Source organism: Kitasatospora sp. NPDC101235, assembly GCF_044767505.1.
GTDB lineage: Bacteria > Actinomycetota > Actinomycetes > Streptomycetales > Streptomycetaceae > Kitasatospora.
Genome location: NZ_JBIWNZ010000046.1, coordinates 1 through 42,722 on the forward strand (window position 1 = coordinate 1; position 42,722 = coordinate 42,722).

The window sequence follows — 42,722 nt, forward strand, 5'->3', positions numbered from 1 at the left end:
GGACGGCTCGCGCTACTACGCGATCGACCAGTCCCCGGCCGTCATGGCGAGCGACCCGGACACCGGCCTCAAGGGCATCTACGTCTCCAAGTCCGGCTCCCCGTTGGGCCCGTGGACCCAGATCGCGGACAAGGACAAGCTCAAGAACTCCGGCTCGGCCCTCCAGGACGAGGGATACCAGCCCGGCATCCAGGCCTGGTACAACCAGTTCCTCCAGGTCGACCCGGCCAACCCGGACCACGTCTACGCCGGCCTCGAAGAAGTCCTGGAGACGAAGAACGGCGGCACCAACTGGACCGTCCCGGGCCCGTACTGGAACTTCGGCTTCCCCTGCTGGAGCATCGACCCGGCCAAGCAGACCGGCGACTGCTCGCAGACCACCCATTCCGACCAGCACGCCGTCGCCTTCGGGACGTACAAGGGCAAGACCAGCGTCTACGTCGGCAACGACGGCGGCATCTACAGCCGCCCCGTCAACGGCGCCGCCGACGCCTCCGGCCACGCCACCGACTGGAAGTCCTTGGCGGACGGCACCATCGACACCCTGCAGTACTACTCGGTCGGCGTCGGCAAGGACCCGGCGGACCGCTCCGGGCGGGGCGTGATCGTCAGCGGTGGTCTCCAGGACAACGGCGAGTCGATCCTGCGCGCCCACGACAAGGTCATGGGCTCCAACTTCGGCGGCGACGGTGCCGACACCCTCGTCGACCCGAACAACGGCTGCAACATCGCCGAGGAGTACGTCTACCTCGACATCTGGGTCACCCAGAACTGTGCCGTCAACAGCGGCGTCTGGAAGACCGACCCCAGTAAGGCCACCTCCTACGAGGTCGCCCCGCCGGACAAGGACACCAGCGCGGCCCGCTTCATCGCGCCGATCACCGCCGACCCGAAGGACGGCAACACCTGGATCGCCGGCGGCCAGCACGTCTGGGTGCAGCACAAGGGCTACGCGATTCGCAGCGGCAGCGAGTGGACCAGCGCCTACGACCTGGGTGCCGGCCACGTCGCCACGGCGGTGGCGACCGTCAACGGCACGGTGTACGCGGGCTGGTGCGGCCCGTGCAACAACGTCGGCTTCAGCCGCGGGATCGCGGTCGGCAAGACCGACGGCACCGGCTGGCACCAGCTCAACCTGCCGGTCGACGGCACCCTGCCGAACCGCTACATCTCCTCCTTCGCGGTCGACGAGAACGACGCCCAGCACGTCTTCGTCGCCTTCAACGGCTTCTCGCGGACCTGGACCGAGGGCCCGGGCGCGGGCATCGGCCACCTCTTCGAGACCCACGACGGCGGCACCACCTGGACCGACGTCTCGGCCAACCTCCCCGACGTCCCCACCACCTCGGTCAAGATCCTGCCCAACGGCGGCCTGGCCCTCGGCTCCGACCTCGCCGCCTTCTACCGGGCGCCCGGCGAGACCGACTTCCGGGTGCTGGGCCGCAACCTGCCCACCACCTCCGTCCAGCAGCTCAAGACCGGCCCCGACGGCAAGCTCTACGCCGCCACCTTCGGGCGCGGCATCTGGTCCTTCAACCTTCACAGCCTCGGCCACGGCCGGCGCGACGAGGTCGAGGACTGATCTGCCGTTCCACCGCACAACCGGTGCCCGGCCCGCTCACCCGAGCGCGCCGGGCACCGGCATTCCGGAACCGGGCGAGCGCCGCGCACGTCCAACCCCGGCCCGCACGAGACCCGGAGACACCCCACCGTGAAAAGACCCTTCGCCATCTCGGCCACCGCGCTGCTGCTCGTCCTGACCGCCGGCGCCTGCGGATCCGGCGGAGGCACCGCGCCGACGCCGACCACCACGCCCACCCAGACGACGGCCCCAACGTCGGCAGGTACCTCCAGCCCTACGGCCACCGCCGCCCCCGCCGAGCCGACATCGGCGTCGGTGTCGGGCTCACTCTCGACGGGCGCGAGCACGGCCGCGCCGCCACCTGCCAACAGCCACACCGCCGCACCGAGCCGCACCGCCTCGCAAGGGTCCGCGCCCTCGGGCAGCCACGTGCCCACCACAACTACGCCAAGCCCCGCTCCCACTCTGCCCCCGAACGACGGGGAGAACCCGGTCGACCTCCAGCACCGCCCCAACACCGCCCCCTCCCGTCCGACGGGCTGATCCCCAACCCAGCGCGCACACTGCGGTGTTCGGGCGAAGCCCATCAGTTCGGTGGGCCTCGCTCTTCGCTAGGACGACATCCATTTGTCCGGACGTACCCTGGGCTGGCAGGACTCTCACCACCACCGTGTACGGGTTGTCCTTGGTGATGCCGTCCAGGTCCGCGAGCGCGACGCCGGGATCGGCCTGGTCCATCTCGGTCATCACCTTGTTCTGCAGGGTGGTGCGGGTCCACACCGCCGGGTTGGCAGTGGGCGCCGTCGTGCCACTGGGCGCCACGGCGGCCGAAGCCGTGCTTCCCGGCGCGGAAGCGGCCGTACTCCGAGGCGGGGCCCAGTCGGCGACGGCGACCGGCCGGATGCCGAGGCATGGTCGAGGGCCAGGTGGAGCGAGACGCCCGCCTGGCAGCTGGTGACCTTGCCCGCGGCTCCGGTGTACTGGCGCGGCATGCACGCCGACGCGTCGCCGTCCTTGAGGAACCCCGTGTCGTCGATGATCAGCGCGGTCGGATCGATGGCGTCCTGCATCCGCCAGGGCAAGCGGGCCCGGACATGCGTAGGATCCCAGGGACTTGTCGTGACGAAGCGTGCGAGAGCCTGTCGGTTTCCGTCCTCCCCGAGCCGCGCGGCCATCGGCTCCACCGACTTCCGTTTGCCGTCCAGGAGCAGCCCGCGCACATGAGCCTGCCCTCAATTCCGCTGGTCAGCACGCGTGAACGCTTCGAACAACTCCGCCGTGAACGCTTCCAGGTCCTCCTGGACCTCGGCCGGGCGGGCCGGAGCGCACGCCCCCACGCCTGCCTCCGGCCTTCCGCCGCAGCCGCCCGCGGCAGCCCTCAGCCCTGGCCGCGGGTGCCGCCGGTATGGGCGATCGCGCTGGGGGTCAGGCGGCCGACGATCGCCGGGGCCTCCCGGACGAGGGCGTCCGTGGTCAGCGCCTCCACCATGAACAGCGCGAAGTCCACCCGGCGTGTCAGGTTGCTCGCCAGCACCGGGTCGCCCACGTGCCGGCTCCACACCGGCAGGCCCTGGCTCGTGCCCTCCTCCAGGTCGCTGCCGCGCACCACGGTCCACCGGGTGTCGCTGGCGAACACCCGCCGGCACGCCTCCACCTGGTCGTCGATCTCGACCGCGCGGACGAGCTTGCCCAGCACGGTGGCGATCCGGAGGCCCAGGGTGAACATCCGGGAGTACCGGTCCTTGCCGTCGCGCGTGATGTGCCAGCCGCAGGAGAACACCAGGCGCGCGCCCGGCCGGGCGTGGTCGAGGACCGCCTGCGCCGTACCCGACGCGTACTGCTGCACGCCCCAGGGCACCAGCACCGTCAGCACCCCGTCGCACCCGGCGACCGCCCGGCGGATCACCTCCGGGTCGTTCGTCGCCCCGGGGACGACGGTGATCCGCCCCTCGAACGCGGCCAGCTTCGGCACGCTGCGCTCCCGGCAGACGCCGACCACCTCGTAGCCGCGTTCCAGCGCGTGTCCGACCATGTACTGCCCCAGCTTCCCCGAAGCCCCGATGATGCAGACCTTCTCCACGTGATCCTTGCCCATGGCGCAGCCCCCTCGCGGACATGGCGACCTTATGGTGTAAGGCACGTTAGCCTTACACCGTAAGGCAGTCAATGGACGTGGAGGAGGGGCCGCATGCCCGAGCAAGGCAAGGGCCGGCGCGGGAAACCGGCCCGCACGCCGCTGAGTCGTGAGCGCGTGATCCGGGCGGCGGTGGAGGTGGCGGACGAGAAGGGGTCTGCCGCGCTCACCATGCGGGCCATCGCCCAGCCGCTGGGGGTCCAGGCGATGTCGCTCTACCACCACGTGGCAGGCCGGGAGGAAATCCTCGACGGCATGGTGGACGCGGTGTTCGGCGAGATCGAGCTCCCACCGCACGGCACCGACTGGAAGAGCGCCATGCGTCGGCGCGCGGCCTCCGCGCGCGCCGCCCTCCTGCGCCACCCATGGGCGATCGGCCTCATGGACTCCCGCGCCCAGCCCGGCCCGGCGACCCTGCGCCACCACGACGCCGTCATCGGCGCGCTGCGCGCCGGCGGATTCTCCGTGCCGATGACCGCGCACGCGGTCTCGCTGATCGACAGCTACCTGTACGGCTTCGTGCTCCAGGAGGTCAGCCTGCCGTTCAAGGGCGGGGCGGAGCCGGCCGAGGTCGCGGGTGCCATCCTGAGCGGGCTGCCCGCCGGCGCCTACCCCCACCTCGCCGAGCTGGCCACCGAACACGTCCTCAAGCCCGGCTACGACTATGCCGGCGAGTTCGCCTTCGGCCTCGCCCTCATCCTCGACGCCCTCCACCCGGACGAGGCCCCGGGTGCGTAACCGGCCCGCGCCTCGTGTCCGCGGGACTGTGCCTGCACTTCACCGCCGCACCACGCTGCCCGTCCACACCGGCAGGGCACCGGCACTTCCGGGGCGGTCGGCGGGGGATGTCAGCGAACGCCGTCGGGGTGGAAGCCCGGAGAGCCCAGCTCCCCGAACCAGCTCGGCGGCTCGGACGCGGTGAACGCGACGGTCACCGTGCCCAGCCAGGCCGCGAACGTGGGGAAGTCCGGGGCCGGGTCGGTCCCGTCCTCCCACTCCCCGCCCTCGGCGTAGCGTGCGCGCCCTTCCTGATCGTCCTGGTGGTAGTAGACCGGGTACTCGCCGTTCGCGTCCGGCTGGGTGACATCGAAGCACCAGACCCCCTCGCTGTCCGCGTCGGCGAGGGCGAAACCGACCAGATGGTTGGTGGCCACGGCCCACGTGCTCCGGCAGGTGCCTCACTGAGCACATCGGGACGTATGCCGACAGAGGGTCAAGGACATCGCGAAGGGAGCAATCGTCAAAACCTGCGGGTCTGCTGGCTGGTCTGGCGCGGAGGTGATGGTTCGGTGTCGGTGGGTGGTGTCAGCGTTGTGGCGAGTCGGTCAACGCCGAATCCGCTGATCAGGAGGCGTTGAACGTGTTCAAATTTATTGCCATGATGGGGCCGTTCCAGCAGCAGCCGAGCCGTCGGCGCCCCGACGGCTCGGTGCTTCACTCTGGGCCGGAGGGGGAGGAGGACAACCGCACATGGACAGGGCAGCGATGCGTGCGGGGAGGGCTCGCGGCGCGCATGCCGCGGCCTGGGTGCTCGTACCGGTGTCCCGCATCGCGGCGGCGTCAGGCTGTGGAGCATCCGTTTCAGTTTTCCAACCCCACCGCGTCACCCTGTGAGCGGCGGCCTCTGACGTGGACGGAGACCCCGGACCTGTGATGAAGAAAACCGTACTGGCCGTCGCAGCGGGCTGCGTGCTGGCGCTGGCCATCCTGGCCTTCGTGTTCCTGAACCCCCTCGGCGGTTCGATCAAGACGGAGGAACTCCTGGGCTCCTGGAGCGGCTCCCAGGGGGCGCAGCTGACCCTGCATGAGGACGGCACCCTGTCCGCCGTCAACGTCCCCACCGAGTTCGCGGACGCGGACGCCACTGCTGTCCGGCAGTTCAGCGGTCAGGGGAGCTGGAGTCTGGAAGAGAAGTCCGCCCTGGCAGACCAGGAGATCGGCGTGACGCTCGATGGGCCGGACGGCACCAGGACGAGCGTGCGGCTGCGCGTACGCGGTGACGGCGCCCGCGACGGGATCTACATCCCGGTGTCCGAGGACTCCCCGAAGAAGTTCGTGTTCAGGAAGTCCTGACGCCTCGCGGACGCCACCGAACCGGGGCGGGTGGGGCCGGATCGTCCGGCCCCACCCGCCCTGTCGTCGTTCTCGGCACCGACGACGGACGACGAACGAGGTCCACTTGGACTGCCCGCCGCCGGGCCGAGCAGCGAGCCCGTGGCAGGTAGGTCTCAATCCTCAGGGCCCGGCCGTCGATGCCGGCGGCAAGGGTGTGGAGGCTGAACGGGTCGTCCTGGTGGATCGCGTCGAGCCGTTGCGGAAGCCGCCCTCGGTGGCCGCGCGAACCAGGCGGCCGAGCCGGGTCGACCTCCACGCCGATCCCAGGGAAGAGAAGGTCCGCCACACGCGCCGCATCCATCACGCCCAGGTCATGCCCACCACCCGTTCATGGTCGGCACGGACCCCTCAATCAGCGACAGAGCCCAGAAAGTGATCGCCGACAGAACGGCGGTGTTCGGGACATCCTTCTCAACGCCCTCGGTCTCGACCGCGGGGCGCTGGCATTTTGCGGCACCGTGGCGACGGGCTTGGAGGTGTTCGACGGCTCCACGGGGTGAGCAACCCCGTGGAGGTGGTCGTTCACGCCGCTTCGGCCAGCGGCCTGCCTTCTCAGCGGCCTCGACGGGGGCGTCGATGTCCTGGAGCCGTGTTTCAGCCGCCGGTGGTCACACCCCCACAGTGCATCCCGGTCGGATCGACGTCGACGCCCCGGTTCGGCGGTCGCCGGACGAATAACCGGCTTGCGGCGGGCAGTGGCATTCGGCCATGATCCTCCCCATGCGCGACCTCAACAGGAAGGGCGGCCACCGCCCGAGCAGGTGAGCCCCACCCGCCGCCGACGACCGGCGGCCGGCCCCGTGCCACTACTCACCGGGCGCCCGCACCCGGCTCAGCCGCCGCGGCCAGGTTGCCGCCCCGGCTCCCGCCACCCCGGTTCCGCGCCCTGCCACGTTCACCACCACAGCCACAGCCACGGCCGCGTCCACCACCGCGACCGCGTGCGCGACGGCGCACCCGCCGTCGGCGCACCGGCGCCACGCGCCCCGCCACCCGCGGCCCACGCTGCTCTTGCCTTCGTTCCCCCGTCGACAACAACCCGCCCTGGAGGAAACCCCTGTGACGACGACCTCGCTGGACACCGCCTGGAGCCTCGTGGAGTCCGGTGACCCGGGCGCCGCGATGCGCGAACTGCGCTCGGTCGCACGTGACCTGCCGGCCGCCCAGGTGGCCCCGCTGGTCGAGCGGCTGGCCGCCAGTGCCGGCTTCGACGACCTCGTCGAGGCGGCCCGCACCCTGGTCGCCAAGCCCGCCCACCCCGGCGCGCTCTACCAGTACGGCTACGCCTGCGTCGGACGCGGCGCCTCCTTCCTCGCCGTCCCCGCCCTCGCCGAGGCTCTGCGCGCGGCCGAAGCACCGCCGCGCGGCCTGCTCGCCAAGGTCCGCGGCCGGGCCGACCAGCGGCTTCCGATCATCGCCGAACTCGCCACCGCCCTCGAGGACGAGGAGCGCCACGCCGAGGCCGTCACCTTGCTGCGCGACCACGACACGCTGCTCCGCGACTGGCCCGAGCGCTACCTGCTCGCCTACAACACCCTGATGGCCGGCGACGCCACCGCGGCCCGCACCGCCTTCGACCGCCTGCCGGCCGAGGCCGGCCAGTGGCAGCCCGCCGCCGACCGGCTGCGCCGCTCCCTCGACCGCGCCACGGCCGTCGCCGCCACCGCGCAGCCCGGCGGCCCCGACCCGCTCCACCACCAGGCCCTGCGCGCCTGGCACTTCACCCTCACCGGCGGCCTGCTCACCACCCTGTCCCCGTACGGCTGGGACGCCGGGATGACCGGCCGCTACGCCTTCCTCCAGGACAGCTACGCGCTCTGCCGCCAAGGCCTGGAGCGGTTGCGGGTGATCCTGGAGGCGACCGGGACGCGCCCGCACTCGGTCTCCCTGCTGCCCGGCCGCGCAGACCGCGCGCTCGGCCTGGCCGCCGCCGACCTGCTCGGTCTGCCCGTCCAGCCCTACCGGCCGGGCACGGCGAACACCGTGGTGGTGGCCTACGACCTGAGCGAGGCGGACGACGAACTGCTCTCCCGCCTGAACGGGCGCGCACCGGGCGAGGTGCTGTACGAGCACGCGACCTGCTGGACCGAGGCGCCCGGCGTCGCAGCCGACGTCTGCGGCCTGCTCGGCCAGACGATCCTCGCGCCCTGGGAGCCGCTCGGCGGGGAGCCGGACGAGCGGACCGCCGAAGAACTGGCGGCCGACATCAGCTCCGCCGACCCGACCCCGGACCCCGGCGACGGCGAGACCCCGGCCGACCCGGACGAGGCACTGGCCGCCTTCGCCCGCGCGGTCGCCCCTCGCTGGCTGACCGGTCCGCGCGACCGCTGCCGCTCCGCCGGCCCGGTGCGCAGCTCCCGCTTCGCCTGAGCGACACGACGGAACATCACGCCGTTCGGCTGACAAGCTCCTTCACGATGTCGATGACGTCGTTCTCGCTGCGCCACTCCAGGCGGAGGTGGTGCAGCTGATCGGGGTGCCGCTGCTGATGGTGGAGGTCGACCGCTCCACCATGGCCCCGGCCCGGGTGGAGGCGAAGTTCCGGCTTATCGCGAGCCGTTCCGTGCCAGGGGCCGGAACAACGACCCGGCCCTCGCCGACGAGTTCCCGGCCGGCCAGATGACGCACGGGGGTGGCCGGACCTGGCCCGGCCACCCCCGTACCGGGTACCCGCCGGTCGCCCTGGTTCTTCGCCCTGTTCGGCGCCACCCCCACCCCGGCCGAGCTGGTGCTGGCCTCGGTCGCGTTCACGCTCGGCTGCGCCCTGGTCAACGCCTACGGCATCAACCTGCTGCGCTGGTTCGTCTCGCTCGGCATCGCCGCCGAGGCGATCGCCTCGGTGCTGGTCGGCCTCGCGCTACTGGTGTTCTTCCGCAAGCACGGCTTCGGGACGCTCTTCGACACCCTGGGCGCGCCGGCCACCGGCAGCAGCAACCTGATGTCCTTCCTCGCCGTGATCGCGGTCGGCGGCTGGGCCTTCATCGGCTTCGACGCCTGCGTCTCCACCGCCGAGGAGACCAAGGACGCCAGCCGCCAGGTGCCGCGGGCGATGTTCTGGGCGCTGCTGAGCGTCGGAGCCGTGGTGATCCTGAACGCCGTCTCGGTCACGCTCGCCCATCCCGACCCGGCCGCCGTGGTGGCCGGGCAGGACCTCGACCCGGTGACCACCGCCGTCACCGCGGGATTCGGCGACTGGTCGGCCAAGCCGTTCGTCCTGGTGGTGCTGGTCGGCTTCACCGCCTGCCTGATGGCCTCGCAGGGCGGCGCGGCCCGCGGCCTGTACTCGCTGGCCCGGGACGGCGCCTTCCCGTTTTCCGCCCAGGTGCGCAAGGTCAACAAGCACAAGGCGCCGATCGGCGGCCTGGTGACGGCGGTCCTGGTCAGCTGCGCCGCGTTGCCGCTCGGGCTGAAGACCGCCGCCATGGGCAGCCTGATCAGCTTCGGTTCGGCGGCCACCTTCCTGCCGTTCTTCCTGCTGACCGCTGTCGCCTTGGCCGCTCGGCTGCGTGGCCGCTGGCAGCCGGCCGGTGCCGTCTCGTTCGGCCGGTTCGGCACCGTGCTGAACGCGCTCGCGGTGGCCTGGACGGGCCTTGAGGTGGTCAACATCTGCTGGCCGCGGAGCGTGCTGGCACCGCCCGGTGCTCCCTGGTACCAGGTCTGGGCTGCACTGCTCGGCACTGGTGTGGTGCTGCTGGCCGGCGCCGGATACCTGGTCGATCCGGACCAGGTTCGGGTGCCGCAGCGCGGTGCCGCCGGCGGGCGGCGCGGGGGAGTACTTGATCACGGCGAGCTCACCGGAGGCGTCCGAGCGGACCAGCGCGACCCGGTTCCGACCGGAACCGAGTGGCCGGATCTCCGTCCACCCCGGTACCCGCCACCCAGGCACCGGCCGACCCGACGACGACCGGTCCTGGTCCGAACCCTCCGGCATGCCCGCTCCCCCGAGTCGGCGGCATTTCGTGGCCACTCGGCGTAGGGCTGACAGAACTCCTTTGTGCATGGGGTGGAGTTGACGATCAATCAGAGTCGACCGGACCCACCGGGGCCGGTGCGGGGCGAGCGGCGGCTGCGGCGGGCGCATCGTTCTGTGACAGCTGGTTATTCCCCTGGAGAGCGGCGATTTTCGGCCACCTTCGACGGCGTACAGTCCGGGCCGCGCCGCCGCCCGGATCGGCCTCCGCCGACGCTTGGCCGGGGAATCCACTGGCCACGGGTCAGATCGCCGGAAGTGAGGCTGGCCTAACCCACGCCGCGACCGGATCGAAGGGCGCTGTCCACTTCGGGGTACCGGCCGGATCCGGTGCTCCGTCGGCTCCTTGACAGGTACTCGCGGATCCGGTGAAGCTCATCGCGGTAACCAGCACGATTCCCATGGTTCTCCCGCTCCACTTCGGCCCTTTCCGCGAGGCGATCCCTCCGGCGGCGCCTTCGTCCGGGGGAGAGTGGGAGATGAGGGCGGGCGCAGGCTCCCCATCGATCCGACCGTCGAATCCGGAGTCGCATCCGGAGCCGAATTCCGTACCACGGCGCCGGAATCCCGGATCCCCCGACGGCGTCGCACCGGTCGGCCCGCCCCCGAGGACCCGTGCGCCAACCCGTCGCCTCCGTACCACCGCACGGAAGGAACAGCCATGTCGCAGAGGACCTGGGACAACCAACCGCGCCCGGCCCGGCTGGAGGAGCGCCTGGACGACGACGTCGTCCGATGTCATCTCAGCCCCCGGAACTGCCGGATACGCCCCGGCCAGCACGGATTCTGCATGGTCCGGGCCAATCGGGACGGCCGTCTGGTGACCCTGAACTACGGGCGCTCCGTCCACGCCACCGAGGAGACCATCGAGACCGAGGCGGTGTTCCACTACGCGCCCGGCGCCCGGATCCTCTCCATGGGCAACGTCGGCTGCATGCTGAACTGCGACTACTGCCACAACTGGAAGACGTCGCAGGCGCGCCACGTGGAGGACAAGGACGTCTACCACTACACGCCCGAGGAAGTCGTGGACATCGCCGTCCGGCACGGCATCAAGGTCATCTCCTGGACCTACAACGACCCGGTGGTGTGGCACGAGTTCGTGGTCGAGACGGCGGCCCTCGCCAAGGCGGCCGGAATCGTCAACCTCTACAAGTCCGCGTTCTTCATCAGCGGTGAGGCGATCGAGGAACTGATCCCGGTCATCGACATCTTCTCGGTGTCGATCAAGTCCCTGGACCCGAAGTACTACCGGAAGATCACCAAGGGGTGGCTGGAACCGGTCCTGGAGGGCACCGAGCAGGTGTTCCGGGCCGGCAAGCACGTCGAGGTCTCCACGCTGATGGTCACCGACCTCAGCGACGACGAGACGACCGCCCGGGAGATGGCGACCTTCGTCGGCGAGCGGCTCAGCCCCGACGTGCCCACGCACTTCGTGCGCTTCCACCCGGACTACAAGATGACCGACACCATCCGCACCCCGGTCGACCGGCTGGAACGGGCCCGCAAGATCGCCCTGGACATGGGGCTGAACCACGTCTACCTGGGGAACGTGTACGACACCGAGTCGACCAACACCTGGTGCCACCGGTGCGGCCAGCTCCAGATCACCCGGTACGGCCTCAACGCCGACCTGGTCGGCCTGGACCGGGACGGCGCCTGCGTCGGGTGCGGTGCCCGCGCCCCGATCGTCCTGCTGCCCGACGCCCGGTCGCGAACCCGGGTGCCGGAACTCCCCGCCGAGGGCCTGGACCTGGCCCGCTTCGACTGGCACGGCGACGTCCGCGCCCTGCACGTCCAGGTGCGCAACGCCTCCGACGCGCCGGTGCGGGCCTACCACCGCCGCTACGGCGACCCGGCCGCGGAGCAGTCGTGGCAGGTCATCGACCTGGCCCCGCAGGAGAGCTTCCGGTACATCGCCGCCAAGAGCACGGCGGGCGAGGTCGGCGTCCAGGTGGCCGTCCCCTCGCAGTGCACCTCCAGCCTCCACCAGGTCTTCGACCGCGCCCACTTCCCGACCGTGGAGGCCTCCGCCGGGACGCTGAACGAGGACGTCTCGCCGCTGCCCCTCTTCCAGCCCCGCACCAGGTCATGACCGGCCCCGCGCACGCGACGGAGCGGGGTGCGATGCGGCATGGAACCGACTACCGCGTCCTGCCGTTCAGCGACGACACCTCGGCCGTCCTGATCACCGGGAGCCACCGGCTGCTGCTCGCCCCGGCGGACACCGCCGAGCGGTTGGCGGCCGGCGTGGAGAACCTGCTGCTCGACGAGCGACGGGCGTGGGAGAGGCTGCAGGCCGGCGCCGAATCCGGCCGCGAGGCCAACCGCGTCCGCCTCCGGGAGGGCGCGCTGTCGGACGGCGCCGACTTCGCGGTCAACGTCAACCTGACGAACGTGTGCAACCTCGCCTGCACCTACTGCTTCGCCGAGGGCGGCGACTACGGCCGCATCACCGAGGCCATGGGCGAGCACTCGATCGCCTGGATCTTCGACTTCATCGACCGCTACGCCGCGCCCGGGCAGCGGGTCCGCTTCGAGTTCTTCGGCGGGGAGCCGCTGGCCAACTTCGAGGTGATCCGCAGGATCTGCGAGCGCGCCCGCGACCTCACCGCACGCACGGGCACCGAGTTCGTCCACCGGATCTCGACCAACCTCACCCTGATGCCCCAGGGCATCGAGGAGCTCTTCCGGGACTACGGCTTCATCGTCTCGGTCTCGATCGACGGCGGCCGCGAGGTCCAGGACGCCAACCGCCCGTCCAAGAACGGGAAGGGGTCCTACGACCGGATCATCCGCAACCTGTTCCGGCTGCGCGAGGCCTGCGGCGACGACGTCACCCTGGTCGCGCGGATGACCATCGCGACCGCGGAGCCCAGCCTCACCGACAACGTGCTCGACCTCTGGAACCTCGACCTCTTCGACTACTTCCAGATCTATCCGGGCGTCTACCCCGTGGACCAGGGCACCACGGTGCCCATCGCCCTCACCCTGGGGGACCGCAAGCTCTCCGAACCCAAGGGCATCCAGTACATCAACCACTTCCTCCAGCCCGGCATCGTGGAGCAGTTCAAGGACTTCCTGGTGCACTACCCGCGGCTGTTCGCCGCCGACAACCGGTTCAAGGGCGTGCTGGAGTACGAGCGCACGGTACAGATGATCACCGAGGGGTCGGCGGCGCTGGCGTTCTGCTCGGGCGGCCGGACGTACTACACCCACTCCCCCGACGGCAGCATCAGCCCGTGCCACCGCCTGGTCGGCGACCAGGGCTTCGACGTGGGCACCGGGGCCGAGGGCCTCACCCGGGACCACCCCGAGTGGCGGCGCACCGTCGACGAGCACCGGGTGTGCGGGGCCTGCTGGGCCCGCTACCTGTGCGGCGGGGGCTGCCGGCAGGAGAACCACGTGGCGTCCGGCGACGTGAACGAGCTCAACACCGAGTCCTGCCAGTACCAGCTGATGCTCGCCGAAGAGGTCGTCAAGATGCTGGCGAGGTCCGCCGCCGACTACCGCGAGCGGTCGCGGACGCGCTACGACGACCTCTTCGTCTCCTGCGGACGCCCAGTGGTCCCCAACGACCGGCCGGCCCTCGATGCGGCCGCCGACGTCCGACCGTTCCAGGTCCTCTGCTGACGGGCTCCGGTCCCGGATCCGTCACCCACCACGCCAGGCCGGCCCCGACGAAGGAGCGACCGCAGATGGCCGAGAAGATCATCCGGCGGAACATCCACACCTATCCGTTCAAATACCGGCACCACGAGTACGACGAGTACTTCCGCGCCGAGAACGCGGTGCTGTACCTGCACGTCCCGTTCTGCATCACCAAGTGCGGATTCTGCGACTACACGGTCTACATCAACCGGAACGAGCAGCATTTCGCCCAGTACGTCGACGCGCTGGAGCGCGAGGTCCGCGCGTTCGCCGCCAATCGCGCCTTCCCCGCGTTCCGGGTCGACGCGGTGTACTTCGGCGGCGGCACGCCGGGCATCCTCACCGGCGACCAGACGGCACGGCTGCTGGACGTCTGCCGGGAGTCGTTCGAATTCAACGAAGGCGCGGAGATCGGCCTGGAATTCGACCCCTCGACGGTCGACGAGGCCAAGATCGCGCGCATGCGGGAGGCCGGGTTCACCCGGCTCAGCGTCGGCGTCCAGGCCTTCGACGACCGGCTGCTGGCGATCTGCAACCGCTCGCACGACCGCGCCACCGCGGAACGGGCCTTCCGCACCGTCGTCGACGGCGGATTCACCCACACCAACATCGACCTGATCTTCCCGCTCCCGGACCAGTCCGTGGACGACTGGAAGCGCAGCGTGGACCGCGCCATCGAACTCGAACCGGCCTGCATCACGGCCTACGGCCTGGAGATCTGGCCGAAGACGGCGTTCCACTCGCTCATCACGTCCGGCAAGATGGCGCTCCCCACGGCCCAGGACGAGCGGCGCATGTACGAGTACGCCATCGACGCCCTGGAGGCGGCGGGGTTCGTCCGGCGCAGCTCGACCGGCTACTTCCACCCCGACCGCTGCGCCGACTACTCGCGCTTCCTGGAGTACTACTGGCGGACCTGGCCCATGATCGGATTCGGCGTCTCGTCGAAGAGCGTGATCCACGACCGGCTGTTCGTCAACGTCAAGCCGCTGAAAAAGTACTACGAGATGGTGGAAGGCGGTCGGATCCCGCTGGATTTCGCCACCTACCTCACCAAGGAACAGGAGATGCGCCGCGTCATGATCCGCGGCCTCAAGATGTGCGAGGTCAACCGGCCGGATTTCCGGCAACGGTTCGGCGTCACCATGGAGACGGTCTTCGGACCGGAAATCGAACAGCTCATCGACAAGGGCTGGCTGGAGCCGCGCGGTACGGACGTGTACGCCCTGACCAGGCTCGGCCAGTTGTTGTCGACCAATGTGTACGAGCTGTTCTACGCGCCCGAAGACCTGAGCCCGGCCGAAGGCGATGAGGTACGGTTCGGCATATCGGAACTCGTCGAATGACCTGATCGGCGGATGTTGTGACGAGAGGGCAGAGCGAATTGTCGCGCACGTGCTCGCACCAGGACTTAGGCCGGATCGGAATGACCCCGGTGACCTGCGGGGGCGGACGGTGAACATCCTCCCCGCGTGGTTCGCCGGGCTCAGCCTCGGCTTCCTGGTCGCTCTGCCCCTCGGCCCCATCGGCCTGCTGTGCGTGCGCAGCGTCCTGCGCGACGGCTTCCCGACCGGCTGGGCGATCGGCCTGGGCGCGGCACTGGTGGACGTCACCTACGCCGGCCTGGGCCTGGCCGGAGTCGGCAGGCTGCTGGACGTCCCGGCGCTGCGGACGGGTCTGGGCCTGGCCGGGGCGGCGGTGCTCGTGTACATCGGCGCGCGCTCGCTGCGCTCCGCCTTCCAGGTCAAGAAGGCCGCCGAGGACGAGCGGAACCCGGAGGCGGTCCGCCCGCTGGCGGCGTTCCGTACCGCGCTGGCGGCCACCGCCTCCAACCCGGCGACGATCGGCTACTGGGCCGCCGCCTTCGCCGCGGCCACGGCGGCGAACGTCACCGGGACGCTGCCCGCCTCGGTTTCCATGCTCGTCGGCGTCGGCTGCGGCACGCTGCTGTGGTTCACCCTGCTGAGCACCGGCGTGCTGGTGTTCCGCCGACGGTTCAGCGCTCGGCTGCTGAAGGGAGTCGACCTGGTCGCCGGGGTCGGCGTCATCCTCTTCGGTGGCTTCCTCGCCTACCAGTCGCTCGCCTGAACCCGCTCCCCGCCTCCGGAGTGATCGCGGGCCGGGCGCCCGCTCTCCTGGAGGAACCCATGACCACCCACCATCCCCTCGGCACCGCACCGGACGGGAACCCGCGCCGGCTGGGCGAGTTACTGCCCCGGGCCCTGGTGTACCTGGCCGGCTGCCTGGTCTTCTCGCTGGGCGCCCACTGCTTCATCCAGTCGAACCTGGGTACCGATCCGCTCGACGTCTTCTCGCTCGGGGTGCTCAGATACCTGCCGCTCACCATCGGGATCTGCCAGGCGGCCGTCGCGGTGGTGTGCATCGGGGCGTGGGCGGTGTGGAACCGCAAGCGCCCGGTGGTCTCGCCCTTCGTGACCTTCTTTCTGTGCGGCAGCCTGATCGACCTCTTCCAATGGCTGCGGCCGGTGGCCTGGTTGGGGCTGCGGAGCTACCCGCTGATGCTGCTCGGCGCGCTGCTGTGCGCGTACGCGTCGGCGCTGATCATCATGAGCGGCTTCGGGATCCGCGCCATCGACCTGCTGGCGATCACCATCCGGCACCGCCGGACCTGGCCCTTCTGGTGCGCGAAGGGACTGATCGAGGGCGTGCTGCTGCTCTCCGGATGGCTGCTGGGCGGGCCGGTGGGCGTGGGCACGGTGGCCTTCCTGGTCTTCGTGGACCTGCTCATCGAACCCTTCGTACGGTTCAACCGGCGCTTCCTCGACATCCCGGACCACGGCTTCGCGGTCGCCCTGGCGGCGCCCTGAGCCGGGCGGCACCACCAACGAGCCGGGGTGTCCGCGCCGGTGTCGCCGCTCTCCGGTCCGGTCAGGAGGGTGCGGAGGCGGTTGACGGTGCGGGTGCGGTCGGCGACCAGGTCCGTTCGGTGGGCGGTGAGGAGCTTGAGGTCGGTGGCGATCTCGTCGCCGGATCGCAGGGGTTGCAGGTCGCGGCGGATGCGGGTCTGGTCTGCGATCACCGCCGCGTCCTTGGCGTCGGTCCTGCCCTTGCCGCGGTGCGGTGGCGTGGCACTGGCACCGGGCGTAGCGTCGGCCCGAGGAATGTTCTGCCGAGCAGGCTCGGGCGGGATCGCCTACTTCGGTGTGCTCCGGGCCGGCGGCGTCGCACTCGCACGAGGGACACCCCTGATTCGGGCTGGGCCCGGCGGCGCACAGGCCGTGCGGCTTTCACAAGGGCACAAGTGGCTCCCGTTCCCACTGCCCGAGTGGCTCTCATTCGCGGCTCTGGCTCAACTTCTGGATGCCGTTGGTGATCTTCACCGGTGCGAGTGAGGTTGTCGCCGATCTGCATTCGCCAGCCCTGGTTGCTTGCTGTCCTGGCTTGGAGGTTCGGGCTGGACAGAGGGGTGCACCGCGGTGGCGATGGGTTCCTGGTCCGGGTGGGATATCCCGGCGCAGACCGCCGGCACCGTCGGCCGGACTTGGCAGGCCCTGGATCCGGGGGAGGCCGGCACCGTGGAGGTCGCCCGGTCACTCGCCTCGACGAAGTCGTTTTGCTCTGACCAGTGCAGGCGCAGCCGCGGTGCTGGTGGGGTCAGTCCGGTGAACGGCCCCACCAGACGTCGTCCTTGTAGTGTCAGCTGCCGAGGCTCTCGGCGACGTGGATGAGATCTGCGTCCGAGAGCCGTGGTGGGGCACCGGTGGCGACAATAAAGGTATAGGTCCCATCCGACCACGTCAGCGAACGGGGACCGCCGTTGGGGTCCGGTTGCGTGAAGGTCGCGGGGTGACCCTTGACTGTGACGGCCCGGCCGTCCGGTGGCGTGCTGTTCCGGAGGGTCTGGCTGATGATCAGGTGTCCGTGTACGTCGGGCCCCGTGCCCAGCTGGTAGCCGATGGCCCAGGCGGGGGTGCCGGTCGGTAGTGGGGCCACGCCGGGCAGGTCGACCATCTCGCCTGCGGGGGAGGGGTAGTAGTTCTCTGGCAGGAACGTGGGCCGGAGGAGGTTGCGCTCGTCGAAGTGTATGGCGGGCTTGCCGGTGGCGTCGTTCAGCGTCTTGGAACCGAGCGGCTTGTTCAGGTGGGTGGTGATCTGTCCGTAGCCGCCAGGGTCGCAGAAGCCCGGGGCGACCGTGTGCCGCAGGGAGACCTTCACCGCGTTGGCGGACTCGCGTACCACGAGCTTGGGTTGCTTCTCGCAGCCCCAGCCGATGCTGAGCGTCAGGCTCTGGCCGTCGGAGCTGACCAGCAGTGGGTAGCCGGCCACGGGGCCTTCGTAGACCTTGGTTTCCGGGCCCCGGTTGATCCATGTGTTGATGGCGAACCCGCCACCGAGAACGGCCATGGCAGCTACGACGGTCAAGCGATTCCGTCGTCCGCGCTTCGACATCTGGCGGGCGGTACTTTGCGTCACGGGCCCTCCCCGGCAGCCACGGCCATGCTTGCGGCACGGAGTGTGCGAAGTCAAGCGGGCTGGGAACCGGTACTTATTGAAGATCCACCATCCTGAATTGGCTGGTCAGGGTGCTGGCATGGCGCGGGTCGCGGCTGGGTCAGCCTGGCTTCACCGCCAGCGTCGCAAAATAGTTCGACATGTATTGGGCGGATGTGTTGGATTGGTGCGGTGCTTCCGCGAAGCCGGTGAGGACGAACCCCGCGGCGAGTTGCCCGCCGATCTGGCCGGTGAGGGTGTGACTGTATTCAAGAGGGGCATCCGCGCCGAACTTCGTGGCGCGTTCCTCGGCGGAGTACTGCGTGACATCGCTGTAGGGCAGCTTGTGTACGACGACCAGCTCGCCGCGCTCGTCGAGGGCCTCGTGGTCGAACAAGTACACATCAGGGTTGAGGAAGCCCACGAGCAGAGTTCCGCCCGGTCGCAGGACGCGGAAGCACTCACGCCACACCGGCGCCAAGTCGGGTACAAATACGTTCGAGACCGGGTGGAACACAACGTCGAATGCTGCGTTGCCGAAGGCGCTGAGGTCGCGCATGTCACCCAGGACGGTGCGCAGCTCAAGTCCGTCGCGCGCCGCCACCATCTGGTCCTGGCCGAGCTGGCGGGGCGAGTTGTCGAACACGGTGACCCGCGCCCCTGCGGCGGCGAGGATCGGACCCTGCTGGCCACCGCCGGAGGCCAGGCACAACACGTCCTTGCCGGTCAGGTCCGTCGGCAGCCAGGAGCGGTCGACTGGCTCACGCCCGATGAGAACAATCGACCAGTCGCCCATGCGGGCGCGCTCGACATCCTCAGCACTCACCGGCCTCGTCCACTCGTTGCCCTCCTGGACATACTTGTCCCAGGCTGCCCGATTATGGACACCGGGGTCGACGACAATGTCCTGCACGTTTAACTCCCTGCTACAGCCAAGCGGACACCAGCGGTACTGACAGTTCGATGCCGACAGCCAACACGATCACAGGTGTGGGCTCAACGAAATTAGCGGGCGTCAAAGGTGCCCACGGGCTCGCCGGGTGGTCGCGCAGCGGGTGCGTAAGCGCTGGGTCGTGACGAGGCACCCCCGGTGGCGGTTGGGATCGTGTGACGAATACCAACAAACCCTCCGAGGGTGCCGAATCCCTTGACTAGCAGTGCCGCCTGCCGCTGTCCACGAACACCGTCAACTCGATCGACTTCTTCACCGGCACTGTCGTCGCCGTCGGCACCGCGATCGTCACCACCGTGGTCGTCGAAGGTATCCCGGTGGTGGTCGGCACCGCTACCGCCGTCGACTCCGGCATCGTCGCCGGTACCGGCGCCGTGATCGACCTCGCCGACGACATCTACAACCTCATCAACGACACCGTGGCACCCTCGGCCATCTCACAGCCCTTGACGATGTTGTCGTACTCGACTCCCACACCGGTGCGCTCGTCCACCGCCTGTTGCGCAGCCGGTCGGCAGTGCCTCGCCGGAGGGGTCCGCGACGGCCGCCCGCGCCCGGGCGCTGCGTCTGCTGGTCGTCCCGCGCTCGACGAGCACGGTGCGCTACCCGGCGGTGACGCCCCTCCGGCGGAGGGCGGCATCTCCGGCATCTCCCACCCGGAGTCCGTGGAACTCCGGGTGGCTTCCGCAAGGCGGCAGTCCCCGGACACCTTCCGGGAGAACACAGGGCCGCCGGTTACCGCCAGTGCCGACGCCCGACGCCCGGGGCCACCTTGCTGCCGCCCGTATCTCCACGGTAGAGCGGGCGGCCCACAGCGGCAGGTCAGCCCGGCCACGCCCCCCCCGCGGAGTCCACAGCCGGGCGACATGGCGGCTGGCGCCGTGGCACCAGTCAAGCGAGCATCGATGCCATGACGGAACCCGAGCCTGCACCGGTGAGCCATGACGCCCATTACCTTGGCGCGACAGCCCGCCTCTACGGTTGGCAGGTCATGCGCGAGCAGGACGGGGCGATGCGGTTCTCACTGCTCGACTGGACGCTGCGAGTGGAATTCTCCCCGGACGGCCGATTCTCGTCCGCCAGAGCGAACGGTCCCGGCAGCGCGGACACCCAGTTGGACTTACGGACCGTGCTCGACGCGCTCGAAGAGTACGGCAGCCCTGCACGGCCCAAGGAGTCCTGAATCACCGGCCCTCGGCCAACGCCAGCCCGACTGGAAGGACGAGGGGCGGGTACGCAACCGGCACGTGGGCGCCCGCTGCGGCCGATCAAGCGGCAGCCAGTCATGGATGTGCTCGCTCTTCGCGCTTCCGGCGGCAAGCCGCTGCGTTCCGGCTGTGCGGGCCGTCCCGCCGGACCTTCGGCGTGGTGCGTGCCGATCACGAAACGGTCTGCCCGGCCCAGAACCCCCTGACTGTTCCGCGGTATGGCCCTGGCTGGTGCGCTGCCGGTCCGGCCGGGTGTTCATGGCAGATGTGCGCGATCCTGGATTTGAGCAGCACATGCCGCCAGGTCGTGCCCATGCGGCTGGCGCGAGGGCCGGTCGGCTGAGACGGGCTGCGGCCCGTCGTGCCCGATCGCGCGCCGCGACACGGGCACACAGGCGCGACCGGCGACCCGAGCGGAGGCCCTACGGCTGATGAGCGGCATCGAGCATGAGTCGGCAGGAGCGCGGGATACGACCGAGGGCCGCGTCTACACCGTCACCGGTGGCGACTGGGACGAGGTCGCCGGCGCCGCGCCGCGACGAGAACGGCCGGACGACGAGCGGATCATCGTCAACATGGGTCCGCAGCACCCGTCCACGCACGGCGTGCTGCGCCTGATCCTGGAGATCGACGGCGAGACGGTGAAGGAGGCCCGCTGCGGCATCGGCTACCTCCACACCGGCATCGAGAAGAACATGGAGTTCCGCAACTGGGTCCAGGGCACCACCTTCGTGACCCGCATGGACTACCTGACCCCGCTGTTCAACGAGACCGCCTACTGCCTCGCGGTGGAGAAGCTGCTCGGGATCACCGAGCAGGTCCCGGAGCGGGCGAGCGTGATCCGGGTGATGATGATGGAGCTCAACCGGATCTCCTCGCACCTGGTGGCGCTGGCCGCCGGCGGGATGGAGATCGGCTCCACCACGCTGATGGTGTACGGCTTCCGGGACCGCGAGGTCATCCTCGACATCTTCGAGCTGGTGACGGGCCTGCGCATGAACCACGGCTACGTCCGGCCGGGCGGCTTGGCGCAGGACCTGCCCCCGGGTGCACCGGACCAGATTCGCAAGGGCGTGAAGCTGCTGCGCTCGCGGATGCCGGAGTACGACAAGCTGGCGACCAAGAACCCGGCGTTCAAGGCCCGTCTGGTCGACGTCGGCCACCTGGACCTGCCCGGCTGCCTGGCGCTCGGCGCCACCGGGCCGATCCTGCGGGCCACCGGGCTGCCGCACGACCTGCGCAAGACCGACCCGTACTGCGGGTACGAGAAGTACGAGTTCGAGGTCGCGGTGGCCGACACCGCGGACTCCTACGGCCGGTTCCTGATCCGGCTGGAGGAGATGCGCCAATCGCTGCGGATCGTCGAGCAGTGCCTGGACCGGCTGGCCCCCGGCCCGGTCATGGTGGGCGACAAGAAGATCGCCTGGCCCGCCCAACTGGCCGTGGGCCCGGACGGGTTGGGAAACTCGCTGGACCACATCCGAAAGATCATGGGCGAGTCCATGGAGGCGCTGATCCATCACTTCAAGCTGGTGACGGAGGGCTTCCGCGTTCCTGCGGGGCAGGCCTATGTGGCGGTCGAGTCCGCCAGGGGTGAGCTGGGCGTGCATGTCGTCTCCGACGGCGGCGCGCGGCCGTACCGGGTGCACTTCCGCGATCCGAGCTTCACCAACCTGCAGGCGATGGCCGCGATGTGCGAGGGCGGGCAGGTCGCGGACGTCATCGTCGCGGTGGCAAGCATCGACCCGGTCATGGGAGGCGTGGACCGCTGAGAGCGGTCGCACCGCGAACGTGCCGTCAGGCCGCCCGCGCGGACGCGGGCGCGGTGTCACGGGCGCGGAAGACGGCGGCCTCCGAGGCGGGTCCGGCGGACCGGGAGGCCACGGCGGCGGCGAGGTTCCCGGCCGGTCCGCTTGCGGTGCTCGATCGGGCGGACAAGTCCTAGCTAGTCCTCGGCGACTTCGGCACCACCCAGGGCTGGAAGTCGGTCGCGAAACATCCCCGGTTCCTGATCAGGACCACCGCCGACGGTCACGCGGACCTGGTCGGCTTCGGCCCGCAGGGCGTCGCGGTGGCCCGCGGGCGCGGCGACGGCACCTTCGAGCCCGCGAAGCTCGTCCTGAACGACTTCGGGACGGCACAGGGCTGGACGCCCAGGAAACACCTCCGCTTCCTCGCCGACGTCACCGGCAACGGCATCCCGGACATCGTCGGCTTCGGCGACGAGGGCGTCTGGGTGTCGCACGGCCTCGGTGAAGGCCGCTTCGAGCAGGCCCAGTTGGTGTGCCGCGGCTTCGGATACGGCGACGACTCGGGCGCCTGGCGGGTCGATCGGCACCCCCGCTTCGTCGCCGACATCACCGGCGACGGGCGCGTCGACCTCGTCGGCTTCGGCGGCCCGGGGGTGTACGTGGCGCGGAATCTCCACCGCCGCTTCCGGACCCGCTAGCGCGGCGGCGCACCCCGGAAAGCGGTGCGCCGCCGCGGATCTGGGAGCAGCCGTCGACCACCAGGCCCATCGGTGTGCTCTGACCTGGGCTGATCCCTTGACGTGCGCGAACGTCGGCCACCGCTTCGTTCCACGGCTCGCGTTCTTGACGAGCACGCCGGGAGAACCGGATTCGCGCACTCGGGCCACTCCTGGTGGCTGCGTGAGGACTCTCCGGGGCCGTCGGATGGGGCCGCGAGCCGGGGCGGCGGCAGAGGGATTTTGCGGGAGAAACCCCTGGGGAACTGCTTCGCGCTCCTGAAGTTTATCGAATTCCATCGAGAAGTCGGCAGGTCGCTTTTCCTGTGGACGCGGGTCGGCGCCCTGCCTGCGGCGAGGAATCCAGGCCGACTGCCGTCAGCATGCCCGCGCTGGCGAGCAGGCCGGTGAGGACGGAGATGCCCAGGAGTGCGGTGCGGGTCGAGTCGCCGTGGTTCTGGGCGAACGCGATGGCCGCGCCGCCGAGTCCGGCGATCACGCCGGTCGCCAGGGTCTGGGCGAGGTGCAGCGCGCCGCCGGCTTCACCCTGCTGCTCCGGCGGGGCCTGTTCCAGGGTGTCGGTGGTGGAGGCGTTGAAGCCGATACCCATGCCGAGGCCGCCGATGGCCCATCCGACCAGGGCGGTCCAGGAGGGGATTGCGCTGTCAGGATCGTCAGCGCGATCAGCGCGACGCCCGCCAGCGGGATCGCGAAGCCCAGCACGGTGGAGGCCGTGCGGCTGCCGTTCTTCCCGTTGTCCCGCTTGGCCTGCAGGCCCGAGCCGACAACCCAGGTGAGGGCTCCGGCGGACAGGCCCAGACCGGCCAGTGTGGTGCCCATGCCCCGCAGTTGCTGCAGCCCGAGGGGCAGGAAGGCTTCGCTGCCGAAGTAGACACCGCACAGCAGGCCACGGACGACGACGCCCGCGCCGAGGCCGGGCCGGGCGCTGAGGGTGCCTTCCGGGGTCACCCGGCGCAGCGCCGGCACGGCGACACCGGCCACGGCCAGCACGATCAGCAGGACGGGGTTCTTCAGCAGCAGAGCCTGAAGCAGGACGCCGGTGCCCGCGGTGACCAGGATCGCGCTGGCCAGCGGGCGCTTCCACCACGCGACCGGGACTCCGGCATCCGTACGTCTGGTGGGCGTGGACGGGAAGCGCAACCTGCGACACGGCGGCGGTCAGTACGGCGCCGCAACGCGCACACGGCCATCCATCATCCCCACCTCTGGAAACCAGAAGTCTCCCAGCTCGGTGATCGACCGCCAACACCTTTTCAAGTCCGCAGCGTGGCGGGTGCGCGCGCGGCGCTTCCGGGGCCGGGGGCCGGCAGCGCTGCCGACCCCCGGCCGTATCGAGGTGATCAGCACGGGCTCGGGCGGTTCTCCCGAGCCCAGTGCCGCTCGGCCTCGCTCGCTGGCGGGGGCGGGGCCATGCCGTCGATCATCCAGAGGTCCTGCGGCGTCTCGTCGATGTGGAATTCGCAGTACAGCCCGCGGTCCTTGGTGTGCGGCGCGAGGAGCGCGGCGAGCGCCTCCCGGGTGCGACGGCGCATGTCCGGGTCGCTGGTGTGTCGGGCGATGTGCTCGACGACGATGCGTACGGCGTCCGGCGTGGGCTCGCCGCCCACGTAGAACGAGTCCGCGTCGATCTCGTGGAAGAGCACCACGACGTAGAACTTCGGCAGCCCGAAGCGGGTGTACAACCCGGTGATGTCGTCGGCGAGTTGCTTCTTCTGCGGCGGGGTGTAGGTGCCGGGAGGGTGGTAGACGTGCCAGAGCGGCATGGTTCTCCTCGGTGCGGTGGGGTGCTGCTTCGGGCGTGGTGGCGGTTCAGCGGCGGATGGAGATGCCGAGGCGTTCCACCGGTCCGGACAGTGCGGCCTTGATCGTGCGGGTGGCGTCGTCGACGAGGATCTCGCTCTCCCCGCGCTCGACGCCGTCCAGGACGATGCGGGCGACGTCGGCGACCGAGATCTTCTCGACCGGGATGGCGGCGACCATGTCGGTGTCCGCGAAGCCCAGGTGCACGCCGACGACCTGGGTTCCCTGGGCGGCGAGTTCGAGGCGCAGGGAGTTCGTCAGCGACCACAGGGCGGCCTTGGACGCGCCGTACGCGCCGGCTCCGGCCCCCCAGGACAGCAGGGAGTGCATGTCGACGAGGGCGCCTCCGCCGCGGGCGGCGAGCACCGGCGCGAACGCCCGGGCGATCCGCAGCGGGCCGAAGACATTGGTCTCGAACGTCTCCCGGACCAGCCGCAGGTCCGCGGTGAGCAGCGGCCCCGGGTGCAGGACGCCGGCGTTGTTGAAGACGAGGTCGACGTCTGGTGCGCGCTCGGCCAGGGCGGCGACGGAGACGTCGTCGGTGACGTCCAGGGGGAGGACCTCGACCCGCTCGTCCGGGCTCGGGGCGGGCTTGCGGGCGGTGGCGTAGACCTTCTTGGCCCCGCGCCGGAGCAGTTCCTCGACGAATGCCTTGCCGATACCGCGCCGGCCTCCGGTGACCAGTGCGACAGAGCCTTCGATCACGGTCATGTGCGTTCTCCTCGCTCTAGGATGGCGTTTAGATTATTACCATCATCTATACGGCTGCGGAAGTAGGATCCTCAAGAGCTCCAGAAGGCTCAGGACGAAGAAGGGACCGCCGACCATGCCCCGCGTGTCACGAGCCGAGGCCCAACAGCACCGGCAGCAGGTGATCGACCACACCTCCCGGCTGATCCGGGAGAAGGGCGCCGACCGGGTCAGCGTCCCCCAGGCCATGGCCGCCGCCGGGCTCACCCACGGCGGCTTCTACCGCCACTTCTCCTCGAAGGACGACCTCGTCGTCCAGGCCCTCCAGGCAGCCTTCACCGAGCGCCGCGAAGCCATGGACCGGGTCGCCGAGGCCGCTCCCTCCGACCGGGCCGGCCGGTCCGAGTTCCTGACGCGCTACCTCTCCGACCTCCACCGCGACACCCCCGCCGGCGGCTGCGCCGCCGCCGCCCTGGCCGCCGACGCCGCCCGCGCCGAACCCGGCGCCCCGATCCGCACGGCCTTCACGGCGGGCCTGCTCGACCTCGTCGACGGCTTCCAGCAGCTCGGCGGCGACGCGGACGACCGCGGCACCGCCCTCGCCGAACTGTCCACCCTGGTCGGCGCCATCCTCCTCGCCCGCGCGAGCGACGACCCGGGCCTCTCCCAGGAGATCCTCGCCGCCGCCCGCCGACAGCTGAACGCCCCGGACTGATCCCACGCCCAGGCAGGCCGCGGGCCGGTGTCGCCTGGTAGTGCTCTGTTACGTGCTGCGCGGGGTCTGGTCAGGTGCCGGTTTCGGCGGTTCTCTGTCAGCGTGACTCCGGAAGAACTGACAGTGTTACGTGACGAGTTGGAGGAGTTCGCGGCGGAGATCTTCGCTCCGCTGCGACGCTCGGACAGCAGGATAAGGGCCTGAGCTATCTGCGGGGCCTGCTGCTTGATGGGCGGCGCAAGTCGATGCAGCCGATGGCCGAGCGCCTCGGAATCGACCACCAGCGCCTGCAGCAGTTCATCACCACCTCGCCCTGGCCCCTGGACGAGGTCCGCACCCGTATCGCCCGCCGGGCCGTAGAGGCACTGGAACCGGATGCCTGGGTGATCGACGACACCGGCTTCCCCAAGGACGGCAGCGCCTCGCCCGGGGTCGCCCGCCAGTACTCCGGAATCCTCGGCAAGGTCGGCAACTGCCAGATCGAGGTGAGTGTCCACGTCGCCACCGGCCAGGCGTCCTGCCCGCTCGACTGGCGCCTGTTCCTGCCCGCCGCCTGGGACCCACTACTAGGCGTACGAGCGGGTGCATGCGGGGTGGGACGGCCCGGCGGCCGGGATGGCCGCTCGTCATGCAGTCACCGCAGGGCATATGGTTTGCTTTTCCAACCCTCCAGGCCTCTGGTAAGTTCAGTTTTCCAACCCGATGCTCCGCTCGGTTGGCTCCCCGGCCCCCAGGTGGCGTGCCTGCCGTCGCGAGGGGCCCGAACGAAGGAGTGGACATGTCCGTCGGCCGAGTGTCGACCCGTACCCGCATCACCGAGCTCCTCGGCATCGACCACCCGATCGTGCAAGGGCCGTTCGGTGGCGGCTACTCCACCGTCCGCTTGGCCGCCGCCGTGTCCAACGGCGGCGGCCTGGGCTCCTACGGCGCCCACGTCCTCGCCCCTTCGGACATCGCGGCCACCGTGGCGGAGATCAAGGCCCGCACCGCGCGCCCGTTCGCGGTGAACCTCTGGATACCGCAGCCCGGCGAACGCGAACTGACCATGACCGAGTCCGAGTTCGCCACCCACCTCGGGCGGCTCCGTCCGTACCTCGACCGGCTCGGCCTGCCCGACCCGCAGTTCCCCGCGTCGTTCGGCCAGGACTTCGAGCAGCAGGTGGACGCGCTGCTGGAGGCCCGGCCGCCGGTCTTCAGCTTCGTCATGGGCATCCCGCCCGGGAACGTCCTGGCCGAGGCCCGGCGGCGCGGCATCGTCACCCTCGGGACGGCGACGACCGTCGACGAGGCGGTCGCGCTCGACGAGGCGGGGGTCGATGCCGTCGTGGCCTCCGGGGCGGATGCCGGGGGCCACCGAGGGGCGTTCCTGCGGCCGATGGAGGAGTCCCTGGTCGGGACGTTCTCCCTCGTCCCGCAGGTCGTCGACGCCGTCTCGGTACCGGTCGTCGCCGCCGGCGGGATCGCCGACGGCCGCGGGATCACTGCCGCACTGGCACTCGGCGCCGACGCCGTCCAGATCGGCACCGGATTCCTCGCCACCGACGAGTCCGGCGCGAGCCCCGTCCACAAGCGGGCCCTGCACAGCCCGCAAGCCCGCGTCACCGTGCTGACCAGCGCCGTCTCCGGCCGCCAGGCCCGGACCATCGCCAACCGGTTCGTGCGGGACATGGCCCGGCACGCGGGCGACCTTCCGCCGTATCCGGTCCAGGGTGCACTCACCGAGCCCATCCGCCGCGCGGCCGTCGAACGGGGGCTCCCCGACTACCTCAACCTCTGGGCGGGGCAGGCCGCACCGCTCACCCGACCGCGCACGGCCCAGGAATACCTCGCCGCCCTCGTCGAGGAAATCCGGCCCCGCGTGTAACGGCACGTTCCCTCCCGTGCGGCCCCCGCGCGGCCACCCTCTCTCATCACACAGGACGGACCCCGTGCTGTCTTCGACATCGGCCACCACGCCGACCGCCACGGAAACCGCCGCAGTCGACGAGTGGTTGGCGGACCCGGAGTTCCTGGTGACCGCGGACCCGGAACGGGTCATCGCGCTGCTCGATGTGGCGTCGAGTCCGGCGGCACGGGTGTGGACCGCGGTGTACCGGGTGTCGGCGGAGCTGCGTCGTACGGCCGGTGCGGGCGTGCGGCGGCAGTTGCTGGCGCTGGACGCAGCCCGGTACGGGGAGCGGGAGTTGTCCGCGCGGATCGCCGCGGCAGTGGTGGAGGGCGAGCCCGCCGGGCGGTGGAGCGTCGAGTGGTCCAGCGGCTCCCGGCTCGACCCGCGGTGCCGGCCGACCCCGAACGGCTACCTGGGGCAGACGACGGCGATAGCGACGTTGGTCGGGGACGGTCGCGCCCTGGCTGTCACGGGCCATTACGGCGGGGCGGTGGCGGTACGGGATCCGGTGACCGGCCGGCAGGTCGGCCGGCAACCCATGGCCGGCCACACCCGCCGGGTGTCGGCGGTGGCGACGACGTTGCTGGACGGCTGCCCCGTGGCCGTCACCGGCGGGGACGACGTCCGGGTGTGAGGCCTGACGACCGGCCGGCAAGTGGGCCGGCCAGCGTGTTCGGGGTGCTGATCGCGGCCGTCCATTTCGCGTCGGCGATGGCGTGTGACGGCCGCGGTGCGGTGTTGATCACCGTGGCATGCCGCGGCCCGACGCCCGGTACACCAGCCTCTCGCTCGGCAAGGCCGGGGCGAGGGCGCTCACGGAACTGCTCTTCGAGGTGTATCGCTCGCACGGCATCCATACCGTCACCGTCGCGGTCGACTGCCGCATGGTCCGTGGCACCGGCTCCGATCCGGACCTGGTGGCCGGGCGCTACTGGACGCCGTATCAGCAGAGGTATGAGCAGTGGCGCCGCGAAGTCGTGCACACCGGTTCGACGCCTGTCCGACCGGGCCCGGCTCTTGGATCATTCCGGCCCGGCGACGGTCCAGCCGGGGGTTGTGAAGCGCGGGGTGAGGGAGCGGCTCTCCACCTCCGTGCCGCAGGCGCGGCAGACGACGGCCGGGTCGAGCGTCGCGCCGCAGGAGTGCTCGAAGACGGTCGGCGGCACGTCGTTGAGGTGGCGGTCGCCCCAGCGCAGCAGCATCAGCAGCACGGGGCGCAGTTCCTCGCCGGCCGGGGTCGGGCGGTACTCGTACCGGGGCGGGCGGTCGTTGTACTGGACCTTCTCCAGTACTCCGGCGTCCACCAGGCGGCGCAGCCGGGTGGTGAGGATGTCACGTGGCGCCCTGATGTTGCGGGCGATGCCGTCGAAGCGGTGCACACCGAAGAAGACCTCACGCAGGACAAGAAGCGAGTACTTCTCCCCGACCACTGCGAGCGCGTCGGCGATCGAGCAGGGGCGGGGGGTTGCGGCTGTGGTCATGTCGTTCATTGTAAGGATCTCGGTTGGCTTTTCCAACCCGCCCTCCTATAGTGAGTCTGGTTTTCCAACTCGCCGGTGGAGGTGGTGGGAATGGACGGGCTGATGGTCAGTGTCCATGCCGCACAGCGGCCGGGCGGGGCCGAGAGCATCGCCGCCGTGAACGACTTCACCTCCGGCCTGCACAGCCCTGCTCGTCACCGGCATGGCTTGGCTGCTCAGCGCCGCGGCCGTCGTACTTTCCCGGCCGGAGACCCTGAGCACACCTGGCCGAACACTCCCCTCGACGAGCGCCTTCGCGAGCGAGGTCCTCGCCCGGCCGCAGGAGACCGGTTTGCCGATCCGGCGAAGGTCGACGTCAACGGCGGCGCCATCGCCGTCGGCCACCCCCTCGGCGCCAGTGGTACCCGACCGATGACCACCTTCGTCCATGCCCTGCACCAGCGCGGCGCCCGCTGTGCCCTGCAGGCGATGTGCGAGGCCGACGGCCTCGCCAACGCCACCATCCTGGAGGTACTCACGTGAACGACCCCAGCACCCGGACCACCTTCACACGTGCCGGCGTCACCCTGACCGAGGGCATCGCCGCCGGCAACGGTCACTCGATCTCCTACCTCGCAGCCGGTCCGGAGGACGGTCCGATGCTCGTCTTCGTCCACGGCTGGCCGGCCAACGGCCGCACCTGGAAGCACCAACTGACCGCCTTCGCCGCGCTCGGGTTCCGCGTGATCGCGCCCGACCTGCGCGGCTACGGAAGCTCGACCGTGCACCAGCGGCGAGACGCGTACGCCCAGGAGCACCTCGTGGGCGACATGGTGGCCCTGCTCGACCGGCTCGGCCGCGAACAGGCCGTCTGGATCGGACACGACTGGGGCAGTGCAACCGTCTGGGGCCTCGCCGCTCACCATCCCGAGCGCTGCGCGGCCGTGGCCAGCATCTGCGTCCCCTACCGCACGCTCGAACGGGGGGTGCCGGCTCTTCTCGAACACGTCAACCGCTCGATCTATCCGCCGGACACCCACCCGTACGCCCAGTTCGACTACATGCACTACTACGCGTCCGAGGCGGAGCGAGCCGCGCAGGTCCTCGACGCACGGCCGGCCAACAGTGTGAGGGCCTTCTTTCGTGGGGGCGTTCCGGCCGCTCACGGCAAGCCGGGACCGACCTCGGAGATCACCCGCAACGGGGGATGGTTCGCAGGCGCGGACGCGGTCCCGGACCTCCCGCCCGACACCGGCGTCCTGGACGAGGAACTGCTCGCGGACCTGACGTCCTCGCTGACCGGAACGGGATTCGGGGCCTCGATCGCCTACTACCTCAACGACGAAGCCAACCGCGCCTACAGCGACACCTCGCTGAACGGGGGACGGCTGGACATGCCGGTCCTGTTCCTCGAGGCGTTCTACGACCAGGTCGCCGACACGTCCGTGTCCCGGCTCGCGGAGCCCATGCGGCGCTACTGCACCGACTTCACCGAGGAATCCATCGAGGCGGGCCACTGGGCCCAGCTCGAACAGCCCACCGCCGTCAACGCCGCGCTCGCCCGCTGGCTTGCCACAAAGACCCCGAGCCTGTGGCCCCAGCCGACCCACCCGCCCAGGACCTGACACCAGGTCGGCGATCACAGCCGATGGGCCGGGCCACGCCGCCGTCGACCGGTGCCCTGCCACATGACTCCCGGACTCAAACCGGAACCACCAGGTCCGAGACGGCGGTGGTGAGGGGCGGCGGCTGGCCGCGATCAGGAGGAGCCGCCTGCGCAGCAGCAGCGGTTTTGCCCTGCCGAACATGCTGCGCTTGAGCATTGTCAGGTCGTTGACGCGGCCCTCGACCGGCCCAACACCCCGCACCACCAACCCACCGCCACCAAGGCCGAGGTGATCGCCCGGATTGAACAGCTCCGCAGAGAGAAGAAGTGGTCAGCCCGTCGAATCGCCCTGGACCGGGACGGAGGTGGCCGTCGGCGCCGGACTGTTCGGCGTGGCCGTGCCGGTGTCGGCGAAGCCGATGAAATGGCTCCACAGCCACACCAGCGCGCAGACGCCGACGATCGTCAGCCGCTCATCTTCCTCGCGCTCGGCCGCGGGTTACGTCGGATGTGGCTGCGGACGACGTGGTATCCCTCGGGTACCGGCATCGGATGGGCTCCCCTCCCGTCGGCGGGCCGCCCCTCGCGGCCCGCTCCGCCCTCTGGTGTAGCAGCGCCCTCCGACACGACCTGACGGAACGTCGACAATCGATCACAGGCTGCAGCGGGAATCGGACACGGATCTCGTGCCGATACCGGCTTCCTGGCGGGGCCAGTCGCTGGCATTGGCCAAGGCCGCCGAACTGCCTGACACAGCAGCGCCCTTGGGGGCCGAGGCGGTCGCAGCTACGGCCTCCACCCTGGGAACCATCTGTCAGCTGGACGAATGCCCGGCCGCAGCAGGGTGCGGTGGACATCATGGATGCATCTGGCGAAAACCAGCGGCGTACGCCGGGGCGCAGAAGAGGGGCGCTCGCGCCCTGAGCCGGTCAGCGGTCGCACGGCCACTGTCAGCCCGTCAAAGCGAGGCCCGCCGCGACCGCCACCAGGCCCGCTTCCTCTTCCGGGACGCCGCCTCCCGCACGGTTCACCCCGACTGGGCGGACCGCGCCGTCGAGGCCATCGGTCGGCTCTGGGGGCGGGGGCGCCTGGCCGGACGATGCCGGGCTGGTCGCGCTGATCGCCGAGCTCTCCGTCGAGAGCGCGGAGTTCCGCCGGATCTGGGCCTCGGGGGAGGACACCGCCGCGGCCGCCGCCTTCACTCGCTTCGCCGGGGCCTGACGGCCGACGGGGTGGCCGTGGCATCCAGCCACGGCCACCCCGTCGGTCGGGTCGGTCCGGTCAGCCGAGGCGGCGCCGACGGCGGCCGATGGCAAGGGCGAGGCCGCCGAGGATCAGCAGGGCGCCACTGATCATCGCCGTGGTGAGCGCGGTGGAACCGGTGCTGGCGAGGGCTCCCGACGCCTGCCCGGCCACCGGGGCCACCGGGGCGGGCGAGGTCCCCGTCGCGGGCGGGGTCGACGAGCCCTCCGGGGCGGCCGGAGCCGTGGTCGACGCGCTGGGGCCGGGGGTGCCGGGCGTCCGGCCGGCATCGGTCGGTGTGGACGTCGGCGTCGGCGTCGGCGTCGAGGTGGGCGTGGCGGTGTGGTCGGTCGTGCAGGTCTTGGTGGTGTCGCAGGTGCCGCGCTTGTCGTCGGTGGTGGTGACGGTGTTGTGGAGCTGCTTGTCGCCGTTGGCGTTGACGGTGACGGAGTAGGTGATGGTCGCGGTGCCGTCCTGGGGCAGGTCGCCGGTCCAGGTGAGCTTGCCGTCCTTGACGTCGGCGGTGCCGGTGGTGGCCTTGACGTCACCGTTGTAGGCGGCGTCGTCCAGGACCTTCGACAGGTCGTCGGTCAGGGTCGCGCCCTTGACCTCGCCCGTGCCCTTCTGGGCGACGGTGACGGTGTAGGTGACCTTGTCGCCCGTCTTGACCGTCGAACCCGGGGCGGGGTCGGCGGTCTTGGAGAAGACGTAGGAGCCTTCCTCGTAGGTGTACTTTCCGGCCGCGCCGGTGCCGGCGGGGGTGGTCACGGTGACGTCCACGGCGCCCGGGGCGGTCCCGGTGGGGACGGTGGCGGTGATCTGGGTGTCACTGTCCACGGTGAACGCGGTGGCGGGCACGGTGCCGAAGTTCACCGCGGTGGTGCCGGTCAGGTTGGTGCCGGTGAGGGTGACGGTGGTGCCGCCCGCCAGCGGGCCGTGGTCGGGCGCGACGGCGGTCACGACGGGCGCCGGTGCGTCGTAGGTGTACTTCCCTGCGGCGAGGTCGCGGCCCGCGACGGTCGCGGTGACGTCGACGGCGCCGGCGGCGTGCGCCGGGACGGTCGCGGTGACGGTGCTGCGGTTGACCACGGTCACGTCGGTTGCCGGGACGCCGCCGATGGTGACCGCAGTGGTGCCGGCCAGGTACTTGCCGGTGAGGGTGACGGTGGTGCCGCCGGCGACCGGTCCGTGGGCTGGGCTGACGCCGGTGACCGTCGGCTGGGCGATCTTGCCGACCGCCACACCGTACGGGCCGCGGTCGGCGGGGATGGTCTCGGTGACCGTGTTGGTCGCGGTGTCGATCACCGACACCGTGTCCGCCCCGAAGTGCGCGACGTAGACCCGACCGCCGTCCGGGGTCACCGCGAGCGCGGACGACTGGCGGCCGACCGGGATCTGGGCGACAACCGCCCGGGTTCCGGTGTCGATCACGTCCACCCTGGGAGGGGTTCCGTAGTTGGCCACGTAGGCGCGCCCGCCGTCCGGCGCGAAGGCCACTGCGAAGGGGGTCAAGTCGACCTGGATCGTGGCGGCGACGGTGTTGGTCGTGGTGTCGATCACTGAGACGGTATTGCCACCGGCGTTGGGGACGTACACCTCCGAGCCGTCCGGCGACATGGCGATGTTCTGCGGGCGGCTGCCGACCTGGACGGTGGCGACCGCCGACTTGGCCACCGGATCGTAGACGGTGACCGAGGTGGCGCCGGCGTTGGCGATGTAGAGCAACTTCGCCGGGGGTGCCGCGTGCCCGGTCGTGGCCGGGACGACCGCTCCCAGGGTGCCCAGCACCATGGCTGTCACCGCCGCCGCCGTTCCGGGCCGCAGCCTTCGCCAGCGGCCCGAACGAGTTGCCCCGATGTCGGGGACCAGTGCCATGTACGCGCGTACGTCGTCGAGCACCTGGCCGATCCGGGCGGAGTGCTGATCGTGGACGACACCGGGTTCCTGAAGAAGGGCGTACGTTCGGCCGGCGTCCAGCGGCAGTACTCCGGCACGGCGGGCCGGACCGAGAACTGCCAGGTCGGGGTCTTCCTCGCCTACTCCGGGCCACGCGGCCGGACCCTGATCGACCGGGCTCTCTACCTGCCGAGATCCTGGACCGACGACCGCGACCGCTGCCGGCGGGCGGGGATCTGCGACGAGGTCGAGTTCGCCACCAAGGTCCAGCTCGCCAGGGCGATGGTCCGCCGGGCGGTCGACGACAGGCTCCCGTTCCGGTGGGTGACCGCGGACGCGGGCTACGGCTACAGCAAGGGCTGGCGCACCGAGCTCGAACAAGCCGATGTCTTCCACGTCGTGGCCACCACCCGACAGGACACCGTTGTCACCCGGCGGGCCCTGGACCACCCGCTCCACGACCTGATCGCCGATCTGCCCCGGCAGAAGTGGAAGCGCCGCTCCTGCGGGGAGGGCGCCCACGGCCTGCGGATCTACGACTGGGCCCGCATCGAGGTCCGCCCATGGCATCGCCCGGACCGCAAGCACTGGCTCCTGGCCCGCCGCAGTATCACCGACCTGGCGAAGATCTCCTACTACATCGCCTACGCGCCCGCCGGGGCCACCCTGAACGAGCTGATCGCCGTCGCGGGTGCCCGCTGGGCGATCGAGAAGTGCTTCCAGACCGCCAAGGGCCAGTGCGGCCTGGACGACTACCAGGTCCGCCGCTACCCCGGCTGGTATCGGCACATCACCCTCGCCATGGCGCCCTACGCCTACCTCACCGTCCTGCGCGCCCAGCAACTCGAAAAGGGGCCGGAGCCGCTCGAACGCCAGACCTGATACCCCTCACCCTCCCCGAGATCCGCCGGTTGATCACCGGCCTCACCCGGCCCGTCCGCCGCAGCATCGCCCACGTCCTGCACTGGTCCCACTGGCGCCGCCGACGCCAACACCAGGCCCGCACCAGCCACTACAAACGACGAGGCCACAGTCCAGGGGCTGAAGCCTCGTCACATTAACCGCCGTTGCAGTACTAGCCGGAAAGCGACCCGCACCAGCGCACCGAAACGGCTTGCCGTCCGGCGGTCCCCGTTCTCCACCCCGCCGGGCGACCCGCGCTCGGGGACAACGGTGGGCGGCCGGTCGGCGGTTCACCTGGACCGGTAGAAGACGGGAAATGGGCCTCCGGCAGTACGTCAGCGCTCCGCTGTACGCCGCAGGTTGGATCATGAGCCCATCCCGGCGCCGTACGGGCGCGGGCGGGGGCGGAACAGAGACTGGAGGCGATCCGGGACACGATTCTGCACGAAGGACTGGCATGGTTCTGCGAGACGGACGAACGACCTCCCTGCTGACGGCCGCCGCGGTGACGGCCGTCCTGGCGGCGCTCACCCCCGCGACGGCGTTCGCGGCGGAGGACCCGCTCCAGCGGTACGCGCAGCAGTGGCTCCGCTGGGAGCGCTGCGACGCGGGGCAGCCGGCCGCGTTCGAGTGTGCCACCGTCCAGGTGCCGTTGGACTACGCCGACCCCGGGGGCCGGAGGATCGACCTCGCGATCTCGCGGATCAAGGCGGGCAGTGCGAAGGCGCGGCACGGCGTGCTGCTGATGAATCCCGGCGGCCCGGGCGTTCAGGGGCTGACCATGCCCGTGGAGATGGAGCCCCTGCTGGCGCCGGAGGTGCGGGAGCGGTTCGACCTGATCGGGTTCGACCCGCGCGGGGCCGGCAAGAGCTCGCCGATCACGTGTGACCTGACGGCCGACGAGCGGAGCAACCCGCACCCCTACACGGCGAAGACCTTCGCCCGGGACGTGGACCGGGCCCGGACGGTGGCCGACAAGTGCCGGGCCAAGGCGGGGGACGTGCTGCCGCACATCACCACCCGCAACACTGCGCGGGACATGGACGTCGTCCGGGCGGCACTGGGAGAGCGGAGGATCTCCTACTTCGGGTACTCGTACGGCACCTACCTGGGCTCCGTCTACACCCAGATGTTCCCCCAGCGCTCCGACCGCTTCGTGCTCGACAGCGCGCTCGATCCGGCGCTCGCCTGGCGGGGGACGCTCCGCAGCGCCGCAGCGGGGGCCGAACTGGCCTTCACCCGGTGGACGGAGTGGGCCGCCGCACGCCACGCCACGTACGGGCTGGGCGCCACCCCCGCCGAGGTCCGGAAGACGTACTGGGACCTCATCGCCCGCGCCGACCGCACGCCCGTCCCGACCACGAACGGGGCGCTGAGCGGCGGAGACATCCGCACCGGGTACACCGGTTTCTCCTATGTCGCCACCGCCACCCCCTGGATCGCCGCGCTGAAGGCCGCGTCCGAGGGTGGACCGGCCGCGCCGGCCGAGCCCGTGCCCTCCGGCACGGAGGAGCAGGAGAACAACCAGACCGCCGTCACGTGGGCCCTGTTCTGCGGCGACGCCCGCGGCTGGCCGCGCGACCCCGAGCAGTACCGCCGGGACGCGATCCGCGACCGGGCTGCCTACCCGCTGGCCGGCGACTTGGGGGCCGGCATCCAGCCGTGCGCCTTCTGGAAGTCGCCGCCCCGCGAGGCGGCCACCGTGGTGAACACCGGCGTCGGCGCGCTGATCGTGCAGAACCAGTGGGACCTGCGGGCCACGCTCGCCATGGCGCAGGGCATGCGACGGGCGCTGCACGGCGCGCGGATGATCACGGTGGCCGGCGGCGAGGGGCACGGAGTGGTGGTGGCCGGCCCGTCCTGCGCGGGCGCCGACGTCACGCGTTACCTGACCACGGGCCGGCTGCCCGCGAAGGACCTGACCTGCGGCGGCTAGGTGTTCTGACCCGTGAGGTCGGGGACGCGGCTGGAAGACGGTGGCGGTCTTCTCGTAGCGAGTGGCCAGGCCGCGCCAGTTCTTCAGACGATTGATGCACCGTTCGACGGTGTTGCGCTGCTTGTAGGCCTCGCGGCCGACCGCCAGGGCGGTCGGCCGCCCTGGCGGCCCTTGCGTTTGCGGTTGGCGACCTGGTCGGCGGGCTGCGGGATTACCGCCCGGATCCCGCGCTCGCGCAGGTGCTCGCGGATGGCCCTCGACGAGTAGGCCCGGTCTGAAGGCGGTCCTCAACGGTCCCGCGCTGGACGTGCGGGTCAACCTGGACCCGGACGAGTAGTGCTCCGGGGCTGGTGACGCCACTGGATCGTGAGGCGGTTACGCGTTCATCAGCTTCCACTGCTGGCGGTTGCTGGAGGTGCAGGTCCAGGTGTAGGTGTTGTGTTCGGAGTTGCTGCCCATGCACCTGGTGTTGCTGCCGTCGGACACCGACCACTTGACCGTGGCGCCCGGTGCGGGGGAGTAGGTGGGGGACCATCTGGTTCCCGCGCCGCCGCATCGGATCGCCGTCAGTTTCTGGCCTTCGCTGTAGGGGGAGCCGGACAGGCAGGTGCCGTAGTCGAGGTTCCGGAGCTGGTAGATGCCGCCTCCCAGCGGCTCGACGTTCCATCTCTGGTCCGTGTACGTGTTGCCGCACGTGGCTGTCTTCACCGTGTTGCCGTCGTAGTACAGGCACCAGCCGGTGGACTTGTTCATGAGTCTGACGGCATTGTTCTGGGGGGTGAGTGTGGTCGTCGCGTTTGCCGCGGGGCTGGCGAGCGCCATGCCGAGGAGGGCCGCGGTGGCAAGCGCCGAGGCCCGTGCTGCAGTACGCATCGAGGTTCTCCTTCACGGTGCGGTGGAGCCCGGTGGTGTTCCTGACCGCATGGTTGTTGCCTGGGCAGTCGTTTCCCCTGGCTCGGGCCAGGAGACCCGGTCTGCTCGCAGTACCACGGTTGCCGCGTCACTCCTGTGGCGCACGCGGGCTGCGGCAATCGGGTGACTGGCGTGCGGCTGCCGGCCTGCTCGTGATAGTGCTGGCCGACTCGGCGGGGACACTCTCCACGCCGTGCCCTGGCGGTGAGCCGGGGCGCGCCTCGATGGTCGCGTCGTCCACCCCGGGCGGCCGGCGGTGCGGGCGGCCTGGCCGCCGCAGGTGAAGAAGCGGGTGCGCCGCGATGCCGACCAGCGCGGCTTCATGCTCCACAATCAGGCGACCTTCGGCTACTCGGCGGCCGGCGGCACCACCGTGGTGACTCCGTCGAATCGCAGCTGGGGATCGGAACCGGGCGCGCAGCCGTCCTCCACGAAGTCGATGTAGCCGATGTCGACTTCGTAGGCGCCCCGGTCCAGCAGGTCCAGGTAGTGGGCGAGGAGCGAGGTGACGGAGTCGCAGACGTGGAGCGGCCCATCGTCGTAGTCGCGGCCGATCTGGATCACTTGTCCGGGGCGTCCGGCATGGGCGGGGGACGTGTCGACCGCCAGGTAGTTGCCGTCGTTGGCGGTGGCGAACGGGAGCCACGCGGGGTGCTCGTGGCAGCGCCGGACCGTACCGGGTGGGTCGGCGTCCAGGACGGCCGCGTCCCAGTGGTTCTCCCAGCCGGTCCACGTCGTTTTCCGCAGGTCGGCGTTGGCGTCGACCAGCCGGGCCAGCGGTATCCAGCTGAGGTTGCCGAACAGGCCGGGGGCATCGTCCCCGCTGCCGTCGGCGAGCAGGTACAGCGCCCGCAGGTCGGCGGGCAGCGGTCGGCCGAGGCGGCGCTCGGCGTCGGCGAGGGGCGTGAGCTGGCCCGCAGGCGCACGACCGCACAGGAGCTGGACTCCCTCCACGGGTGTCCGCTGGGCGAACAGTCGGATGGTCCGGTTCGGCGGATGGCATCCCGGATGCCGGGAATGTTCTGAGGCACCCTGCCTTTCGCCGTGAGGTTAGGTACGCCTAGCCTTGTTCTGTTCGACGTTGTGTGGATGGGGGGAGAGGACGCATGCGCCTGCGCGACTGCACGCCGGGAGACCGGCTCACCTTGTGCCGGCTGCGGGTGCGCGCCGCCGACCAGTTGCGGCTGCTGGAGCTCGGCTTCGTGCCGGGCGCGTTGTTGCAGGTGGTCGCCCGTGGAGCCACCGGTGGGCTGCTGGTGGGCCTGGGCGACGCGCGCGTCGCCTTGGACGGTGCCACCGCGGGCGCGCTGCTGGTCGAGCCGGCAGGGGCCCGCTGATGGCGCTTCGGGAGCGTACCGGCGGACTGCGCCGCGCCACTCGCGCCGCGGTGCTGGAGAAGCCGTGCTGTGACCCGGTCGAGGACGCCGGAGACGTCGCCGTCCGCACCGAGGTCCCTCGGGTGGCCCTGGTGGGCAACCCCAACGTCGGCAAGTCGACTCTCTTCAACGCGCTCACCGGCGCCCGCCAGCACGTGGGCAACTGGCCGGGCAAGACCGTCCACGTCGCCCGCGGCACCTGGCGCCCGGCCGGCACCGCGTACACCGACGGCCTGACCCTGATCGACCTCCCGGGCACCTACAGCCTGGTGCCCCGCTCCCCGGACGAGGAACTCACCCGGGACCTGCTGGTGGACCACGGCCTCGACGGTCGCCCCGAGGTGGTCGTGGTGACCGTCGACGCCGCCAACCTCGCCCGCAACCTCTACTTCCTCAGCCAGGTGCTGGACACCGGCATCCCGGTGGTGGTCGCCCTCACCATGGTCGACGTGGCCCGCTCCCGCGGCCTGGAGGTCCGCCCGGAGTCGCTGGCCGACGCCCTGGGCACCCCCGTCGTCCCGGTCGTTCCCCACCAGGGGCACGGTCTCGACGACCTGGCCAGGGCGGTCTGCGCCATGCTCGCGGACCCGCACCCGCCCCGCCCCGCAGATCTCGGGGGCGCTGTGGAGGACGAGACCGTGGCCCTCGCCGCCTCGGTGGCCGCCGGGGCGGGGGAGCGCTACGCCCCGCGCTGGCTGGCGCTCGCGCTGCTGTGTGACGAGCCCGTTCCCGCCGTCCCCGAGGAACTGCGTGCGCAGGCCCGCGAAGCCGGGCACCGCCTGCTCCCCGCCACCCCGGACAGCCCGGCCGGTCTCGAAGACGACCTGCCGGAGGACGACCCGCAGACCCTGGTCGCCGAAGCCCGCTACGCCTGGGCGCACCAGGTGCTCGCCGCCGCCGTCGATCGCGGCGGTGCCGCCGACCGCCTCACCCTGACCGACCGGGTCGACCGGGTGCTGACCTCGCGATGGCTGGGCATCCCCGTCTTCCTCGCCGTCATGTGGGGCGTCTTCACCGCCACCACCACCGTGGCGGCCCCCCTCCAGGAGGGCCTGCAGGCGCTGCTCGACGGCCCGGTGAACCGCGCCGCGAGCGCCGCCCTGGAGGCATTGCACGCACCCGACTGGCTCTGCGGCCTGGTGCTGGGCGGACTGGTCGGCGGCGTCGGCCAGTTGCTCACCTTCGTCCCGCTGATGGCGATCATGTTCGTGCTGCTGGCCCTCCTGGAGGACTCCGGCTACATGGCCCGCGCCGCCTTCGTCGTCGACCGGGTGATGCGCCTCATCGGCCTGCCGGGCCGGGCCTTCCTGCCCCTCATCGTCGGCTTCGGCTGCAACGTGCCCGCGCTGGCCGGCACCCGCATCCTCGCCAACCGTGGCCACCGACTGCTGGTCGGCATGCTCATCCCCTACGTCACCTGCAGCGCCCGGCTGACCGTCTACGTGCTGCTCGCCAGCGTCTTCTTCGGCGACCGGGCGGGCACTGCGGTCTTCGCCATGTACGTGATCTCCATCCTGCTGGTCATCGGGATCGGCTGGCTGTTGCGCCGGGTCCTCTTCCGCGACCTCCGGGACGAGGCGCTGGTGCTGGAGCTGCCGCCGTACCGCAGGCCCACCGTACGGGTGGTCGGCATGCAGTCCTGGCAGAAGCTCAGCGCCTTCCTGCGGACGGCGGGCGGTGTCATCGTCGCCACCGTCACCGCCGTGTGGCTGTTCTCGGCGATCCCGCTCGGCGGTGGCCACGGCGGCTTCGGCAAGGTGGAGATCGAACACAGCGTCTTCGGCGGCACCGCCCGGGCCGTGGCCCCGGTCTTCGAGCCGGCCGGGTTCGGTGACTGGCACTCCGCGGCCAGCCTGATCACCGGGTTCGTCGCCAAGGAGGCCGTGGTCTCCACGATGGCGCAGACCTACCAGGTGAAGCAGCCCGACGACAACCAGCAGGCCGATTCGCTGGGCACCGCCCTGCGGTCCACCTTCGACCACACCTCGCACGGCCGGCCGGTGCCCGCCGTGCTCGCCTTCATGGTCTTCCTGCTCGCCTATACGCCGTGCATGGCGACGCTCGCTGCGCAGCGGGCGGAGATCGGCACCCGGCTCACCCTGCTGGGCACCGGCATGCAACTGGCCGTCGCCTGGCTGCTGGCGGTGGCGGTGTACCAGGTCGGGGTGCTGCTGTGGTGAGCCTGCCCTGGACGCGCCGCGAACCCGCGCCCGCCGCTGCCCCTGCGCCCGCCGTCGCCTCCGTGCCCGCCGTCGCCCCGGCCGGCCGGGGCGCGCTGCGCGCCGTGCTCGCCGAGATCCGCGACGCCCGCGGCGGCGGGGTGAGTCTGGCGGAGGTGGCCAGGCGAGTCGGAGTCAGCCGGGAGGAGGCCGAGGCGATGGTGGAGTACTGGGTCGGACGCGGCGCCCTCGACACCACCGACCTCGGTCAGGGCTGCTCCTCCGGCGGCTGCGGCGGCTGCCCCTCCGTAGCCCGGGACGGGGGTCCCGGCTGCGGCACCGACGGACCCTCGGGGCCGGTGCTGGTGGCGATCACGGTTCGTCCCCGCCCCTGATCCCGCGCACGTGCGCCACTCCCCGCCCTTCAGCCGTCGGACAGTCCCTCCTCCCACGGCTTGGGTTCGGCGGAGAACACGTGGGCCGGCCCGACTTCCCACACGTGGGGCTGCCGTCGACGTCGGACGAGGTCGAGCGGCCGTCCGATCCGACCTCGCTTCTCCATCACCCGGCGGGCGGCGTCCATGAGACCGAGCGGTCTGGCGGCGGCGTCCTGCGGACCGTCCGGTAGCCGGTCAGCGGGTGCGACTGGAACTGAAGGCGCGTCGTCTCGTATGCGGGAGCGACCTGGCGGGCAGCGGACGTTCGCCGAGCAGATCCAGGATCTGACGTCCCGGCACGCGCGCCGCACGACCGCCCTCACCGCCCAGCTCACCGACATCGCCCTGTTCCTGGGTGGACGGGCCGGAGCCCGGATCTCCGGACGCCTGGACATGACCACGTGCAGGGACACTCTGCCCCGTCTCATCCGCGCACTGCCCGTCCCGCCGTCGGGCCGCGTCCCGCGTCTGGGCATGGACGAGTTCGCCGTGCGCCGCGGTCGCCCCTACGCGACAGTCCTGGTGGACATGGACACCCACCGGCCGGTCGACGTCCTCGCCGACCGCACCGCGAACACCTTCGCCACCTGGCTGCACGACCACCCCGAGGTACGGGTCATCTGCCGCGACCGCGCCGGCTCCTTCCGCGACGGCGCCAGCACGGGTGCCCCACAGGCCCAGCAGGTGGCTGGCTGTGTAGGTCATAGGAGAGCACTTGTCAGTGGGCGACGCCGGACCCACCGCGCTGACCAACCACCGGCAGACCATCGGGGACCTGCCGGCGGATGCCCTGGGCGGCCAGTGGACCAAGGTGGTCCGCGACGACAACGACGACGGCTGGCACGAGTACGACGACTCGATGCCGGTCATCGCGACCGTCCTGGAGCCTCTTGGCCGAGCACGGCCCGCTCGGACCGGTGTGGTGGCGCGACAACCGCGCCGGACGGCACTCCCTGACCGAGGCGCTGGACAACCCGAACAACCGCGCCGCCTACGACCAGCGCCAGGCCGTCCGGGAACGCGAGCGAGCTGATGGACTCCCTGGCCTGCGTCGACTGCGCAGGCGTCCTTGGGGAGGAGAGCCATCTGGGTGAACGGCGGCCGCCAGTGGACCCGCCACCCCGCCGGGTCCTGCTGGTCCTGCCACCAC

Annotated in this window: 34 protein-coding genes and 9 pseudogenes; 27 read left to right on the plus strand and 16 right to left on the minus strand. The window is 70.9% G+C overall.

The features are described from left to right. Nucleotides 1–1,582: pseudogene (locus ACIRRH_RS40385) on the plus strand (glycosyl hydrolase); the annotation flags it as partial. A gap of 899 nt (nt 1,583–2,481) precedes the next feature. Here ACIRRH_RS40385 and ACIRRH_RS40390 read toward each other — a convergent pair. Both ACIRRH_RS40390 and ACIRRH_RS40395 read right to left on the minus strand, forming a co-directional pair. Continuing rightward, nucleotides 2,482–2,919 (minus strand): annotated as a pseudogene (locus ACIRRH_RS40390) (transposase); the annotation flags it as partial. Between the two features lie 41 nt (nt 2,920–2,960). Next, on the minus strand, nt 2,961–3,677 hold the full coding sequence (locus ACIRRH_RS40395; protein WP_403077932.1) for an NAD(P)-dependent oxidoreductase: 717 nt from the start codon (nt 3,675–3,677) through the stop codon (nt 2,961–2,963). A gap of 93 nt (nt 3,678–3,770) precedes the next feature. On the opposite strand from ACIRRH_RS40395, the gene ACIRRH_RS40400 reads away from it, so the two are divergent. Continuing rightward, entirely contained in the window at nt 3,771–4,454 is a 684-nt protein-coding gene (locus tag ACIRRH_RS40400) for a TetR/AcrR family transcriptional regulator C-terminal domain-containing protein (RefSeq protein WP_403077934.1), read from the plus strand. 110 nt (nt 4,455–4,564) lie between these two features. Here the strand turns inward: ACIRRH_RS40400 and ACIRRH_RS40405 are convergent, their stop codons facing one another. Then, on the minus strand, nt 4,565–4,870 hold the full coding sequence (locus ACIRRH_RS40405; RefSeq protein ID WP_403077936.1) for a hypothetical protein: 306 nt from the start codon (nt 4,868–4,870) through the stop codon (nt 4,565–4,567). A 499-nt stretch (nt 4,871–5,369) separates the two neighbouring features. On the opposite strand from ACIRRH_RS40405, the gene ACIRRH_RS40410 reads away from it, so the two are divergent. The 8 genes from ACIRRH_RS40410 to ACIRRH_RS40445 all read left to right on the plus strand — a co-directional run bounded on the left by ACIRRH_RS40410 (nt 5,370) and on the right by ACIRRH_RS40445 (nt 16,280). Next, nucleotides 5,370–5,789: a hypothetical protein gene (locus ACIRRH_RS40410; RefSeq protein ID WP_403077939.1), complete on the plus strand. Its 420-nt coding sequence runs from the start codon at nt 5,370–5,372 to the stop codon at nt 5,787–5,789. A gap of 1,101 nt (nt 5,790–6,890) precedes the next feature. After that, nucleotides 6,891–8,201: a hypothetical protein gene (locus ACIRRH_RS40415; RefSeq protein ID WP_403077942.1), complete on the plus strand. Its 1,311-nt coding sequence runs from the start codon at nt 6,891–6,893 to the stop codon at nt 8,199–8,201. 262 nt (nt 8,202–8,463) lie between these two features. Next, nucleotides 8,464–9,807 carry an APC family permease gene (locus ACIRRH_RS40420; RefSeq protein WP_403077944.1) on the plus strand — a complete coding sequence of 448 codons (1,344 nt, stop codon included), beginning with the start codon at nt 8,464–8,466 and terminating at the stop codon, nt 9,805–9,807. A 655-nt stretch (nt 9,808–10,462) separates the two neighbouring features. Further along, nucleotides 10,463–11,896: an AmmeMemoRadiSam system radical SAM enzyme gene (gene amrS / locus ACIRRH_RS40425; RefSeq protein ID WP_403077946.1), complete on the plus strand. Its 1,434-nt coding sequence runs from the start codon at nt 10,463–10,465 to the stop codon at nt 11,894–11,896. Between the two features lie 32 nt (nt 11,897–11,928). Further along, nucleotides 11,929–13,434, plus strand: a complete 1,506-nt coding sequence (locus ACIRRH_RS40430) for a radical SAM protein (RefSeq protein ID WP_403077949.1) — start codon at nt 11,929–11,931, stop codon at nt 13,432–13,434. Between the two features lie 65 nt (nt 13,435–13,499). After that, on the plus strand, nt 13,500–14,798 hold the full coding sequence (locus ACIRRH_RS40435; protein ID WP_403077951.1) for a coproporphyrinogen-III oxidase family protein: 1,299 nt from the start codon (nt 13,500–13,502) through the stop codon (nt 14,796–14,798). 109 nt (nt 14,799–14,907) lie between these two features. Further along, nucleotides 14,908–15,540 (plus strand): LysE/ArgO family amino acid transporter, encoded by a 633-nt coding sequence (locus ACIRRH_RS40440; protein WP_403077954.1) that lies wholly within the window; start codon nt 14,908–14,910, stop codon nt 15,538–15,540. Between the two features lie 59 nt (nt 15,541–15,599). Beyond that, complete coding sequence (locus tag ACIRRH_RS40445) at nt 15,600–16,280, plus strand: YitT family protein (protein WP_403077957.1); 681 nt, start codon at nt 15,600–15,602, stop codon at nt 16,278–16,280. 62 nt (nt 16,281–16,342) lie between these two features. Here the strand turns inward: ACIRRH_RS40445 and ACIRRH_RS40450 are convergent. The 4 genes and pseudogenes from ACIRRH_RS40450 to ACIRRH_RS40465 all read right to left on the minus strand — a co-directional run. Then, nucleotides 16,343–16,543: pseudogene (locus ACIRRH_RS40450) on the minus strand (transposase); the annotation flags it as partial. A 566-nt stretch (nt 16,544–17,109) separates the two neighbouring features. Beyond that, entirely contained in the window at nt 17,110–17,886 is a 777-nt protein-coding gene (locus ACIRRH_RS40455; RefSeq protein WP_403077958.1) for a hypothetical protein, read from the minus strand. 139 nt (nt 17,887–18,025) lie between these two features. After that, nucleotides 18,026–18,817, minus strand: a complete 792-nt coding sequence (locus ACIRRH_RS40460) for a class I SAM-dependent methyltransferase (protein WP_403077960.1) — start codon at nt 18,815–18,817, stop codon at nt 18,026–18,028. Between the two features lie 238 nt (nt 18,818–19,055). Next, entirely contained in the window at nt 19,056–19,253 is a 198-nt protein-coding gene (locus ACIRRH_RS40465; protein ID WP_403077961.1) for a hypothetical protein, read from the minus strand. 513 nt (nt 19,254–19,766) lie between these two features. On the opposite strand from ACIRRH_RS40465, the gene ACIRRH_RS40470 reads away from it, so the two are divergent. From ACIRRH_RS40470 to ACIRRH_RS40480, 3 genes and pseudogenes are all read left to right on the plus strand, one after another. After that, nucleotides 19,767–20,039, plus strand: a complete 273-nt coding sequence (locus ACIRRH_RS40470; RefSeq protein WP_403077962.1) for a hypothetical protein — start codon at nt 19,767–19,769, stop codon at nt 20,037–20,039. Between the two features lie 456 nt (nt 20,040–20,495). After that, nucleotides 20,496–21,836 carry an NADH-quinone oxidoreductase subunit D gene (locus tag ACIRRH_RS40475; protein ID WP_403077964.1) on the plus strand — a complete coding sequence of 447 codons (1,341 nt, stop codon included), beginning with the start codon at nt 20,496–20,498 and terminating at the stop codon, nt 21,834–21,836. A 176-nt stretch (nt 21,837–22,012) separates the two neighbouring features. Continuing rightward, nucleotides 22,013–22,513 (plus strand): annotated as a pseudogene (locus ACIRRH_RS40480) (FG-GAP repeat domain-containing protein); the annotation flags it as partial. Nucleotides 22,514–22,817: 304 nt separating this feature from the next. Here the strand turns inward: ACIRRH_RS40480 and ACIRRH_RS40485 are convergent. The 4 genes from ACIRRH_RS40485 to ACIRRH_RS40500 all read right to left on the minus strand — a co-directional run bounded on the left by ACIRRH_RS40485 (nt 22,818) and on the right by ACIRRH_RS40500 (nt 25,063). Continuing rightward, nucleotides 22,818–23,030: a hypothetical protein gene (locus ACIRRH_RS40485; RefSeq protein WP_403077966.1), complete on the minus strand. Its 213-nt coding sequence runs from the start codon at nt 23,028–23,030 to the stop codon at nt 22,818–22,820. Then, on the minus strand, nt 23,027–23,692 hold the full coding sequence (locus ACIRRH_RS40490; RefSeq protein WP_403077968.1) for a hypothetical protein: 666 nt from the start codon (nt 23,690–23,692) through the stop codon (nt 23,027–23,029). Before ACIRRH_RS40490 ends, ACIRRH_RS40485 begins: the two co-directional genes overlap by 4 nt. A 200-nt stretch (nt 23,693–23,892) precedes the next feature. After that, on the minus strand, nt 23,893–24,315 hold the full coding sequence (locus tag ACIRRH_RS40495; protein ID WP_403077970.1) for a tautomerase family protein: 423 nt from the start codon (nt 24,313–24,315) through the stop codon (nt 23,893–23,895). A gap of 46 nt (nt 24,316–24,361) precedes the next feature. Next, nucleotides 24,362–25,063 (minus strand): SDR family oxidoreductase, encoded by a 702-nt coding sequence (locus ACIRRH_RS40500; protein ID WP_403077973.1) that lies wholly within the window; start codon nt 25,061–25,063, stop codon nt 24,362–24,364. A gap of 115 nt (nt 25,064–25,178) precedes the next feature. Here ACIRRH_RS40500 and ACIRRH_RS40505 point away from each other — a divergent pair, with 115 nt between their 5' ends. From ACIRRH_RS40505 to ACIRRH_RS40520, 4 genes and pseudogenes are all read left to right on the plus strand, one after another. After that, nucleotides 25,179–25,757 carry a TetR/AcrR family transcriptional regulator gene (locus ACIRRH_RS40505; protein WP_403077975.1) on the plus strand — a complete coding sequence of 193 codons (579 nt, stop codon included), beginning with the start codon at nt 25,179–25,181 and terminating at the stop codon, nt 25,755–25,757. A gap of 221 nt (nt 25,758–25,978) precedes the next feature. Next, nucleotides 25,979–26,293 (plus strand): annotated as a pseudogene (locus ACIRRH_RS40510) (transposase); the annotation flags it as partial. A gap of 242 nt (nt 26,294–26,535) precedes the next feature. Further along, nucleotides 26,536–27,621, plus strand: coding sequence for an NAD(P)H-dependent flavin oxidoreductase (locus ACIRRH_RS40515; RefSeq protein WP_403077978.1), 1,086 nt, complete (start codon nt 26,536–26,538; stop codon nt 27,619–27,621). 64 nt (nt 27,622–27,685) lie between these two features. Then, nucleotides 27,686–28,279 carry a hypothetical protein gene (locus tag ACIRRH_RS40520; RefSeq protein WP_403077981.1) on the plus strand — a complete coding sequence of 198 codons (594 nt, stop codon included), beginning with the start codon at nt 27,686–27,688 and terminating at the stop codon, nt 28,277–28,279. A gap of 388 nt (nt 28,280–28,667) precedes the next feature. Here the strand turns inward: ACIRRH_RS40520 and ACIRRH_RS40525 are convergent, their stop codons facing one another. Further along, a complete protein-coding gene (locus tag ACIRRH_RS40525; protein ID WP_403077983.1) occupies nt 28,668–29,126 on the minus strand; it encodes a winged helix-turn-helix transcriptional regulator in 459 nt (152 codons plus the stop codon). Between the two features lie 286 nt (nt 29,127–29,412). Here ACIRRH_RS40525 and ACIRRH_RS40530 point away from each other — a divergent pair. The 4 genes and pseudogenes from ACIRRH_RS40530 to ACIRRH_RS40545 form a co-directional block, all read left to right on the plus strand. Next, a pseudogene (locus ACIRRH_RS40530) lies at nt 29,413–29,648 on the plus strand (steroid 3-ketoacyl-CoA thiolase); the annotation flags it as partial. Continuing rightward, nucleotides 29,645–30,730: an alpha/beta fold hydrolase gene (locus tag ACIRRH_RS40535; RefSeq protein WP_403077986.1), complete on the plus strand. Its 1,086-nt coding sequence runs from the start codon at nt 29,645–29,647 to the stop codon at nt 30,728–30,730. The pseudogene ACIRRH_RS40530 and the gene ACIRRH_RS40535, both read left to right, overlap by 4 nt. A gap of 219 nt (nt 30,731–30,949) precedes the next feature. Beyond that, nucleotides 30,950–31,123: pseudogene (locus ACIRRH_RS40540) on the plus strand (IS481 family transposase); the annotation flags it as partial. Nucleotides 31,124–31,830: 707 nt separating this feature from the next. Further along, entirely contained in the window at nt 31,831–31,932 is a 102-nt protein-coding gene (locus tag ACIRRH_RS40545; RefSeq protein ID WP_403078008.1) for a hypothetical protein, read from the plus strand. 60 nt (nt 31,933–31,992) lie between these two features. Here the strand turns inward: ACIRRH_RS40545 and ACIRRH_RS40550 are convergent, their stop codons facing one another. Further along, complete coding sequence (locus ACIRRH_RS40550; protein WP_403077988.1) at nt 31,993–33,828, minus strand: IPT/TIG domain-containing protein; 1,836 nt, start codon at nt 33,826–33,828, stop codon at nt 31,993–31,995. On the opposite strand from ACIRRH_RS40550, the pseudogene ACIRRH_RS40555 reads away from it, so the two are divergent. Next, a pseudogene (locus tag ACIRRH_RS40555) lies at nt 33,829–34,731 on the plus strand (IS701 family transposase); the annotation flags it as partial. It lies immediately after the preceding gene. A gap of 478 nt (nt 34,732–35,209) precedes the next feature. After that, complete coding sequence (locus ACIRRH_RS40560; RefSeq protein WP_403077991.1) at nt 35,210–36,688, plus strand: alpha/beta fold hydrolase; 1,479 nt, start codon at nt 35,210–35,212, stop codon at nt 36,686–36,688. 45 nt (nt 36,689–36,733) lie between these two features. Here the strand turns inward: ACIRRH_RS40560 and ACIRRH_RS40565 are convergent. The 3 genes and pseudogenes from ACIRRH_RS40565 to ACIRRH_RS40575 form a co-directional block, all read right to left on the minus strand. Beyond that, a pseudogene (locus ACIRRH_RS40565) lies at nt 36,734–36,966 on the minus strand (transposase); the annotation flags it as partial. 97 nt (nt 36,967–37,063) lie between these two features. Beyond that, nucleotides 37,064–37,561, minus strand: coding sequence for an RICIN domain-containing protein (locus ACIRRH_RS40570; protein ID WP_403077994.1), 498 nt, complete (start codon nt 37,559–37,561; stop codon nt 37,064–37,066). 387 nt (nt 37,562–37,948) lie between these two features. Beyond that, entirely contained in the window at nt 37,949–38,554 is a 606-nt protein-coding gene (locus ACIRRH_RS40575; protein ID WP_403077996.1) for an SMI1/KNR4 family protein, read from the minus strand. Nucleotides 38,555–38,706: 152 nt separating this feature from the next. Between ACIRRH_RS40575 and ACIRRH_RS40580 the strand changes: the two genes are divergently transcribed. The 4 genes from ACIRRH_RS40580 (at nt 38,707) to ACIRRH_RS40595 (ending at nt 42,529) form a co-directional block, all read left to right on the plus strand. Next, a complete protein-coding gene (locus ACIRRH_RS40580) occupies nt 38,707–38,937 on the plus strand; it encodes a ferrous iron transport protein A (protein WP_403077999.1) in 231 nt (76 codons plus the stop codon). Next, on the plus strand, nt 38,937–41,156 hold the full coding sequence (gene feoB / locus ACIRRH_RS40585; RefSeq protein WP_403078002.1) for a ferrous iron transport protein B: 2,220 nt from the start codon (nt 38,937–38,939) through the stop codon (nt 41,154–41,156). The genes ACIRRH_RS40580 and feoB overlap by 1 nt, the downstream gene beginning before the upstream one ends. Beyond that, nucleotides 41,153–41,530, plus strand: a complete 378-nt coding sequence (locus tag ACIRRH_RS40590) for a FeoC-like transcriptional regulator (protein WP_403078005.1) — start codon at nt 41,153–41,155, stop codon at nt 41,528–41,530. Before feoB ends, ACIRRH_RS40590 begins: the two co-directional genes overlap by 4 nt. Before the next feature lie 516 nt (nt 41,531–42,046). Next, nucleotides 42,047–42,529, plus strand: coding sequence for a transposase (locus tag ACIRRH_RS40595; RefSeq protein WP_403078011.1), 483 nt, complete (start codon nt 42,047–42,049; stop codon nt 42,527–42,529). The last annotated feature ends 193 nt before the right edge of the window (nt 42,530–42,722 follow it).

Excerpts from the sequence above, each read along its gene's own strand:
- ACIRRH_RS40395 (WP_403077932.1), bottom strand. The coding sequence starts at position 3,677 with ATGGGCAAGGATCACGTGGAGAAGGTCTGCATCATCGGGGCTTCGGGG.
- ACIRRH_RS40400 (WP_403077934.1), top strand. The coding sequence starts at position 3,771 with ATGCCCGAGCAAGGCAAGGGCCGGCGCGGGAAACCGGCCCGCACGCCG.
- ACIRRH_RS40410 (WP_403077939.1), top strand. The coding sequence starts at position 5,370 with ATGAAGAAAACCGTACTGGCCGTCGCAGCGGGCTGCGTGCTGGCGCTG.
- amrS (WP_403077946.1), top strand. The coding sequence starts at position 10,463 with ATGTCGCAGAGGACCTGGGACAACCAACCGCGCCCGGCCCGGCTGGAG.
- ACIRRH_RS40430 (WP_403077949.1), top strand. The coding sequence starts at position 11,929 with ATGCGGCATGGAACCGACTACCGCGTCCTGCCGTTCAGCGACGACACC.
- ACIRRH_RS40435 (WP_403077951.1), top strand. The coding sequence starts at position 13,500 with ATGGCCGAGAAGATCATCCGGCGGAACATCCACACCTATCCGTTCAAA.
- ACIRRH_RS40445 (WP_403077957.1), top strand. The coding sequence starts at position 15,600 with ATGACCACCCACCATCCCCTCGGCACCGCACCGGACGGGAACCCGCGC.
- ACIRRH_RS40465 (WP_403077961.1), bottom strand. The coding sequence starts at position 19,253 with ATGTCGTCGGCGAGGTCGATCACGGCGCCGGTACCGGCGACGATGCCG.
- ACIRRH_RS40470 (WP_403077962.1), top strand. The coding sequence starts at position 19,767 with ATGACGGAACCCGAGCCTGCACCGGTGAGCCATGACGCCCATTACCTT.
- ACIRRH_RS40475 (WP_403077964.1), top strand. The coding sequence starts at position 20,496 with ATGAGCGGCATCGAGCATGAGTCGGCAGGAGCGCGGGATACGACCGAG.
- ACIRRH_RS40495 (WP_403077970.1), bottom strand. The coding sequence starts at position 24,315 with ATGCCGCTCTGGCACGTCTACCACCCTCCCGGCACCTACACCCCGCCG.
- ACIRRH_RS40500 (WP_403077973.1), bottom strand. The coding sequence starts at position 25,063 with ATGACCGTGATCGAAGGCTCTGTCGCACTGGTCACCGGAGGCCGGCGC.
- ACIRRH_RS40505 (WP_403077975.1), top strand. The coding sequence starts at position 25,179 with ATGCCCCGCGTGTCACGAGCCGAGGCCCAACAGCACCGGCAGCAGGTG.
- ACIRRH_RS40515 (WP_403077978.1), top strand. The coding sequence starts at position 26,536 with ATGTCCGTCGGCCGAGTGTCGACCCGTACCCGCATCACCGAGCTCCTC.
- ACIRRH_RS40525 (WP_403077983.1), bottom strand. The coding sequence starts at position 29,126 with ATGACCACAGCCGCAACCCCCCGCCCCTGCTCGATCGCCGACGCGCTC.
- ACIRRH_RS40550 (WP_403077988.1), bottom strand. The coding sequence starts at position 33,828 with ATGGCACTGGTCCCCGACATCGGGGCAACTCGTTCGGGCCGCTGGCGA.
- ACIRRH_RS40560 (WP_403077991.1), top strand. The coding sequence starts at position 35,210 with ATGGTTCTGCGAGACGGACGAACGACCTCCCTGCTGACGGCCGCCGCG.
- ACIRRH_RS40570 (WP_403077994.1), bottom strand. The coding sequence starts at position 37,561 with ATGCGTACTGCAGCACGGGCCTCGGCGCTTGCCACCGCGGCCCTCCTC.
- ACIRRH_RS40580 (WP_403077999.1), top strand. The coding sequence starts at position 38,707 with ATGCGCCTGCGCGACTGCACGCCGGGAGACCGGCTCACCTTGTGCCGG.
- feoB (WP_403078002.1), top strand. The coding sequence starts at position 38,937 with ATGGCGCTTCGGGAGCGTACCGGCGGACTGCGCCGCGCCACTCGCGCC.
- ACIRRH_RS40595 (WP_403078011.1), top strand. The coding sequence starts at position 42,047 with ATGGACGAGTTCGCCGTGCGCCGCGGTCGCCCCTACGCGACAGTCCTG.